Source organism: Streptomyces sp. NPDC002054 (assembly GCF_040296685.1).
Classification (GTDB): Bacteria; Actinomycetota; Actinomycetes; order Streptomycetales; family Streptomycetaceae; genus Streptomyces.
Window position 1 is genome coordinate 57,672 of sequence record NZ_JBEOXT010000010.1, and the last position, 57,494, is coordinate 115,165.

Annotated in this window: 51 protein-coding genes (1 of these 51 only partly in view); 31 read left to right on the forward strand and 20 right to left on the reverse strand. The window is 73.2% G+C overall.

Features of this window, described 5'->3' with window-relative positions; genetic code table 11:
- The 20 genes from ABT123_RS11625 to ABT123_RS11720 form a co-directional block, all read left to right on the forward strand.
- On the forward strand, positions 1–494 hold the 3' portion of the coding sequence (locus ABT123_RS11625; RefSeq protein ID WP_351312216.1) for a helix-turn-helix transcriptional regulator. Its footprint begins 181 nt before the window's first position; the window shows 494 of its 675 coding nt (coding positions 182–675); the start codon falls outside the window, past its left edge; the stop codon is at positions 492–494.
- Between the two features lie 153 nt (positions 495–647).
- Complete coding sequence (locus tag ABT123_RS11630; RefSeq protein WP_351312218.1) at positions 648–2,081, forward strand: condensation domain-containing protein; 1,434 nt, start codon at positions 648–650, stop codon at positions 2,079–2,081.
- 149 nt (positions 2,082–2,230) lie between these two features.
- Entirely contained in the window at positions 2,231–3,616 is a 1,386-nt protein-coding gene (locus ABT123_RS11635; protein ID WP_351312220.1) for an aldehyde dehydrogenase family protein, read from the forward strand.
- Positions 3,613–4,158, forward strand: coding sequence for a nucleoside 2-deoxyribosyltransferase (locus ABT123_RS11640; RefSeq protein WP_351312222.1), 546 nt, complete (start codon positions 3,613–3,615; stop codon positions 4,156–4,158). Before ABT123_RS11635 ends, ABT123_RS11640 begins: the two co-directional genes overlap by 4 nt.
- Positions 4,155–5,072 carry a beta/alpha barrel domain-containing protein gene (locus ABT123_RS11645; protein ID WP_351312223.1) on the forward strand — a complete coding sequence of 306 codons (918 nt, stop codon included), beginning with the start codon at positions 4,155–4,157 and terminating at the stop codon, positions 5,070–5,072. The genes ABT123_RS11640 and ABT123_RS11645 overlap by 4 nt, the downstream gene beginning before the upstream one ends.
- Positions 5,069–5,842 (forward strand): creatininase family protein, encoded by a 774-nt coding sequence (locus tag ABT123_RS11650; RefSeq protein ID WP_351312225.1) that lies wholly within the window; start codon positions 5,069–5,071, stop codon positions 5,840–5,842. The genes ABT123_RS11645 and ABT123_RS11650 overlap by 4 nt, the downstream gene beginning before the upstream one ends.
- 5 nt (positions 5,843–5,847) lie before the next feature.
- Positions 5,848–6,990 carry a hypothetical protein gene (locus tag ABT123_RS11655; protein WP_351312227.1) on the forward strand — a complete coding sequence of 381 codons (1,143 nt, stop codon included), beginning with the start codon at positions 5,848–5,850 and terminating at the stop codon, positions 6,988–6,990.
- 11 nt (positions 6,991–7,001) lie between these two features.
- A complete protein-coding gene (locus ABT123_RS11660) occupies positions 7,002–8,363 on the forward strand; it encodes a nucleotide sugar dehydrogenase (protein ID WP_351312229.1) in 1,362 nt (453 codons plus the stop codon).
- Positions 8,356–9,339 carry an NAD-dependent epimerase/dehydratase family protein gene (locus tag ABT123_RS11665; RefSeq protein ID WP_351312231.1) on the forward strand — a complete coding sequence of 328 codons (984 nt, stop codon included), beginning with the start codon at positions 8,356–8,358 and terminating at the stop codon, positions 9,337–9,339. Before ABT123_RS11660 ends, ABT123_RS11665 begins: the two co-directional genes overlap by 8 nt.
- A 5-nt stretch (positions 9,340–9,344) precedes the next feature.
- Positions 9,345–10,484, forward strand: coding sequence for a glycosyltransferase family 4 protein (locus ABT123_RS11670; RefSeq protein ID WP_351312491.1), 1,140 nt, complete (start codon positions 9,345–9,347; stop codon positions 10,482–10,484).
- The gene (locus ABT123_RS11675) at positions 10,481–11,266 is read left to right on the forward strand and encodes a nucleotidyltransferase family protein (RefSeq protein ID WP_351312233.1); all 786 of its coding nucleotides are present in this window, start codon (positions 10,481–10,483) and stop codon (positions 11,264–11,266) included. Before ABT123_RS11670 ends, ABT123_RS11675 begins: the two co-directional genes overlap by 4 nt.
- A complete protein-coding gene (locus ABT123_RS11680) occupies positions 11,263–12,414 on the forward strand; it encodes a DegT/DnrJ/EryC1/StrS family aminotransferase (protein ID WP_351312235.1) in 1,152 nt (383 codons plus the stop codon). Before ABT123_RS11675 ends, ABT123_RS11680 begins: the two co-directional genes overlap by 4 nt.
- Positions 12,396–14,327, forward strand: a complete 1,932-nt coding sequence (locus tag ABT123_RS11685) for a beta-galactosidase trimerization domain-containing protein (protein WP_351312236.1) — start codon at positions 12,396–12,398, stop codon at positions 14,325–14,327. The genes ABT123_RS11680 and ABT123_RS11685 overlap by 19 nt, the downstream gene beginning before the upstream one ends.
- Entirely contained in the window at positions 14,324–15,214 is an 891-nt protein-coding gene (locus ABT123_RS11690) for an amidohydrolase family protein (RefSeq protein WP_351312238.1), read from the forward strand. The genes ABT123_RS11685 and ABT123_RS11690 overlap by 4 nt, the downstream gene beginning before the upstream one ends.
- Before the next feature lie 46 nt (positions 15,215–15,260).
- Positions 15,261–16,043 carry a class I SAM-dependent methyltransferase gene (locus ABT123_RS11695; RefSeq protein WP_351312493.1) on the forward strand — a complete coding sequence of 261 codons (783 nt, stop codon included), beginning with the start codon at positions 15,261–15,263 and terminating at the stop codon, positions 16,041–16,043.
- A gap of 2 nt (positions 16,044–16,045) precedes the next feature.
- Positions 16,046–17,389 (forward strand): condensation domain-containing protein, encoded by a 1,344-nt coding sequence (locus ABT123_RS11700; RefSeq protein ID WP_351312240.1) that lies wholly within the window; start codon positions 16,046–16,048, stop codon positions 17,387–17,389.
- Entirely contained in the window at positions 17,386–18,432 is a 1,047-nt protein-coding gene (locus ABT123_RS11705; RefSeq protein WP_351312242.1) for an alcohol dehydrogenase family protein, read from the forward strand. Before ABT123_RS11700 ends, ABT123_RS11705 begins: the two co-directional genes overlap by 4 nt.
- Positions 18,429–21,653 (forward strand): non-ribosomal peptide synthetase, encoded by a 3,225-nt coding sequence (locus ABT123_RS11710; protein WP_351312244.1) that lies wholly within the window; start codon positions 18,429–18,431, stop codon positions 21,651–21,653. The genes ABT123_RS11705 and ABT123_RS11710 overlap by 4 nt, the downstream gene beginning before the upstream one ends.
- 32 nt (positions 21,654–21,685) lie before the next feature.
- Positions 21,686–22,039, forward strand: coding sequence for a phosphopantetheine-binding protein (locus tag ABT123_RS11715; protein ID WP_351312246.1), 354 nt, complete (start codon positions 21,686–21,688; stop codon positions 22,037–22,039).
- A gap of 61 nt (positions 22,040–22,100) precedes the next feature.
- Positions 22,101–26,705, forward strand: a complete 4,605-nt coding sequence (locus ABT123_RS11720) for a hypothetical protein (RefSeq protein WP_351312248.1) — start codon at positions 22,101–22,103, stop codon at positions 26,703–26,705.
- Here the strand turns inward: ABT123_RS11720 and ABT123_RS11725 are convergent.
- From ABT123_RS11725 to ABT123_RS11740, 4 genes are all read right to left on the reverse strand, one after another.
- Positions 26,702–27,268, reverse strand: a complete 567-nt coding sequence (locus ABT123_RS11725; RefSeq protein WP_351312249.1) for a GNAT family N-acetyltransferase — start codon at positions 27,266–27,268, stop codon at positions 26,702–26,704. The two genes, ABT123_RS11720 and ABT123_RS11725, sit on opposite strands and share 4 nt — an antisense overlap.
- Before the next feature lie 321 nt (positions 27,269–27,589).
- Complete coding sequence (locus ABT123_RS11730; RefSeq protein ID WP_351312251.1) at positions 27,590–28,867, reverse strand: NAD(P)/FAD-dependent oxidoreductase; 1,278 nt, start codon at positions 28,865–28,867, stop codon at positions 27,590–27,592.
- On the reverse strand, positions 28,864–29,193 hold the full coding sequence (locus ABT123_RS11735; protein WP_351312253.1) for a 2Fe-2S iron-sulfur cluster-binding protein: 330 nt from the start codon (positions 29,191–29,193) through the stop codon (positions 28,864–28,866). The genes ABT123_RS11730 and ABT123_RS11735 overlap by 4 nt, the downstream gene beginning before the upstream one ends.
- Positions 29,194–29,310: 117 nt before the next feature.
- A complete protein-coding gene (locus ABT123_RS11740) occupies positions 29,311–29,742 on the reverse strand; it encodes a VOC family protein (RefSeq protein ID WP_351312255.1) in 432 nt (143 codons plus the stop codon).
- A 194-nt stretch (positions 29,743–29,936) separates the two neighbouring features.
- Between ABT123_RS11740 and ABT123_RS11745 the strand changes: the two genes are divergently transcribed.
- From ABT123_RS11745 to ABT123_RS11755, 3 genes are all read left to right on the forward strand, one after another.
- A complete protein-coding gene (locus tag ABT123_RS11745) occupies positions 29,937–31,157 on the forward strand; it encodes a serine hydrolase domain-containing protein (protein ID WP_351312257.1) in 1,221 nt (406 codons plus the stop codon).
- 156 nt (positions 31,158–31,313) lie between these two features.
- Positions 31,314–33,788 (forward strand): SpoIIE family protein phosphatase, encoded by a 2,475-nt coding sequence (locus tag ABT123_RS11750; RefSeq protein WP_351312258.1) that lies wholly within the window; start codon positions 31,314–31,316, stop codon positions 33,786–33,788.
- Positions 33,785–36,181, forward strand: a complete 2,397-nt coding sequence (locus tag ABT123_RS11755) for an ATP-binding SpoIIE family protein phosphatase (RefSeq protein ID WP_351312260.1) — start codon at positions 33,785–33,787, stop codon at positions 36,179–36,181. The genes ABT123_RS11750 and ABT123_RS11755 overlap by 4 nt, the downstream gene beginning before the upstream one ends.
- A 142-nt stretch (positions 36,182–36,323) precedes the next feature.
- On the opposite strand, the gene ABT123_RS11760 is transcribed toward ABT123_RS11755, so the two are convergent.
- Positions 36,324–36,926, reverse strand: coding sequence for a DUF2867 domain-containing protein (locus tag ABT123_RS11760; protein ID WP_351312262.1), 603 nt, complete (start codon positions 36,924–36,926; stop codon positions 36,324–36,326).
- A 96-nt stretch (positions 36,927–37,022) separates the two neighbouring features.
- Here ABT123_RS11760 and ABT123_RS11765 point away from each other — a divergent pair, with 96 nt between their 5' ends.
- Together ABT123_RS11765 and ABT123_RS11770 are read left to right on the forward strand one after the other, a co-directional pair.
- Entirely contained in the window at positions 37,023–37,583 is a 561-nt protein-coding gene (locus tag ABT123_RS11765; protein WP_351312264.1) for a TetR/AcrR family transcriptional regulator, read from the forward strand.
- Positions 37,584–37,639: 56 nt separating this feature from the next.
- On the forward strand, positions 37,640–38,866 hold the full coding sequence (locus tag ABT123_RS11770) for an FUSC family protein (RefSeq protein ID WP_351312266.1): 1,227 nt from the start codon (positions 37,640–37,642) through the stop codon (positions 38,864–38,866).
- Here ABT123_RS11770 and ABT123_RS11775 read toward each other — a convergent pair.
- Complete coding sequence (locus ABT123_RS11775; RefSeq protein ID WP_351312267.1) at positions 38,844–39,404, reverse strand: hypothetical protein; 561 nt, start codon at positions 39,402–39,404, stop codon at positions 38,844–38,846. The genes ABT123_RS11770 and ABT123_RS11775 overlap by 23 nt on opposite strands.
- A gap of 9 nt (positions 39,405–39,413) precedes the next feature.
- Positions 39,414–40,637 (reverse strand): beta-ketoacyl-[acyl-carrier-protein] synthase family protein, encoded by a 1,224-nt coding sequence (locus ABT123_RS11780; RefSeq protein ID WP_351312269.1) that lies wholly within the window; start codon positions 40,635–40,637, stop codon positions 39,414–39,416.
- Between the two features lie 444 nt (positions 40,638–41,081).
- Between ABT123_RS11780 and ABT123_RS11785 the strand changes: the two genes are divergently transcribed.
- Positions 41,082–42,068, forward strand: a complete 987-nt coding sequence (locus ABT123_RS11785) for a hypothetical protein (protein ID WP_502970941.1) — start codon at positions 41,082–41,084, stop codon at positions 42,066–42,068.
- On the opposite strand, the gene ABT123_RS11790 is transcribed toward ABT123_RS11785, so the two are convergent.
- On the reverse strand, positions 42,059–42,733 hold the full coding sequence (locus ABT123_RS11790) for an MSMEG_1061 family FMN-dependent PPOX-type flavoprotein (protein WP_351312273.1): 675 nt from the start codon (positions 42,731–42,733) through the stop codon (positions 42,059–42,061). The genes ABT123_RS11785 and ABT123_RS11790 overlap by 10 nt on opposite strands.
- A gap of 53 nt (positions 42,734–42,786) precedes the next feature.
- On the opposite strand from ABT123_RS11790, the gene ABT123_RS11795 reads away from it, so the two are divergent.
- Complete coding sequence (locus ABT123_RS11795; protein ID WP_351312275.1) at positions 42,787–43,185, forward strand: DnaJ family domain-containing protein; 399 nt, start codon at positions 42,787–42,789, stop codon at positions 43,183–43,185.
- On the opposite strand, the gene ABT123_RS11800 is transcribed toward ABT123_RS11795, so the two are convergent.
- The 6 genes from ABT123_RS11800 to ABT123_RS11825 all read right to left on the reverse strand — a co-directional run bounded on the left by ABT123_RS11800 (position 43,174) and on the right by ABT123_RS11825 (position 49,215).
- Complete coding sequence (locus ABT123_RS11800) at positions 43,174–44,550, reverse strand: chloride channel protein (protein WP_351312277.1); 1,377 nt, start codon at positions 44,548–44,550, stop codon at positions 43,174–43,176. The genes ABT123_RS11795 and ABT123_RS11800 overlap by 12 nt on opposite strands.
- 39 nt (positions 44,551–44,589) lie before the next feature.
- Entirely contained in the window at positions 44,590–45,312 is a 723-nt protein-coding gene (locus ABT123_RS11805) for a GAP family protein (protein WP_351312279.1), read from the reverse strand.
- Complete coding sequence (locus tag ABT123_RS11810) at positions 45,312–45,734, reverse strand: SHOCT domain-containing protein (protein ID WP_351312280.1); 423 nt, start codon at positions 45,732–45,734, stop codon at positions 45,312–45,314. Before ABT123_RS11810 ends, ABT123_RS11805 begins: the two co-directional genes overlap by 1 nt.
- Before the next feature lie 58 nt (positions 45,735–45,792).
- Positions 45,793–46,626 carry a class II glutamine amidotransferase gene (locus ABT123_RS11815; RefSeq protein WP_351312282.1) on the reverse strand — a complete coding sequence of 278 codons (834 nt, stop codon included), beginning with the start codon at positions 46,624–46,626 and terminating at the stop codon, positions 45,793–45,795.
- 117 nt (positions 46,627–46,743) lie between these two features.
- A complete protein-coding gene (locus tag ABT123_RS11820; RefSeq protein WP_351312284.1) occupies positions 46,744–48,039 on the reverse strand; it encodes an RICIN domain-containing protein in 1,296 nt (431 codons plus the stop codon).
- Positions 48,040–48,168: 129 nt separating this feature from the next.
- Positions 48,169–49,215, reverse strand: a complete 1,047-nt coding sequence (locus tag ABT123_RS11825; RefSeq protein WP_351312286.1) for an ArsR/SmtB family transcription factor — start codon at positions 49,213–49,215, stop codon at positions 48,169–48,171.
- A 42-nt stretch (positions 49,216–49,257) separates the two neighbouring features.
- On the opposite strand from ABT123_RS11825, the gene ABT123_RS11830 reads away from it, so the two are divergent.
- Both ABT123_RS11830 and ABT123_RS11835 read left to right on the forward strand, forming a co-directional pair.
- Entirely contained in the window at positions 49,258–50,520 is a 1,263-nt protein-coding gene (locus ABT123_RS11830; protein ID WP_502970937.1) for an MFS transporter, read from the forward strand.
- A gap of 76 nt (positions 50,521–50,596) precedes the next feature.
- Positions 50,597–51,106: a hypothetical protein gene (locus ABT123_RS11835; protein WP_351312288.1), complete on the forward strand. Its 510-nt coding sequence runs from the start codon at positions 50,597–50,599 to the stop codon at positions 51,104–51,106.
- Here ABT123_RS11835 and ABT123_RS11840 read toward each other — a convergent pair.
- Positions 51,085–52,059 carry a hypothetical protein gene (locus ABT123_RS11840; RefSeq protein WP_351312290.1) on the reverse strand — a complete coding sequence of 325 codons (975 nt, stop codon included), beginning with the start codon at positions 52,057–52,059 and terminating at the stop codon, positions 51,085–51,087. The genes ABT123_RS11835 and ABT123_RS11840 overlap by 22 nt on opposite strands.
- Before the next feature lie 210 nt (positions 52,060–52,269).
- Here ABT123_RS11840 and ABT123_RS11845 point away from each other — a divergent pair, with 210 nt between their 5' ends.
- A complete protein-coding gene (locus tag ABT123_RS11845) occupies positions 52,270–52,569 on the forward strand; it encodes a hypothetical protein (RefSeq protein WP_351312292.1) in 300 nt (99 codons plus the stop codon).
- A 70-nt stretch (positions 52,570–52,639) separates the two neighbouring features.
- Here ABT123_RS11845 and ABT123_RS11850 read toward each other — a convergent pair whose 3' ends face one another.
- A complete protein-coding gene (locus tag ABT123_RS11850) occupies positions 52,640–52,876 on the reverse strand; it encodes a hypothetical protein (RefSeq protein WP_351312294.1) in 237 nt (78 codons plus the stop codon).
- Positions 52,877–53,250: 374 nt separating this feature from the next.
- On the opposite strand from ABT123_RS11850, the gene ABT123_RS11855 reads away from it, so the two are divergent.
- Positions 53,251–54,432: a winged helix DNA-binding domain-containing protein gene (locus ABT123_RS11855; RefSeq protein ID WP_351312296.1), complete on the forward strand. Its 1,182-nt coding sequence runs from the start codon at positions 53,251–53,253 to the stop codon at positions 54,430–54,432.
- A 43-nt stretch (positions 54,433–54,475) separates the two neighbouring features.
- Here the strand turns inward: ABT123_RS11855 and ABT123_RS11860 are convergent, their stop codons facing one another.
- The 4 genes from ABT123_RS11860 to ABT123_RS11875 all read right to left on the reverse strand — a co-directional run bounded on the left by ABT123_RS11860 (position 54,476) and on the right by ABT123_RS11875 (position 57,346).
- Positions 54,476–55,927: a DUF2252 domain-containing protein gene (locus ABT123_RS11860; protein ID WP_351312298.1), complete on the reverse strand. Its 1,452-nt coding sequence runs from the start codon at positions 55,925–55,927 to the stop codon at positions 54,476–54,478.
- Between the two features lie 7 nt (positions 55,928–55,934).
- Positions 55,935–56,273, reverse strand: a complete 339-nt coding sequence (locus ABT123_RS11865; RefSeq protein WP_351312300.1) for a carboxymuconolactone decarboxylase family protein — start codon at positions 56,271–56,273, stop codon at positions 55,935–55,937.
- Positions 56,274–56,374: 101 nt separating this feature from the next.
- Positions 56,375–56,749 (reverse strand): hypothetical protein, encoded by a 375-nt coding sequence (locus ABT123_RS11870; RefSeq protein ID WP_351312302.1) that lies wholly within the window; start codon positions 56,747–56,749, stop codon positions 56,375–56,377.
- Positions 56,750–56,776: 27 nt separating this feature from the next.
- Positions 56,777–57,346 (reverse strand): HPP family protein, encoded by a 570-nt coding sequence (locus tag ABT123_RS11875; RefSeq protein WP_351312303.1) that lies wholly within the window; start codon positions 57,344–57,346, stop codon positions 56,777–56,779.
- Positions 57,347–57,494: the final 148 nt, after the last annotated feature.

Sequence of the window (57,494 nt, forward strand, 5' to 3'; positions counted from 1 at the left end):
TCGACGTTTTATTTGTCCACGAGTCCGATTTCATTCTCGACTGCGAGGTGCCCGCCGACGTCGGGGGCCGACGGCCGAGGATTCTGCTCCTGCTGAGCGGGCCGGACGTCGACGAGAAAATACTCTCCGGCCGCTGTGCCCCGGACGGTTTTCTGGTCCAGGGCGAGCTGACCGCGGACGTCGTCGAGGACGCCCTCCAGCGCATGGACCGCGGAGAGGTGCCCATGCCCGCCTCGCTCGCCCGCCTCCTGCTGGAGCGCGCCGGCGGGGCGGGCCAGCTCCGGCACCGGCGCGACATCGCCCTGACCGCGCGGGAGAACGAGGTGCTGCTGCTCCTCGCCGAGGGCCTGAGCAACAAGCAGATCGCCCGGCGTCTGCAGATTTCCAGCCATGGTGCCAAACGGCTTGTCGCCAGCCTGCTGCTGAAGCTGGGGGCGCCCAACCGGACGTCCGCCGTGGTCACCGCCATCCAGGCGGGCCTCCTCAAGTATTAGAGCCCGCCCGGCGCCGCGGACCGAGCCCCCGATGGGCGCCCCCTTGACCTAGCCGAAGAGGCATGACCACAGAGAGCGGGTGACCGACCGGCACATCCATGGCTAACTGAATCCGTTCCGGTCCCGAGCCGATGAACGGAAAGGATGCCTGTCGTGGCAGAAATTGTCCGGCGCCGAATTCCCTTCGGCGGACGGCGGTCCATCACCGCACCGGCCACCTGCGCGCAGCGCCAGATGTGGAATCTGATCCGGCAGGAGCTGCCGGACGCCGCCTTCTACGATTTCTGCCTCCCGGTGGCCCTTCCGGCCCGCTGCACCGTACGGGACGTGCTCGCCGCCACCGGTGAACTCCTGCGCCGGCACGAGTCGTTGCGCACCGCCTTCCATACGGCGGCGGACGGCACCCTGGTGCAGCGGGTCGTGCGCTCCGGCACCTTCGAGGCCGAGATCTGCACCGCCGGGCCGGCGGAGGACCCGCAGTCCGTCCTCGCCGCCTGGCGTGCGCGGATGCGCGAGCGTCCCTTCGACCTCGACGCCGGCCCGCCGCTGCGGGTCATGGTGGCCGTGGCCGACGGGACGCCCGTGCTCGCCGCGTACTGCGTCTCGCACCTGGCCGCGGACCTGATGTCCATGCGCCGGCTGACCGCGGACCTGACGCGGCTGGTGACCGCCCGCGTCACCGGCCGCCCGGCACCGCCGGCCGACCCGGCCCGCCAGCCGGCCGAACAGGCCCGGTACGAGCGCTCGCCGCGCGGCGAGGCCCTGCTGGCCCGGGCACACGCCTACTGGCAGCGCCAACTCGCCACGGTGCCGGCCACCATGTTCCCTGCGGCGACCACCGCGCCGACCACCGCGCCGACCACCGCGCCGACCACCGCGCCGACCACCGCGCCGACCGCCGCGCCGGTCCGTTACAGCGCCGCGATGGACTCCCGGGCGGCCTCCCTCGCCCTGCCCGTGCTGGCCGAGCGGTGGCGGGTCAGCACCTCCGCCGTCCTCCTGACCGCCGTGGCGCTGCTGCTCGGCCGCCGGGCCGGGCTGCCGGCCTGCGCCTTCCGGCTGCTGGCCGCCAACCGCTCCGTACCCGAACTGCGCGCCGCGGTCGCCAACCTCCACCAGGAGGTCGTGGCCACCATCGACCTGCGCGGCGAGAGCGCGCGGGAGATCGCCCGCGGCGCCTTCGCCGCCTGCACCACCGCCTACGCCAACGGCCTGTTCGACCCGGACCGGGCGGCGGAACTGCTCCGCGCGGCCGAGCGCGACCGGGGCACCGGTATCAGCCTGTCCTGCTGCTTCAACGACATCCGCCAGACCCACGGGGTGCGGGCCGCAGGGGCTCTCGCGCCGGCGCCCGTGGTGCGCGCGGCCATGGCCGACACCGTCGTTGAGCCCCACGGGTTCGAGGAGGCCGAGACCTTTTTCCTCGTCGTCGACGACGAAGTGCCCGGGTGGCTCCGGCTGGTGCTCAATGCCGATACCGCCGTGCTCACACCGGCCGAGGTCCACGCCTTCCTCTACGACGTCGAGCGGCTGCTGGTGGAATTCGTGGAGTGCGACGAGGGGCGGACGGCCGGGCATCCGGTGTAGCCGAATGGCCATACCCCAAAGGAGGGGTGCCCGAAATTCCCGGACGCAGCCAAACTGTTCTCGGGTCATTTCCGACGCGTACCCGCAACTGGACCGGAAAACGGATCGGGTGATACGGAACCGTGTTATCGGACTTCGCGCAGATACCTGTGGAGAATCCCGCCCTCGGCGAGGTGTTCGCCCACGCCCCCGCCACCACGGAACAGCGCCTCGACGAGGTACTGGACGAGGCGTCCCGCGCCCACCCGCTGTGGGCGGCCCTGCCACCCGCGGACCGCCGCCGGTACCTGCTCGCCTGCCGCGAGGCCATGCTGTCCGCCGCGGACCGGATCGCCGAACTGCTCACCCGGGAGCAGGGCAAGCCGCTACGGCACGCCCAGGCCGAAGTACGGCTCTCCGCCGACTGGTTCGCGCACACCGCCGCCCTCGAACTGGAGCCGGAGCCCCTGGCCCGGGAGTCAGGCGCCCGGATCACCCTGGAGCGCGTACCGCACGGAGTGGTCGCCGCGATCGCCCCCTCCAACTACCCCGTCCTGCTGGCCGTCTGCAAGATCGCCCCGGCGCTGCTCGCGGGCAACACCGTCGTACTCAAACCCTCGCCCGTCACCCCGCTGGCCAGCCTGCTGATGGGCGAGGTGCTCGGCAAGGTCCTGCCCGACGGCACCTTCCGGGTGGTCAACGGCGAGGCCTCGCTCGGCTCCCGGCTCACCGGCCATCCGGCCGTCCGGCTGGTCTCTTTCACCGGCTCGATCGCCACCGGCCGGGCCATCGCCCAGCAGGCCGCGGCCGACCTCAAACGGGTCGTTCTCGAACTCGGCGGCAATGACCCCGCGATCGTGCTGCCCGACGCGGACGTCGAGACCACGGCACGGCGGCTGTTCGACCGCGCCATGGTCAACAGCGGCCAGTTCTGCGCCGCGGTCAAACGCGTCTACGTACCACGGGAGCGCTCTCAGGCGTACGCCGAAGCCCTCGGCGCCCTGGCCCGCTCCGCCGTCCTCGGCGACGGCCTGGACCCCGCCACCGAACTCGGCCCGCTCGTCAGCCGCGAGCAGCTCACCCGGGTGTCCGCTCTGGTCGATAACGCGGTACGGGCCGGGGCGCGTCTTGTCGCCGGCGGCCGGGCGGCACCCCGGCCGGGCCACTTCTACCTGCCCACCGTCGTCACCGGCCTGCCGGAGGGAACCGCGCTGGAGGCCGAGGAGCAGTTCGGCCCGGTCATCCCGGTCATCGGCTACGACGATCCCGCCACGGTCGTCGCCCGCGTCAACGCCTCGCCCTACGGACTGGGCTGCTCCCTGTGGGGCGACCCGGAACGGGCCGACACCCTGGCCCGGTCGCTGGACTGCGGAACCGTGTGGACCAACACGCACGGCGAGCTGCGCCACGACGTGCCGTTCGGCGGCCACCGCCACTCCGGGATCGGCGTCGAGTACGGCCACTGGGGGCTCCTCGAATACACCCAGATCAAAATCCACCACCCCGCGCCCCGCGAAGGACTCGCGCCCCGCGCGGGAGATCAGGAGAGCTCATGAAGGACACCACCTCCCAAGGCGTCGGCGGCGCCGGGCTGGTCGACCTGTCCGGGGTCAACGTTTTCGTCGGCGGGCCCATCCAGCACGCCCTCCACGAAGGCGGCTTCCACACCCCCTTGCGCCACGCCATCCACGACGTCATCGAGTCGGTGTCGGCCGCCAAGGGCACCGTCTTCTCCGCGCACGTCGCCGAGAAGTTCGGCGTGGACACCCCGCTGTTCACACCCGAGCAGGTCAGCGTCCGGGACCTGGGCTGGATGCGCCGCTGCGACGTCTTCGTCCCGGTCCTGCCCGTCGACACCGACGGCGACCTGATGCGCACCGACGGCACCCACGTCGAACTCGGCTGGGCCTCCGGGCTCGGCAAACCCATCGTCGTCGTCACCCCCGTGCCCCTGGCCGCCAATGCCAGCCACCTGCTGCGCGGACTGCCCGCGGTGGCCGACGTCGCCGTTCTCGACCTGGCCGCGACCCGCCGGGACCCGGCCGAACTCCTCCTGCTGTTGCACAAGGTCACCCGGGAGGTCGTGATGTCGGAGTGACCCGCCTCCTGCACAACCCGGCGGCTGCCGAGATCCTCGGCCTGGCGCTGACCTCCCCCGTCGTCGTCGGCTCCGGCCTGCTCACCGACCAGGAACGCAACATCCGCCGGCTGCTCGCCGCCGGGGCGGGTGCCGTGGTCACCAAGACCATCCACCCCAACCCCGCCCCCTCGGGCGACGAACGCCTGCTCCGCCTGCCCACCGGCATGATCAACAGCACCACCTACTCCCGCCGCGGCATCGACCAGTGGTGCGCCATGCTGCGCGGCTTCGCCGCCGACGACCTGCCCGTCATCGCCTCTCTCCATGCCGACTCGCCGGCCGAACTCGCCGAGCTGGCCGCCACGGTGGCCACCACCGGCTGCCGCGCCCTCGAACTCGGCATCTCCTGCATGAACGAGGGCGGCGGCCTCACCGACACCGCCGAGCGCGTCGCCGCGTACACCGGCGCCGTGCGCAGCGTCACCACCCTGCCCTTCAGCGTCAAACTTGCCGCGGGGGAGGGGGTGCGCGAGCGCGTCGACGCCGCGGTGGCCGCCGGGGCCGACGCGATCACCCTCAGCGACACCATCGCCGGGCTCGCCGTCGACCCGAGCACCGGCCGGGTACTGCTCGGCGGGACCTTCGGCTATTCCGGGCCCGGTATCAAACCGCTGGTGCTCGCCGAGATCTACGAGTTGCGCCGGGCCGGGATCCGGGTCCCGCTCATGGGCAGCGGCGGGGTGCAGAGCGCGCCCGACGTGGCCGAGTACCTGAGCGTCGGCGCCGACGCCGTGCAGGTCTACACCGCACTGCACCGCAACATGCACGACTCCCTGGCGGGCATCCGCGAGGGCTTCGACGACTGGCTGCGCGGCCACGGCGGCACGGTGGCCGCCCTGGTGGGGCGCAGCCTCCCGAAGGGGGAAGCATGACGGGCGTACGACACCGCGCCACCCGGGTGAGCTCGTACGGCGATCTGGCCAGCCCCGAGGTGCCGGCCGCGCTGGACGGCGCCACCCTGGTCTGGCCCATCGGCGGATTGGAGCAGCACGGCCCCCACCTGCCGCTGTCGGTGGACTTCGACATCCCCGACGCGCTGGCCCGGCAACTGGCCGCGGACGTCGGCGGGGTGCTCCTGCCGGGGCAGCCGCTCTCCGCCCGCTCACTGCCGCAGAGCGGCGGCGGGTCGCACTTCCCCGGCACCGTGCACATCGACGGCGCCACCTTCATCGACTACCTCACCCAGACCCTGCGGTCCCTCGGCCGGCTGGCACCGGCCCGGCTGGTCGTCGTCAACGGCCACTACGAGAACGAGGCGCTGCTGTTCGAGGCGATCGACGGATGCGACCCGGCCCGAACCTTCCCCGGCACCGAGGTCCTCGCCTTCAGCTGGTGGAGCCTGGTGGAGGAGGACTGGCTGCGCGCGCACGCGCCGGAGTTCCCCGGCTGGCACGCCGAACACGCCGCCCTGACCGAGACCAGCCTGATGATGTACCTGCGCCCCGAACTGGTCCGGGCGGTGCGGGTCGACCACCCCACGCCGCCGGCCGCCGGCGTCTACCGCCACCCCGTCGATGTGGACCGCATGTCCAGCCAGGGGGTGCTCTCCGCCACCACCGGATCCAGCGCCGAGCTGGGGGAGCAGCTCTTCTGGCATGTGATGGACGGCATCCACCGGACCCTTTCTTCCAAGCAGAGGTGAGTGAGGTGAGTCCATTGCACCCGCCGGCAACCGACCGCGACGAGTTCGAGGCCCGACTGCAATCCCTCTTCGGGGACAAGCTCCGGCCCGTGGAGGAGTCCTTCGAGACCATCTCCCAGTTCAAGGACGGATCGTTCGCGATGGGGCATCTCGGGCTGATGCTCTACACGAACGGCTACAACGTCCGCGGCACCAGCACCCACCACCCCAACGGGCTGGTGTTCCACGACGGGGAGAACCTCTTCGGCGTCGGCTACTTCAGCAAGGAGGACCACCCCGCCAAGCACTTGCACATCGTGGCGCCCAAGGGACCCGACCGGGTCGCGGCGGTGGCGTCCTTCGTCGCCGCGGTACGCGAGGCGGGCCTGGCCCGGACCACGGTCTATGTGCGGCACCTCTCGCCGAGCGACCACGCTCTGTTCCTCGCCGCCGGATTCGAGCCCGTGTCCAAGGATCCCTGGCACCCGGTCGCCCCCGAGGAGGACGAGACCCACCCCAACCGGGTCTATCACCTGGAGGAGATCCTGGAGCCGGAGGCCGGCGGGGGGCTACGGGTCAGGAATCTCCCGGGCGAGACCAACCGCAAGTACAAGAGCAAGAACCGCCTCGCCCACCGCCGTTTCGAGAACTTCCTCGCCCGCAACGACCACCTCGACTTCCGTGTCCTGCCCTACGGGCACAGCGCCGCCGAGACCGCCAAGGCCCGCGGCATCGTCGAGGGCTACTTCGCGGCCCGCCGCGAGCAGGGCGAGGTGGTCGGATCCACCCCCGAGGACTATCGGGCGCTGATCACCCAGCGGCCCGGCGGACGCAATGAGCGCGACTACTTCGCGTACCTCGGCAGCCTCGCCGTCACGGGCGGGGAGGAGGTGCCGGTGATGTTCTTCGCCGGCGAGCGCACCGCCGAGCACCGCGCCTCCCTCTACTGCACGATGTCGATGCGCTTCCCGGAGCGGTTGACGGGGATCTTCAAGGACCCCACCGGCTTCACCGCGATACCCCAGTACGTCTGGCTGACCGTGTTCAAGAAGATGTGGAACCAGGGGATCCGCGAGGTCGACGCGGGCGGATCCGAGGTCAAGGGCCTCGACGACCAGAAGCGGCAGCTGGGCGGCAGGCCCGAGAAGACCCACTGGGTCGTGTGCTGAAAGGACATCCCATGTCATCACTCACGTCGCACGAAGAAGAAGCGGCGGACCCCACCGACCGCGCCGACCGCGCGGACTCCTCCGACTTCGACGTGTGCGTCGTCGGACTCGGGTACGTCGGCGTCACGCTCGCCGCCGCGCTGCTGTCCACCGGCAAGCGGGTCCTGGGCCACGAGATCGACCCCGAGGTGGCCGCCGACCTCGCCCAGGGCCGCCTGCGACTGGCCGAGCCCGGAGTCGAGGACCTCCTCAAGGAGAGCGCCGAGAACGGCACGTTCGCGGTCACCACCGACCTCGCCGGCGGCAAGCTCCCGCCCGTCGCCATCATCTGCGTCGGCACCCCCATCGAAGCCGGCGGCACCACCCCCGACCTGCGCCACCTCCGGACGGCCGCCGAGTCGGTCGCCGCCGCCGCGGACGAAGACACCCTGGTCATCGTGCGCAGTACGGTCCCGGTCGGCACCACGCGCAGCCTGGTGCTGCCCCTCCTCCAGCGCCGCACCGCCCGGCCGCTGCTGGCCTTCTGCCCCGAACGCACCATCCAGGGCCGGGCACTGGCCGAACTCCTCTCCCTCCCGCAGATCGTCGGCGGGCTGACCGACGAAGCCACCAAACTGGCCGCCGGACTCTTCGCCACGGTCACCGGACAGGTCGTCCCGGTCTCCTCGCTGGAGGCCGCCGAACTGGTCAAGCTGGTCTGCAACACCCACACCGACCTCATCTACGGGTTCGGCAACGAGGTCGCGCTGATCACCGAGACCCTCGGCCTCGACGCAATGGAGATCATCCGGTCCGCCAACCTCGACTATCCCCGGCCCGACATCAACAAGCCCGGCTTCGTCGGCGGCAGTTGCCTCACCAAAGACCCCTACCTGCTCGCCCACTCGCTCGCTCCGCACGGCCACACCCCCAACCTGATCACGGCCGCCCGCACCCTCAACGAGTCCATGCCGAGCCGGGTCGGCGCCCGTGTCCTGGCCGCACTGCGGGAGCAGGGCCAGGACCCCGGCCAGGCCACGATCCTGGTCTCCGGGTTCGCGTACAAGGGCCGCCCGGAGACCGACGACCTGCGCGGCGCCCCGTACGAGCCGCTGCTGGAGTTCCTGCGCGGCCGGGTGGCGGAGATCGTCGGACACGACTTCGTGGTCCCGCCCGCCCGCATCGAGGCCCTCGGGGTGCGTCCCGCCTCCCTGGCCGACGGCTTCACCGGCGCCCACGCCGCGCTCCTCCTCAACGACCACCCGGGATACGGCGAACTGACCCCCGAAGACCTGGACGACCTGATCGCGCGGATGCGCCCGCCGGCCCTGGTGTACGACACCTGGCGGGTCCTGCCGCCCACGACGAACGTAATGAGGCTCGGCAGTGCGTAAGAAGATCCTGATAACCGGCGGTGCGGGATTCATCGGCCTGCACCTGGCAGCCCGGCTCGCCCCCACCTGCGAGGTCACCCTCCTCGACGACTTCAGCCGGGGCCGGTCCGACCAGCGACTGGCCGACCTGCTCGGCCAGGTCACCCTGGTGGAACACGACCTGACCACCCCCCTGCCCCCCGGGCTGCTGCCCGGCGACTTCGCCGAGGTCTACCACCTGGCCGCCGTCGTGGGCGTCGTCCACTCCAACGAGCAGCCGCAGCGCGTCCTGCGCACCAACCTGCTCTCCACCATCCACCTCCTCGACTGGTTCACCACCCTCCCCGACGCCACGTTCTGCTTCGCCTCCTCCAGCGAGGCGTACGCCGGCAGCGTCGAGGCCGGCGTGGCCCCCGTCCCCACCGGCGAGGACGTCCCGCTCCTGGTCCCCGACCCGGGCGTGGCCCGCTCCTCGTACGGCTTCAGCAAGATCACCGGCGAGCAGCTGTGCCGCCACTACGCCCAGGCTCACGGCTTCGCGCTGCGCATGGTCCGCTTCCACAACATCTACGGCCCCCGCATGGGATACGAGCACGTCATCCCGCAGTTCATCGAGCGCCTGCTCGGCGGGGCCGACCCCTTCGCGGTCTACGGCGCCGACCAGACCCGCGCCTTCTGCCACGTCGACGACGCCGTGGACGCCATCGTCGCGCTGACCGCCCTGCCCACCAAGGAGCCACTCCTGGTCAACGTCGGCAACGACCGGGAGGAGATCCTCATCGCGGACCTCGCCCGGAAGGTCTTCGACACGGCCGGCCTCCGGCCCGCCCTCGACCTCCGGCCCGCACCCCCGCTGTCCCCGGCCCGGCGCCTGCCGGACCTCACCCGGCTGCGCGAACTCACCGGCCACCGGCCGGGAGTGGACCTGGACGAGGGGCTGCGACGCACCTTCGCGTGGTACGCGCAGGACATCGCGGCCCGCGAAACGGGGCGGTGAGCAGCATGCGGGTGCGGTACGTGCACCGCGGCTACTTCCCGGCGCGCGCCGGGGCCGAACTGATGACGCAGTACCTCGCCGCGGCCATGCGCCGGCGCGGACTCGACACGGGCGTCTGGAGCGGGGAGGTGGACGAGGACTCCGCCCGGTTCCTGGCAGCTGCCGGGGTCGGCCTGGAGCCCCTGCCCGCCGCCGGGGCCGAGGGCGCCGCACGGCAGGCGGACCTGGTGCATGCGGTGGACGCTTTCCATCCCGAGGACATCAGGGCCGGGCTGCGCCTCGCCCGGGCCTGGGACGTCCCGTTCGCCGTCACCCCTGCCTCCGCGCCCGAGGTGTGGCCGGACCCGCAGGCCGTACTCGACGGCTGCCGGCAGGCGGACGCCGTCTTCATCCTCACCGGTGCCGAGCGTGCGATGCTGCGCGCCGAAGGCGTCGCCGACAGCGCGCTGCACCTCATCGGACAGGGGCCCCATCTGCCGGGCACCGCCGACCCCGAGGGCTTCCGCCGTGCCCACGGCATCACCGGACCGCTGGTCCTCTTCCTCGGCCGCAAGATGCGCTCCAAGGGCTACACCGTCCTGCTGGAGGCGGCCCGCCAGGTCTGGCAGCGGCATCCCACGACGCACTTCGCCTTCCTCGGCCCCCGCTGGGACGCCGACTGCGCCGAGGTGTTCGCCGCACACGCCGATCCGCGGATCACCGAACTCGACCTCGTGGACGAGGACGTCAAACACAGCGCGCTGGCAGCCTGCGACCTGTTCTGCCTGCCCTCCACCGCCGATGTCTTCCCGCTGGTCTACGTGGAGGCCTGGTGCTGCGGCAAACCGGTCATCGGCTCCTCCTTCGCCGGCAGCGCCGAGGTCATCACCCACGGCGTCGACGGCCTGATCGCGGACCCGGCCGCCCGGCCCGTGGCCGAGGCCGTCGGCCGTCTGCTGGCCGACCCGGGGGAGCGGGCGGCGATGGGAGGCCGCGGACACGACCGGGCGAGGCGCGAACTGACCTGGGAGGCGGTCGCCGACCGGGTGCACGCGGTCTACACGGACCTGGTAGCCGCCCGGCCCCGGCCCGCCGAGCCGCTGCCCGCCGAGCTCCGGCTCGGCGCGCCGCGATCCGCCCGCCCGCAGCGCGAGGAGGCGCGATGAGGGCCGTCGTGCTGGCCGGGGGAGAGGGCCGCCGGCTGCGGCCCGCCACCCTCACCATCCCCAAACCGCTGATGGCGGTCGACGGGACACCGATCCTGCACCTCATCCTGCGACAGCTGAGCGGCGCGGGCTTCACCCACGTCACGCTCTCGCTCGGCTACCGCGCCCACATGATCGAGGCCAGCTTCGGCGGCAACCGCTGGTCGGGCCTCGAACTCGACTTCTCGCTGGAGCGCGAACCGCTGGGCACCGCCGGCCCACTGGCGCTGCTGCCACCGCCGGAGGACTCCACCCTGGTGATGAACGCGGACGTCCTCACCGACCTCGATTTCGCCGGGCTGTGGTCCCGGCACAAGAAGTCGCAGGCGACCGCCACCATCGCGCTCGCGCCACAGCACCTCGACATCGCCCACGGCGTGGTGCACATCGACGAGGAGGAGCGGGTGACCGACTTCCGGGAGAAGCCCCGCATGGAATTCCTGGTCAGCAGCGGCATCTACGTCCTGGAACCCGCCCTGCTGGACTACCTGCCGCCCCGCGGCCGGTACGACATGCCCACCCTCCTGGAGACCGCGCGCCGCCAGGGCGAGCGCATCGAGGGCCATGTCTTCGACGGCGCCTGGCACGACATCGGCACCCCCGAGCAACTGGCCGAGGCCACCGCGGCGTTCCGCGCCGACCGCGCCCGCTACCTCGGCCGCACCCACGGCCCGGGCCGCGAAGGGCTGCCCGGCGCGCGGTACGCCCGTACCGGCAGCGCGGAGGAGGTGGTGGGCGGATGACCGACTGGAAGATCGCCCTGTACCGGCCGGAGCTCACCGAGGCCGAGACCACCGCCGTGACCGAGGTCATGCGCTCGGGATGGCTGTCCGCCGGGCCCGTCACCCGGGACTTCGAGGCGCGCTTCGCCGCCGCCCTCGGCGTGGACGACGCCGTCGCCGTCAGCAACGGGACCGCCGCCCTGCACCTGGCCGTCCTCGCTCTGGGGCTCGGCCCGGGCGACGAGGTGATCCTGCCCTCGCTCAACTTCGTCTCCACGGCCGCCGTGGTCTCCCTGTGCGGTGCCACCCCCGTCTTCGCCGAGGTCCGCGGGGAGCACGACCTGTGTGTGGACCCGGCCGACGTGGCCGCCCGGATCACCCCGCGCACCCGGGCGCTGGTCGTCGTGCACTACGGCGGGTACGCGGCCGAGCTGCCCGCTCTGGCCGCCCTGGCCCGGCGCCACGGGCTCGCCCTCGTCGAGGACAGTGCCCACGCCCCCGTGACCCCCACTCCGCACGGCGTGCTGGGCACGGTCGGCGACATCGGCTGCTACAGCTTCTTCGCCACCAAGAACCTCGCCATGGGCGAGGGCGGCGCCGTCGTGGCCCGTGACCCCGCCGTGCGCGAGCGGATCCGACGACTGCGCTCGCACGCGCTGACCGTCGGCGCCCAGGACCGCCACCGCGGGGGCTCCTCCCTGTACGACGTCGACGCCCTCGGGCTGAACTACCGCCCCACCGAGATCGCCTGCGCCATCGGCCGGGTCCAGCTGGACGCGCTGCCGGCCGCGGCACAGCGGCGCCAGGAGGCGGTACGGGCCTACAGGCGTGCGCTGGCCGGCCTGCCCGGCCTCACCCTGCCGTTCGCCGGCCACCGGGTCGAGGACAGCGCCCACCACCTGCTCCCGGTGGTGCTGCCCGAAGGGATGGACCGCGAGCGGCTCCAGGAACGGCTGCGCGCCGCCGGGATCCAAAGCGGCGTGCACTACCCGCCCACCCACCTGTTCACGGCCTACCGGACCCGCCTGGGACTGGGCCCCGGCAGTCTGCCGATCACGGAGAGCGTCACCCGCCGGCAGCTGTCGCTGCCGCTGCACACCGGGATCGGCCCGGCGGAGGTCGAACAGGTCGCCGAGGCGGTGACCGCCGCATGGCAGCCGACCCGGTGAACGGCGCCGCCCCGGGGCGGGTCCGGCTCGTGGACGGGGTCCCGCACCGCGACGGACGGCCCTTCTTCAGCGTGGGCTGCAACTACCATCCCTCCCACACCGGTTGCGACTACTGGCGGGAATGGGACCCGCGGGCGCTCGACGCCGACTTCCGCGCCATGGCCGCCCTCGGCTTCAACACCGTGCGGTTCTTTGTCTTCTGGGCCGACTTCGAGCCCGAGGAGGGCCGGTACGACCCGGTGATGACCGAGCGGCTGCGCGAACTGGCCCGCCTCGCGCACCGGCACGGCCTGCTCTGCCTGCCCTCGCTGCTGACCATCTGGATGAACGGGCAGCTCTTCGACCCGCCCTGGCGGCGAGGCCGCGACCTGTGGCACGACGCGGACATGGCCGAGCGGCAGCGCGCCTTCGTGCATCACATCGCCACCTCGCTGCGCACGGAGCCCAACATCTTCGCGTACGACCTCGGCGACGAGGTCATCCACGTCGACCCGGCCGCCTCCGCGACCGTGGACGCGGCGGGGGCCCGCGCCTGGTGGGCGCTGCTCGCCGGCGCCGTGCGCGCGGCGGATCCGGGCACGCTGGTGCTCCAGGCCAACGAGGGCTCCGCCGTGTTCGGGAGGCATGCCTTCCGGCCCGAGCACGCCGAGCCGCTCGACCTGGTCGGCCTGCACGGCTTCCCGGTGTGGACCCCCTTCGAGATCGAGTCCGTCTCCGCCCCCAAGGCCACCTCCTACCTGCCCTACCTCGTCCGCCGCGGACGGGCCCACGCCCCGGTGTACGTGGACGAAATGGGCAGCTACGGCTGTGACGAGGCCACCGCCGCCGGCTATCTCCGCGCCGCCGCGCACAGCGCCTTCGCCGCCGGGGCGGTCGGCACCGCCGTCTGGTGCTGGCAGGACTTCACCACCGAGCGCAAGCCGTACGCACTGCGGCCCGGCGAACGCTTCGTCGGACTGCTGGACGCGGCCGGCCGCCAGAAGCCCGCCATGGCCGAGTACCGGGCCTTCGCCCGCCGGGTGACCACCGGCGAACTCGCGGGCTTCCGGCCGCTGCCCGCCGAGGTCGGGATCTTCCTGCCCGAGCGGACGGGCGGCGCCGAGGCCGGCTATCTGGCCGGCCCCGAGGCCGCATCCGGGGCCGGGGAGACCGCCGCGTTCGTGGCCGATCTGCTGCTCCAGCAGGCACATCTGCCCCACGAGTTCCTGGGCCGCACCGGCCCCGAACCGGGACGGCACGCGCTGGTGGTCTGCCCCTCGGTACGGCAGCTGTCGCTCGCCGACCGGCAGCGCCTCGAACGGTACGTCGAGGCCGGCGGTGTCCTGCTGTACACCACCGGCGACCTGCTGGGCGGCGCCGGCGACGAGCACCTGTTCGGCATCCGGGTCAAGGACTTCACCCGGCGCAGCGCCGACCAGGACCGGCTCAGCTGGGCCGGCGTCGACCTCCCGGTCGAATGGCCACCCGGACCCGTCCCGGTGATCGACGCGGCCGGCGCCGAGATCCTGGCCGCGTACCCGGGCGGCGCGCCCGCGCTGACCCGGCACCGGCGGGGCCGGGGGACCGCGTACTACCTGAACGCGCCGCTGGAGGAGCGGCTCGGCGCCCCGTACCGCCTCCAGGAGGCGCCCTGGCACCGGCTGTACGCCGCGATCGCCGAGGCGCACGGCATCCGGCCCGCGCTGAGCGCCGACGACCCCTGGGTGGAGACCACCGTGCTGGGGCGCGGGCGGGAACGCTGCGGGGTGGTGGTCAACCACGCCCCCCTGCCGGTACGGACGGTGCTGCACCGGGCCGGCACGGCCGAGCCGCTGACCCTGGAGGCGAAGGGGGTGCACCTGGTGCGATGGCGGATCGCCGCGCAGGCGCGTACCCCCGCGGCTCCGCACGACCCGGAGGGCATCGCCGCATGATCATCGACTCCCATGTCCACGCCGGGGAGCTGTACCGGCACTACACGGCCGCCTTCGCCGAGCAGATGACGGCCACCACCGGCCGGCCCCCCGAGGCGCTGTCCGCGCCCGAGGCCGCGCTGCTCGCCGAGATGGACGCGGCCGGCGTGGACCACGCCTTCCTGCTCGCCTTCGACGTACGGCGCGTCGAGGGGTTCTCGGTGCCGAACGAGTTCGTGGCCGACCTGTGCGCCCGCCACCCGGGCCGCTTCACCGGCTTCGCCTCCGTGGACGCGGGCACCCCCGGCGCCGCCGCCGCGCTGCGCCGCGCCGTCACCGGACTGGGACTGCGCGGCCTGAAGACCGCCCCCTGCTACCTGCGGATGTCACCCGCCGACCGCCGTTGGTACGAGGTCTACGAGACGGCGGCCGAGCTCGGCATCCCCGTGCTGGTCCACACCGGCTACACCCCGGCGAAGAACGCCGACGGCCGCTACTTCTCCCCGCTGCTGCTGGAGCCGGTGGCCCGGGACTTCCCGGATCTGACGCTGATCCTGGCCCATCTGGGCACGCCGTGGACCGGACCCTGCGTGGAACTGCTGGCCCGCCACCCCCGCCTGTACGCCGACCTGTCGATCTTCGGCTCCTACCGGCCGCCCGAACGGGTCGCCGAGGCTCTGGCCCACGCCCGCGCGCGGGGCGTGCTCGACCGCGTGCTGTGGGGCACCGACCACCCCTTCGCCGCCATGACCGACTCCGTGGCCCGCATGGCCGCCCTGGCACGCGACAGCGCCCTGTGGCCGCCCGGCGCCGATCCGCTGAGCCCCGAGGAGTACCGCGCCGTGATGGGCGGTACCGCCGCACGCCTGATGCACATGAGCCACACAAGCCACACAAGCCAGGAATGAGGACGCAGACACCATGTCATTCGCCCAGGGATACGAGTTCGATGCCATGTCACGCCGCCCTCTCTACGGTGACGTGACACAGCGACTGGTCGACATCTGCGCCGCCCCCGCCGGAGGCGTCGTCGTCGACGTCGGCTGCGGCTCCGGACTCGCCACCCAGCTGCTCCTCGAACGCTTCGACCAGGTCGGCTCCGTCGTGGGCGTCGACCCGTCCCCGCACGAACTGGCCATCGCCCGTACCCGCCTGACCGACCCACGGGTCCGTTTCGTCCAGGGCCGCGCCCAGGACGTCGCCTCCCTCATCGGCCCCGTGGACGTCACCGTACTGAGCAATGTGATGCACCAGATCCCGGCGACCGAGCGGGCCGCGGTCATCACCGGTTGCCACCGGATGCTGGGCCCCGGGGGCCGGTGCGCCGTCAACACCCTCTTCTACGAAGGCGCCGTGCCCTCGGCGACCCGCCGCTTCTACGCCTCCTGGCTGCGCACCACCCGCGCCTGGCTCCAGCAGCGGGACAGCGACCTCGTACTGGAGCGCAGCCGGCCGGTGGCGCTGCAGACACTGACCCCGCAGGACCACGAGCGCCTGTTCACCGAGGCCGGGTTCGCCGAGGTCACCTCCGAGGAGGTGGAGTACGGATGGACCCTCGACGACTGGGAGGCGTTGTGCGGCTACTCGGTCTTCATCGAGGGCGCCACCGGCCTGACCGGCCCCACCGGACTCGCACTCGGCTCCGAGGCGCTGACGGCGGCCCTGCACACCACCTTCCGCGAACTGGAGCTCAGCGAGGTCCCGCGCCGCTGGCTCTTCGTCCACGGGGTCAGCTAGCCGTGGGCGGCGCGGTCACGGGCGGCGGCCCCCTGTCGTACGCCCAGCAGGGCATGTGGTTCCTTGAACGGCGCGCCGGCACCACCCTGTACGCCGACCCGATGACCTTCCGGCTCGTCGGCGACCTGGACCCCGCCGCCCTGCACCACGGCATCGAGGAACTCGTCCGCCGCCACGAAGCGTTGCGCACCCGCTTCCCCGTCGTCGCCGGCACTCCCGTCCGGCAGGTGACCGACGACATCCGCGTCCCGCTCGCGCGGGCCGACCTCACCGGCCTGCCGGCGCGGGAGCGGGACGCCGCCGCCGACCGCTGCCTGGCCGAGGACCTCCGGCGCCCGTTCGACCTGGCCACGGGCCCCGTGGTCCGGGCCGCGCTGATCCGCCTCGGCGCCCGCGAACACCTCCTGAGGATCACCGCGCACCACCTGGTCTCGGACGCCCGGTCCTGGTGGGCCGTACTCTTCCGGGAACTGGAGCAGCTCTACACCGCGTTCCTGCACGGCCGCCCCTCGCCCCTGCCACCCGCCCCCGCCCAGTACGGGGACTTCGTCCGATGGCAGCACGACTGGCTCGACGGCCCCGCCTACACCCGGCAACTGGCCCACTGGAAGCAGGCACTCGCCGACGTGACCCTGCTGCCCGACCTCTCCCTCGCCGCAGCCCCGTCGGCCGACCGGGCCACCGCCCCCCGCCCGGCCACCGCCTGGCTGACCTTCCCCCAGCCCCTGTACGAACGGCTGCGCGCCGTCGCACGCGAGGCCCGGGTCACCCTTTACATGGTGCTGCTCACCGCCTTCGGCCAGGTGCTGCGCCGCCACACCGACGCGGACGACCTCCTGGTGGGCACCCGAGGTGGATTCCGCGGTCGGCCGGAGTTCGAGCGGGCCGTCGGATTCTTCGTCAACGTCCTGCCCCTCCGCCTCCGGGTGGCCCGGGACGCCGACTTCGGCGCCCTGCTGGGCCAGGTCCGGCACACCCTGCTCGGCGTGTACGTGAACCGGGACATCCCGTACGAGCGGCTGATGGCCGAACTCGGCCTGAAGCGCCCCGGCTTCCGGCCGGTGATCAACGTCTGCGTCTCCTTCCAGTCCACCCCCGAGGTGCCGCCCGCGCTCCAGGGCCTCGAAGCAACCCTGGTCAACCACGACCCCTACTCCGGCTACGCGCTCGACCTCGGCTTCTACGAGGAGGACGGGGCGCTGCGGGCGCTGCTGACCCACGACCGCGGCCGGTACGACGACGAGGCCGCCCGCCGCCTGCTCGACGAACTCGTCGACACCCTGCGGGCCGCGGCCGACGCCGTCCTGTCCCCGGACCGCCCCACTCGCCCGAGGAGCGCCGCATGAGGGCACTGCAATGGCACGGACCCCATCACGTGAAGCTCGCCGAGGACATCCCCGACCCCCGCGTCGAGGCACCCGGCGACGCCGTCGTGCGGGTGGTCACCAGCGCCATCTGCGGCACCGACCTGCACCCCTACCGGGGCGAGATCCCCTCCTTCACCCCGGGGACCGTCACCGGGCACGAGTTCACCGGCGTCATCGAGGCGGTCGGCGCCGAGGTCCGCGGCCTGCGGCCCGGCGACCGCGTCCTCGCCTCGGACGTCATCGCCTGCGGACGCTGCTGGTACTGCCACCGGGGATGGCACTACCAGTGCGAACGGGTGGGCCTGTTCGGCTACGACACCGTCGTCGGTACCACGGCCTACCCCGGCGGCCATGCCGAGTACGTCCGCGTGCCCTTCGCCGACGTGGTCCTCTCCCCGATCCCCGACGGGGTCGGCGACGAGCAGGCCCTGCTCATCGGCGACGTCCTGGCCACCGGGTACGCCTGTGCGTCCGGCGGCCGGGTGCGGCCCGGGGACACCGTCGCGGTCGTGGGCTGCGGGCCCGTCGGCCTGCTGGCCCTGCGCTGCGCCTGGCTCCTGGGGGCCGCCCGGGTGCTGGCCGTGGACCCGCTGGAGCGCCGCCGCCGGCTGGCCGCCGGGCAGGGCGCCCACCCGGTGCCCGCCGGAGAGGGCCTGGCGGACCGGATCCGGGAACTGACCGGGGGACGGGGCGCGGACGTGGTCCTGGAGGCCGCCGGCACGGACGCCTCGCTGCTGAGCGCGCTGGAGATCGTACGACCGGCCGGAGTGGTGTGCGCCGTCGGCGCCCACGCCTCCACCGCCATGCCCATGCCCACCGGACTGGCCTTCGGCAAGGAGATCACCCTGCGCTTTGCCGTCGGCGATCCGATCCGGGACCGGGAGGCGCTGATGAACCTGGTGCGCGAGGACCGGATCGACCCCACCTTCGTCATCTCGCACCGGCTCGCGCTCGCCGAGGCCGCCGAGGCGTTCCGGCTGTTCGACGCCGGTGAGGCGAGCAAGGTGGTGCTGATCCCGTGACGACGTCCATGACCGGATCCCAGCCGGCCTCCGAGCCGGCCTCCGAGTCGGCCTCCCCGGCGGCCCCGGAGGCCGCCGCCTCCGCGACCGGCTGCGCCGGGGTGCACCGGCTGGTCGAGGGCCGGGCCCGCCGCACCCCGGACGCGCTCGCCGTGCTCTGCGGCGACCGGCGGATCAGTTACGCCGAGCTCGACCGCCGCGCCGGCCGGCTCGCCCGGCTGCTGCGCCGCCGCGGAGTGGGGCCCGAGGTGCCGGTCGGCCTGTTCCTGGACCGCTCGGCCGACCTGGCGGTGGGCGTCCTCGCCGTGCTCAAGGCGGGGGGCGTGTGCGTGCCGCTCGACCCCTCCTACCCGGCCGAGCGCCTGGCGTTCATCCGGGAGGACGTGGCCGCCGCCCTGGTCCTGACGCGGCGCGACACGGCCGCTGCTCCGGCCCTGCGGGGTGCCGAGGTGCTCTGCCTGGACGCGGATGCCGACGCGGAGGCGGGGACAGACGCGGACGAGCCGGAGGCAGCGAAGGTGCGGCTGCACCCGCAGAACCTCGCCTGGATCGCGTACACCTCCGGCTCCACCGGCCGCCCCAAGGGCGTCGGGCTCGCCCACGGCCCGCTCGCCGACCTCGCCCGCCACATCGGCGGTCGCCTCGACCTCGAGCCGGCCGACCGCGTGCTCCAGTTCGCCTCCCCGGGCTTCTCGGTGGCCGCCGAAGAGATCCTGTCCACCTGGGCCGCCGGCGCCTGCCTTGTCATCGACCCCGACGACTCCCTCGCCGACGCGGCCGGCCTGCTGGCGGTGACCCGCGAGCAGGCCGTCACCGTCCTGCAACTCACCCCCGCCTACTGGTACGAGTGGCTGCGCGAGCTCGACCGGGACGGCACCCCGCACCCGCCCGACTCCCTCCGCCTCCTCGTCGTGGGCAGCGAACAGGTCGCCCCCGACCGGGTCGCCGACTGGCTGCCCAGCGGCGTACGGCTGGTGCAGGAGTACGGCGCCACCGAGGGCACCGTCTCCCAACTCCTGTACGAGCCGCACCGCGAGGACGCGGCGGCACTCCGCCGGTGGCCGCGCGTCCCCATCGGCACGCCGCTGCCCGGAATCCGCGTCCACGTGCTCGACGAACGGCTCCGCCCGGTGCCCGACGGCGAACCCGGCGAGCTCTACCTGGCCGGGCCGTGCCTGGCCCGGGGCTACCTCGGCCGGCCCGCCCTGACCGCCGGGCGCTTCCTGCCCGATCCGTACGCCGAGCGCCCCGGCGACCGGATGTACCGGACCGGGGACCTCGCCCGCCGCCGTCCGGACGGCGCCCTCGAATTCCTCGGCCGCGCCGACCACCAGATCAAGATTCGCGGTGTCCGCATCGAACCGGGCGAGGTCGAGACGGCCATCGGCCGCCACCCCGGCGTGGCCGGCAGCGCGGTCATGGCCCGTACCACCGCTTCCGGGACCGATCAACTGTGCGCCCTGGTGGTCTGGGAGGAGGGACGGGCCGACGAGGCCGGGCTGCGCGACCGGCTGCGCCGCACCCTCGCGCCCGCGCTCGTACCGGCCCGCATCGTCGCCGTCCCCGATCTGCCGCTGAACCCCCATGGCAAGGTGGACCGACGGGCGCTGCGCGACCTGCCGCTCGGCCCCACGCAGGCGGAACCGGGCGCTGCCGCACCCCGCACCCCGCTGGAGGCGGCCCTGGCCGGAGTCTGGGCGTTCGCCCTGGGCCTGCCCCGGGTCGGGGCCGAGGACGACTTCTTTGCCCTCGGCGGGGACTCGCTGACCGCCACCCGCCTGGCCGCCCACCTGCGCGAGGTTCTCGCCGTCGATGCCCGCCAGCGCATGCTGTTCGAGGCCCCCACCGTGCGCGCGCTCGCCGCGCTGCTCCCGTCCCCGCGGCCCGGGACCGGGGCTGCGTCCGCGGGGACAACGGAGGGGGCGTCGCGCGCGCCCCTGACCCCCGCCCAGCGACGCATGTGGCTCCTGCACCGGATGGCGCCGTCGAGCACGGCCTACCACGAACCGGTGGTTCTGCGGCTGCGCGGCCCGCTCGACGAGCGCGCGCTGACCGAGGCGCTGCGCCGGGCCGCACGCCGGCACGCCGCCCTGCGCACCACCCTCGGCGACGAGGACGGGCGACCCGTCCAGATCATCGCCCCGCCCGAGACCGCCGACACGCTCACCCCCGCCCGGTACGACCTGACCGGCCGGCCCGAGGCGGAACTGCACCGCACGCTCGCCGAGTGGGCCGCCACCCCCTTCGACCTCCGGCGCGGCCCGCTGCTGCGCACCGCCCTGCTGCGGGTCGCGCCGGACGAGCAGGTGCTGGCCCTCGTCCTGCACCACATCGTCTTCGACGGATGGTCCTCGGACGTGCTGTTCCGCGATCTGGCGGCGCTGTACGAGGAGTCCCGCACCGGAGCGGGCGCAGCCCTGCCGCCGCTGCCCGTCCCGTACGCGCAGGTCTGCGCCGACGAGGACCGTCAGCAGACCGGATCCACCGGCCATGACCGCCAACTCGCCCACTGGAAGCGGAAACTGGCCGACGCGCCCCCGCTCACCACCCTGCCGGGAGGCCGCCCCGCCCCGGGTGCCACCCGCGTGGTGCGGCACGCCTTCCGGGTACGACCCGAGGCGGCGGCCCGGCTGCGGGAGTTGGCCGCGGCCGAACACGCCACCCCCTTCATGGTGCTGCTCGCCGGCTTCAAGGCCCTCGTCCACCGCGCCGGCGGTGCCCGGGACCTGGTCGTCGGCACACTGCTGGCCGGCCGCGACCGGCCGGAGACCGCGGACATGATCGGCCTGTTCACCCGCACCGTGGCGCTGCGCACCCGCCTCCCCGAGCAGGTCACCTTCCGCGGGCTCGTCCGCGCCGTCCGGGACACCCTCCAGGAGGCGCTCGCCCACCAGGACGTGCCCTTCGAGCGGATCGTCGAGGAGCTGCGCCCGCCCCGTGACCGCCGCCACAACCCCGTGTTCCAGCTGATGTTCTCCTACGGCGGCACGACCGTCCGCGCCCCCGCGTTCCCGGGCCTGACGGTGACACCCGTGCCGGTCGACACGGGCGGGGCGAAGTTCGGCGCCACGGTGATGCTGGAGGCGGACGAGGACGGCGGCTACCGGGGACTGTTCGAATGCGACCCCGCCCATTACGACGAGCTCACCGCGCGCCGGCACACCGAGGACTTCGCCTCGCTGCTCGCACGGCTGGCCCAGACCCCCGACGCGTCGATCTGACGCCGTCGCCCACCCCAGGAAAGGACCACACCATGCCGAACGAACGGACCACCCACCAGACCGCCCCCGCGACCACTCTCGCGACCACTCCCGCGTCCACTCCCGCGTCCGTGTCGGCCACGGCCGAGACGGTCCGCCGGATCTGGGCCGAACTGCTGGAGGTGGACGCCGAGTCGATCGACATCCACCAGAGCGACTTCTTCGAACTCGGCGGCTACTCGCTGCTCGCCCTCCAGGCCATCGGCCGCCTCCTCGCCGAGCAGGGCGTCGACGAGGTCGAGGCCGTGGAGCTCGAAGGCGCCCTCCTCAACCGCCTCTTCGAGGACGCCACCCCCCTGGCCCAGGCCGAGTGCCTCCTGACCACCACGACTCCGACCACGCCCTGACCCAACCGGCCCCGCCCCACCCCGGCCGGGCGTTGTCAGTGGGAGGTGCCAAGATCGAAGCATGACCAACCGGATTTCCCTGCCCTCCCATCCGCGCCTCTCGGCGGTGTACACCGACTGGGTCGACGCCCGCGACCCGGGCGCCGGTCCGGCGGCGGCCGGCCTGCTTGCCGACGCGGCGGAAGCCCTGCTGAGTGCGTACGGGAAGCCGGGCCGGTTCGTCGACACGATGGAGTGGAAGTCGCGGCAGCTGCCGCCGGCTCATCTGCCGTGGTTCTGGGACACGATGGGGCACCGGCTGATCTCTGTGCACCTGCGCTCCGCGGCCCGCGCCTTCGGCCTGGCCCGCAAGGCGGAGCGCACGCACCAGCTGCCGGTGGACACCGACTGGCACCGGGCGAACGTCCTGCTGTACGCCCGGCACGGCGCCCTGCCCGCCACCGAGCTCGGCGGCCACCAGGCCTGGCTGGCCACCGTCCTCGAACCGGGCCCGGCCCACGAGGAGTTCGTCCGGGTCCTCACCGCCTGGGGGGCGTCCCCCGGCGAGCTGCCGGCCGACCTGGCCCGCCGGGTCCGGGGCTCGGCCCGCGCCGCCGGGCTGGGCCCGGCCGAGGACGCCCGTATCCTGGCCCCACTGGTCGCCGGCGCCCGCGGCACGGCGGTGCCGGACCGCCTGCTGGACGCGGTTGCGGACCTGATGACCGGGAACCCGCCCGGGGACGAGGTGTGCGCCGCCCTGCTCGAGCTGTTCCCGGAGTCCCGGAACAACGCGGCCTCCTGGCTGCGGATCCTGCTGAACTCCGGCGCGGTTGAGGCCGCAGCCGCCGGCCGGATCGAACCCGAGGGCGGACTCGGTGACTGGCTGCGGAAGTACGCCCGCGCCTACTCACACCGTCCCTCCGGCGGGGGAGTGGTCCGCCAGCCCATGCCGGCCGAACTCTTCGAGGTGGTCGGCCGGTTCGCCCCGCGGCTGCGCGCCGTCGGCACCCCGGTGAAGCTGCACGAGGACCGGTACCGCTACCAGCACCTGGACGCCGACCTGCTGGACGTCTGCCTCGCCGAGGGCATCCCGGTCGAGGACCCGGGCGACGCGGTCCGGCTGGAGTTCTGGGACGAGCACTCGCAGCGTGACCTCAAGGCCCTCGCCGCCGACCCGGTCTTCGGGCGCAGGCTGGAGGGCACCGTGCACGCCGGGCTGCGCGGCCGGGGCACGGCGATCACCCGACTCCCGCACAACGCCGGCATCGCCGCCGAGGTACACGGCCGCATCGAGAGCCTGCTCGGCGCCCTGCGCGGCGGCGGTCTTGCGGCGGCCGACGAGGCCGTGGACGAACTGCGCGAGCTGCTCGACCGGCCGACCGCGACCGCCCTCGACGGCATCGAGGAGGCCCTCGCCGAGCTGGACCTGACCGGCCCGCTGGCCCGCGCCCTGCGCGCCGGGCTGCCCGAGGAGCTCGGCTGGCCGGCCCTGGAGGAGGCGCTGGCCGGCTTCGGCCCGGAGGAGACCGTGCGGGTCACCACCAGCTGGCCGGTCCTGACGGTGTACGGCGCCGGCCGCGCCGTCGCCGTCGACCACGCCGACCCGCGCGGCGACTGCACCTTCGAGATCCCCGCGCAGGCCACCGCCCATGCCGTGCACTGGGTGGGCGGACAGTTCCTGGTGAGCTGGACCGACCACGAACGCCACACCTGGGGGACGCACGCCTTCTGGGCCGACCGCCCGGAGGACGAGTTCGTCCCGGAGGAGCAGCTGGGCCTGCGCCCTTACGGCGGGTCCATCCAGGGCGGCCTCGGCTACCAGTTCGAAACCCCGGACGGTACCGGCCGGTTCGACGGGGACCGGATCCTGCGGCCCGGCGACCGGGAGGGCATCGGCAACCGCGCCTTCCAGCTGAGCGACGGCCGCGGCTTCTGGAGCGGCAGCGTGCACCACGCCCTCGAAACCTGGGCCCGGCTCGACCCCGCCACCGGCGCCCGGACCGGGGAGCGGACCCTGCCCGAGTTCCACCGCATTTCCGAACCGCCCGCCGGCACCGAGCACTACGAGGACGGCCAGATCCTGGCTTTTCTGCCGCCCGACGCCCCCGCCTCACCCCTGGGCCAGGACGGCCGGCTGGTCGGCTGCCGGATCTTCAACAAGACCCCGTGGAGCGGGTATTCGCCGCGGGAGTTCCGGCTGGAGTCCGTGGACGGCCGCACCGCCCGCTACCGCAGCCGCCGCTGGGGCCGCCGCCCCTTCGGGATCATCGCCCTGCCGCAGGGCGCCGAGGACGCCGTACTGACGGGCGACACCACCATCCGCTGCCATGCCGCCGAGGACAACTCCCTGCTCTGGCAGGTCCACGGCTTCCCCGGCTCCGACATGAAGTCCCGGCGCACCAGCACCCTCGGCGAGCAGGCCGGCCCGGTCCCGCCGCCCGCCTTCTGGCACTTCCTCACCCCGCGCGACGAGACCTCCTCCAAGACCCTGCGCACCGTGGGCGACCAGACCATCCGAAGCCTGCTCGACACGGCCCTGCGCGCGGAGCCGGGCCAGGACCCGGCCGTGCCCGGGGTGACCGAGCCGCGCGTCCGGGAGGGCGTGGCGCGCGCCGCCCGGCTGGCCGCCGACATCCTGCACCGCCGGCGCGAACTGTCCCGCCGGGTGGCCATCATGCGCTCCGGCCCGGTGGTCCACCTGGACAACCCGGTACCGGACACCGTCCTCACCCCCGCCCTCTGCGGCCTGCTCCCCGAACCCCGCTACCCGGACACCCACGTACCGCAGCCCCATCCCGCCCTGCTGACGGCCGTCGCCGCCGACGGCCGCCACCTGCGCGGGGAGATCGACGACGAGACCCGGCGCCTCGCCCTGCCCGCGGTCCCGGCCGAATGGGCCGCCCTGGCCGGCCGGATCGACGCGGTCGCCTGGCGGGTCGCCACCGACCCCACCCCCGCGGAGGAACGCGCCGCCCTCGCGGCCCTGCTGGAGACCTGGAGCACCCAGCCCTTCGCCGAACCGGGCCGTGCCTGGCGCACCGGCCGGGCCCCGGAGCGGCAGCTGGCCGCCTGCCGGACCGCCGGCGGCACCGTGGCTGCCGCCCCCGAACGCGGCGGCCTGGCCCGCTTCCTCCAGCCGGCCGGCGATCCGACACCCGCCGAGGCCGAGGAGTGCGAGACCGTCACCGTCGACCGGGACGACCGCATACGCCTGCCCCGCCTGCTGGAGCTCCTCGTCGAACACGGCCCGCTGCCCCTCCAGCCCGAGGCCCTAGACCTGTTCTGCTGGCGTACCGGCGTACGGCGGTACGTTGCCGCCCTCGTCCTCGGCGGGCTCCCCGACCGCGCGCGCCGCGACGACCTGGAGAAGCTGCTGCGCTCGGCGCCGTACAAGGCGAACAAGGACCTGGCCCGCCAGTACGCCTCCCTCCTCCACCGGCTCGGCCCGGCCGGCCGGCGCGCCGTGCTCGCGGCCGGCATGCCCGAGGACCCGGCCAAGCTGTGGGCCCCGGGAGGGGTCCTCGCCGCCGCGGAACGCATGGCCGCCGTCTGGGGCTCGCTGCTCGGCACCGTGCCGTACGTGGACGAGGGCCTCGCCGCCGCGCTGGACGCCGAGCTGGGCCTCCCCGACACCTGGGCGCGAGCCCTGCCGGACGGCCGGGCACCCGAGGGCGATCCCGGATTCGGCGAGGGCGGCTTCGTCCTCAAGGTCAGCACGGGCGGCACCCTGGCCCTCCACCACGCCGGCCCCGACGGCACCGCGGGCGCCTGGGTATTCGCCTCCTGCCCCGCCCACACCCGGGCCGCCTCGGTAGTGGCCTGGGCCCTGACCGAGCGCCCGGTCGCCGACCCTGCCGCCCGCGGCGCCCTCGCCCTGTACGCCCGGCTGCGGGCGGTGCTGGACGACCCCGGCACGCTGATCCCCCTGGACCGGTTGCGGCAGCTCGCCCGGCATGTGCCCGGTGACCCGGGCTTCGCTCCGTACCAGGGCACGGTCCTGCCGGGCCAGCAACAGGAGGGGGAGGAGACCGCGGAGCCGTCCACGGCCCACGACGACGGCCTGTTCGTGGTCTCCGTACCCGCCGGGGACGTCTTCCTGCGCCCGGCCGCCCTCACCGATCCGGCGTGCCTGGACCGCGCGGCCCGGCTCTGCGACGACCTGGACCTGCCCGCCCTGCTGGAGCACGTACACCGGCACCGGGACCTTTTCGCCGGCCTCGCCCGACTGGCCGAGCGGGCCGCCGCCACCCCCGTCCCGCCCGGCGGGTACGAGGTGAACCCGGCTCTTTCCGTGCCCGGCCTGGTCACCGAGGCCGCCCGGACCCTCGGGGTGAGCGCGGAAGCCGCCGCCCTCCACCTCCAGCTCCTGACCCTGGCCCGCCCCACCGACGCCAACGTCCGCCGCTGGAACGCCTGGACCCCGGCCCGTCACAAGGCGGCCCAGGCGGAACTGGTGGCGGCCGGCGCGGTCCGGACCGGCCGCCGGGCCCGGGCGGGCCGCACGGCCTTCCTGCCCGGCCCCTGGACCGAGCTGAAGCCCCCGCACCTCCCGCTGGAGGCGGGCAAGCCGGCCACCCACCTGGCCACCGTCAGGGACTCCACCCTGACCGCCCCGCTCCTCCGGCTCCTCGCCCCGGCCCCGGTCCACGAACTGTTCGCGCAGGCGTGGAGTGCGGACGTCGGCTAGAGAGGGGTCTGCAGGTCACCCTGGACGAGGGAGTGCAGGTGCTCGTCGTGCCAGCCGTCCGCGTGCAGCAGGGCACTGCGCAGGGTGCCCTCCAGCGTGTACCCGGCCTTGTCCGCCACCCGGCAGGACGCCGGGTTGGCCACCGAGTGGCAGAGCCGCAGCCGGTGCAGCCCGAGTTCCTCCAGGGCCCATCGGCCGGCCCGCTGCACCGCCTCGGCCATCAGGCCGGCACCGCGGGCGGCGGGCAGCACCCAGTAGACGATCTCCGCGCTGCCTCCGGCCAGATCGATGTCCCCCCACCCGATCAGGCCCACCGGCGGCTCGCCGCCCGGCCGGGCGAGAGCCCAGATGGCACTCCGCTCGGCCCGCCAGCGCTCGTGCATGCCCTCGATCCGCCGCCGCGCCTCTTCGGGTGAGTCCACCAGCAGCCGGTTCCACTGCCGAATGGCCGGGTCCCGGCTCGCGGCGACAAGGGCCCCGCAATCCGCTGTGTTCTCGGCCCGCCACGGCCGCAGCTCCGGGCCGCTCGCCAGCGCCAGCACCGGCTGTTCATTCGCAGCCATGCGGCCGGCGGGGACGACCGGGGGTATCGGGGAGCTCGGGGGTATCGGGGTATGGGAGATCATCCAGGCATCCTGCCACGGCCGTCCTGGGCCAACGCCCGCGCGGGCGACCCGGTTTCGGGTCGCCCGTCGGCGATATGGGGGAGGGAGGGCTGTCCGCCCCCCCCGGCGAGGATGCGTCGGTGCCGATCGGGCACCGTCGCGCATCCTCGTGCCGCCCCGGGGCCGGCCGGTCGGGCCGGGCGCCGTGGCATGGAGACTGCGGGGTCCGTGCCGGGATGGCGCACGGACGCTCCTTGCGTACGGGACGTGTTGCGCCCCTCACGCAGCCACCGGCACCGCCACCGGGCCGCCCGACCGCGCCTTGAAGTGCGCCCGGAGGGTGAACCCCTCGGCGGCGGCCTCCCAGCGGCTCAGCGGGATGCCGTCGGCAAGGAGCCGGCGTGCGGACATGTGGTCTGCGGGCTTGTTGACGGACTCGACCGCCACCAGCTCGTCCTCGCGGAACAGCAGGACGGAGAAGGCACCGGACGGATCGCCCAGGATCAGCTCGGAGTCGTGGTCCTGGCCGAGGCCGGCGATCTGCAGGGTGGTCGAGAACTGGGTGCTCCAGAACCAGGGCAGGTCCCCGTACGTCCGGTCGGATCCGGTGAGCCGGTCGGCCACCAGCCGGGCGTGGTCGACGGCGTTCTGCACCGACTCGATGCGCAGCGGCGCGGCGGCCCGCGGGTGGGGGAACACGGCACAGTCGCCGACCGCGGAGATCCGCGGGTCACTGGTCAGCAGCCGGGAGTCGGTGACGATCCCGCCGGCCACCGACAGGCCTGCGGCCTCCGCCAGTTCGGTGCACGGCACCGCCCCGGCGCCGACCAGCACCAGGTCCGCGGGCAGCCGACGGCCGTCGGTCAGTTCCACCGAGGCCACCCGTCCGTCGCCGTCGCCGCCCTCGTGGAAGGCGAGGACACCCTGGTCGAAGACCAGTTCGTTGCCGTGTTCCCGGTGCAGGCGGCTGAAGTGCTCGGCCGTCCGGGCCGAGAGGACCCGGGCCAGGGGCCGCCCGAGCGCCTCGACGACCGTCACCCGGTGCCCCAGCTCCCGGGCCGAGGCGGCGAATTCGAGGCCGATGAACCCGGCGCCCACGATGACCACGTCCGCGGCCGGCGCGAGGTCCTTCCGGAGCGCATCCGCGTCCGCCAGCGTACGCAGGGTCCGTACGCCCCGCAGGTCCGAGCCGGGAATCGGCAGGGTCCTGGCCCTGGCCCCGGTCGCCAGCACGAGGTGGTCATAGCTGAGCTCGGCGCCGTCGCCGAGCCGGACGGTCCGCGCGGCCCGGTCGAGGGCGACGACCGTGCCGGTGACCCGCTGGACCTCGTTCCGCTCGTAGAACGACTCTGGTCGCAGCCACAGTTGAATTTCGTCCACATCTCCCTTGAGGTAGGCCTTGGACAGCGGCGGGCGCTCGTACGGCAGCACGCCCTCATCGCCGATCAGGGTGATCCGCCCCTGATGGCCGCTCTCGCGCAGCGACGCGACGGTCTGGCAGCCGGCCTGTCCGGCGCCGATGACGACGACGTGGCCGGCCCCGGCGTACGGGCTCACCGGTACTGCCGCTCGGGCAGGCGGACGATCAGTCCGTCGAGGGCGTCGGTGACGGTGAGCTGGCAGCTCAGGCGGCTGTTCGGCTCCCGCGTGCAGGCCGTGAAGTCGAGCATCTCGTCCTCCTCCGACTCCGGGGCCTCCAGCTTGTCGAGGGCGGTGGGCTCCACGTAGACGTGGCAGCTGCCGCACTGGGCGTAACCGCCGCACTGGCCGACGATGCCGGCGACGTCGTTGGAGACGGCGCCGCGCATGATGCTGGTGCCCTGAGGGAGGTCGAGAGTCGTCTCCGTGGAACGGTCGGCGGCGACATACGTGATCTTGGGCATGGAATGCTCCTGGGACGGTCGGTGGGCGGTGCTGTTCGCTCCTTCTGACCACGACGTTAGGAACGCGCCATATCGGCCGGTTACCTCCCGGCTATCGCCCCGCCACCGACCCGGAGCTCAGCGTTCCGACAGCTCCGATGGCGCCTCCTGGACCACCCAGCCGTTGCCGTCCGGGTCCTCGAAGGTGAGGAAGGAGTTCCAGGTGCCGCCCTTGCCGTCCGCCCAGCCCGTCTCCCCGACATGGCGGATCGGTGAGACCTCCACCCCGCGGCCCAGCAGCTCCCCGCGCGCCGCCTCGATGTCCGTGACACAGAGCTGGAGCCCCTGCAGCGTCCCCGGGGCCATCACCTTCGTACCGGGCGCCGCCGGCATCCCCTGGAGCATCGCGATGGAACACCGCGAGCCGGGCGGGGTCAGCTGGATGATCCGCAGACCGGGGGCGACCTCGTCGTCGAGATCGACCTTGAAGCCGACCCTGTCGGCGTAGAACTCCTTCGACCGGTCCATGTCCGTGACCGGGACCGGGACGACTTCGAGCGTCCAGTTCATGGCAAACCTCCTCGGACAGAGACGTCCACCCTCGCCCATCGGGCAGCCCCCGCGCACGCCGCAACGCCACGGCGGGATGGCTGAAAAAAAACCGGCCCAACCACCCCAAGTGCGCTCAACCTTGAGGGCCGTTCCAAGGTCATCACCGGTGACCGGGCGCACCAGGCGCCCGGCGATACGGGTGGGAGAAGCACATGGCAGGTCGTCGTACGACGCGCCGGATCACGCACGCGGCGCTGGCGGTGGTCGCCGCCGCCGCGGTGGCGGTCACCGGACTCACCGGCAGCGCGTACGCCGCCGGGCCCGCGGACGGCGGACAGAGCGGTCAGAGCGGACTGGCCGGGCAGGACGGAGCCCACCGGGCCACCCGGCAGGCGCTCGAAGCCGCCGTCGCGGCGGGCGCGCCCGGCGCCCTCGCGGTGGCGGAGCGCGGCCGGCACACCTGGGCGGGCGCGGCCGGCAAGGGCGACCTGCGCACCGGCGAGAAGCGGCAGGCACAGGACCGGTTCCGGGCGGGATCCATCACCAAGACCTTCGTCGCAACGGTGCTGCTCCAGCTGGAGGCCGAGGGCAAGCTCAGCCTCGACGACAGCGTGGAGAAATGGCTCCCGGGGCTCGTCCAGGGCAACGGCCACTCCGGCCGGAAGATCACCCTGCGCCAACTCCTCAACCACACCAGCGGAGTGTTCTCCTACACCGAGGACGAGGCATTCGGTCAGAAGGTCTTCGGTACCGGCTTCTTCCGTCACCGTTACGACACCTGGAAGCCGGAGCAGCTCGTCCGGCTGGCCATGACCCACAAGCCGTACTCCGCCCCCGGCACCGGATGGCGCTACTCGAACACCAACTACGTCCTGGTCGGCCTGGTCATCGAGAAGGCCACCGGCAACCCGTATGCGAAGGAGGTCGAGCGGCGGATCCTGCGCCCCCTGCGCCTGGACGCGACCGTACTGCCCGGGACCCGTGCGGGCATGCCGGAGCCCGCCGGGCGCGCCTACTCCAAGCTGTCCCCCGACACGACCGGCCCCACCCACGACGTCACCGCGCTCAACCCCTCCATCGCGGGCGCGGCCGGCGAGATCGTCACCGATGCCCGTGACCTGAACGACTTCTACCGCGCCCTGCTCTCGGGCCGCCTGCTCGGCCCCCGCCAGATGCGGGCCATGACCACCACCGTGCCGGTCCCCGACGCGCCCGGGGTGGGCTACGGGCTGGGGCTCATGAGCGCCAAGCTGTCCTGTGGTACGGAGGTGTGGGGCCACGGCGGCGGAATCCACGGGTCCAGCTCCAATGCGGTGGTCACCCGCGACGCACGGCACGCCCTGGCCGTGAACCTCAACGGGGACTGGGCCGGCGACTCACAGAGCGTGATCGAGGCCGAGTTCTGCGGCAGCAAGCAGCCCGCCGGCAAGTAGCCCGCCGTCCGGCCGGGCCCGGGCACCCCGCCCGGACCCGGCCGGGACCCGGCCCGGCCGCCCTGCCGGGCCGGGCCCGGTGGCCCGTCCGGAGCCCGTGCGGATGCGGCAGCCGCAGCGAGGGGCGCATCCTGGCTGTGTGATCGGGAGAGAGGTGTGATCGGGAGGCCGGACGACGGCGGACGGGTTCCGGACGAGTTGGCCCTGGCGCTCGCCCAGGCCACGGTGGGCGCGATCGAAACCGTCGGCGGGTACGCCGGTGGGGTATACCTGCGCTCCCGGGCCGCGGGCCTGCTCCGGCTGGCCGTCGTCGCAGGGCTGCCCGGATCGCTGTTCCGGCCCTGGTGGCGTATGCACGTCAACCGCCCGTACCCGGTGGCCGAGGCGCACCGCTCCGGGCAGGCCGTCCACCTCGCCAACGCCGAGGAGGCCATGCGGCGCTACCCGCAGCTGATGGCCGGGCTGCCCTTCCCCTTCGGCTCCATGTACGTGCCCCTGGTCGCGGGGCTCGAACGGTTCGGCGTCCTGATGGTGCTGCGCGCCGCGACCCCGGGGGCGGTCGTCAGCGACTCCGACCGCCAGCTGCTCCGCGAGGCGGCACAGCAGCTTGCCGCCCGCCTGGCCGCGCTCGCCGCCGACGGCACGGCCGTGGTCTGGGAGGACGAACCGGTGAGCCTCACCCTGCCGGCGCCCCTGGAGACCCCCCTGCGCGCCGGCCGCTTCGACTGGGACCTCGAGACCGGGCTGGTCACCGTCGACGCGGAGCTGTGCGCGCTCGCCGGACTGGACCCCGCGGACTTCCCGGGCGACGTGGCCGTCCTCACCGCCGACTGGTGGCCGGAGGACCGCCAGGGGCTGTGGGCGATCGCGCGCGAGCTCGCGGACCAGCACGAGCCGGAGACCCGGCGGCTGGTGCTGAGCCGCCCCGACGGGCGGCGGCTCGTCCTCGACCTCACCGCCCGGCCGGGCCCGGCCGGGCCGCCGCGCCTGCTGTCCGGGCTCGTGCTGGACCTCGGCACCGCCCCCCTCACCGAACAGGCCGCCGACCGCCTCCCGCAGGCGGTGCTCTCCCTCGACCGGACCGGCCGGGTCACCTACGCCAACGACGGCGTCCCGGACCTGCTCGGGCACAGCCGGGCCGAGCTGGCCGGCCGGGTGCTGTGGGAGGCCCTGCCCTGGCTCGGCCACACCGCCTACGAGGACTACTTCCGCGCCGTCATGATGGGCAGCGACCCCGTCCAGTTCATGGCCCGCCGCTCCCCGAACGAGTGGATTTCGGTCTTCCTGCACCCCGGCCCCGGCGGCGTGACCGTCACCCTCAACACCGAGGAACACCCCGCCTACACCCCGAACTCCCTGGTCCGACCGGGCGGCGGGCTGGGCTCCCCGGCCGACCGGGCCGCGGCGCTGTACCGCCCGGTCGCCCTCGCCATCGCCCTCACCGAGGCCGTCACCGCCCGCCAGGTGTCGGCCGTGGTGACCGAGGAGCTGCTGCCCGCCTTCGGCGGCCGTCAGCTCGCCATCTACCTGCTGAACGACCGGCACCTCTACCTCGCCTGGGAGACCGGCTTCCCGAAGGGGTTCCTCGACCGCTTCGACGGGGTCTCCCTGGAGGTCAGGCTCCCGGGCGTGGAGACGCTCACCTCCGGCCGCCCCATCTTCTTCGAGTCCATGCAGCACCTCGCCGCCGCCTACCCCGGCATCGCACTCGACGCCGACATCGGCGCCCGCGCCTTCCTGCCGCTCATCGCCTCCGGCCGGCCGGTGGGCTCCTGCATCCTCGGCTTCGACCGGCCCCGCGGCTTCAGCCCGGAGGAGCGTACGGTGCTCACGGCCCTCGCCGGCCTCATCGCCCAGGCCCTCCAACGCGCCCAGCGCTACGAATCCGAAGCCACCCTCGCCCGCGGACTGCAGGACGCCCTGCTCCCGCACCGGCTCCCGGTGGTCGACCACGTCGACACCCTCGGCCGCTACCTCCCCGGCACCGAGGGCATGGACATCGGCGGCGACTGGTACGACGTCATCGAAACCGGTTCCCTGCCGGGCCGCAGCATCGCCCTGGTCATCGGAGACGTTCAGGGGCACGGCGTGGCAGCCGCCTCCACCATGGGCCAACTCCGCAGTGCCGTCAGGGCGTTCGCCCTCAGCGGCCAATCCCCGCAGGACGTGGTGAGCGGCACCAACCGGCTGCTGATCGACCTCGACCCCGGCCAGTTCGCCAGCTGCTGCTACGTCCTGCTCCATCCGGAGACGGGCGCCGCGCGGGCCGTACGGGCCGGGCACCCGCAGCCGCTGCTGCGCCACCCCGACGGCCGGACCGACGTACTGGACCTCCCGGGCGGGGTGGTGCTCGGCGTCGACAGCGAAGCCCAGTACCCGGTCACCGAGTTCCGGCTCGAACCCGGCGCCATCCTCGCCCTCTACACCGACGGACTCGTGGAACAGCCGGGCGCTGATATCGACGTGGGCATCGAGCGGCTCCGCGCCACCCTCGCCGAGGCCGGGTCGGGCGGCCTGGCCGACACCGCCGACCGGCTCGTCCGCGAGGCAGGCGAAGCCGCCGACCGGCCCGACGACGTCGCCCTGCTGCTGGCCGCACGCTGGACGACGCAGTGGAGGCAGGCGTCATGAGCGCGATCCCTCCCGGCTTCGGCGAACTGCACGGCCCGCTGGACGTGTCCCGGGCGGCCATGGCCGTCCTCGACGGCGAGGGCCGGGTGCTGGGCTGGAGCCCGGCGGCCGTGGAACTGCTCGGGTACGCACCGTCCGAGGTGCTCGGCCGGCCGTTCACCAGCCTGGTGACCGACTCCTCGGCGCCAGAACTCCTGCCGGGCCTGCGGCGCGTCCTGTGGGTGCGCCGCCGGGCCGGGCACACCGCACGGCTGGCGGTCGCCGTCCTCCCCCTGACACCCGGCGAGGTCGAAGCCCACGGCGAGGCCGACGGCCACGCCGGCCTGCGGGACGACCACGACCGGGGGACCCGCCCGGCCCGCCTGCTCGCCATGGCCGACGCCGCCGAAACCGAGCAGTGGGACGCCCTGCAGTCGATGCTCCGCGGCCTGGCCACCGAGTCCCCGGTGGGCCTCGCCATCTACGACACCCGGCTGCGCGTGGTCTGGACGAACGCCGCCCTCTACGCGGAGATGGGCCCCGCCGACTACGCCGGAGTCGGCCCGGACGACATGGTCACCCACGGCGTGGTCCTCTCTCCCGGCATGCCCGGCACGCTGGAGGAGGTCATGAGCGCGGTGCTCACGACCGGAGAGCCGGTGCTCGATCTGCACTACCGAGGCCGCCCGCCCTCCGCCCCCGACCGCGACTACGTCTGGTCCTGCTCGTACTACCGGCTGGAGGACACCGCCGGCGCCCCGCTCGGCGTCTGCGAGGAGACCATCGACATCACCGAGCGCTACATCGCCCAGCAGCGCCTGGACCTGCTGGTCCGGGCCGGCACCAGCGTGGGCACCACCCTCGACATCATCCGCACGGCCCGGGAGTTCGCCGCCGTCACCACCCCGCAGTTCGCCGACTCGGTCACCGTGGACCTGCTGGAGACCGTGCTCGACGGCGACCGCCCCGCACCCCCCGCCACCACCGACGCCCCCGACAGCCCACCCATGGTCCGCGTCTGGCCCCCCGGGGACGTCCGGCCCCCGGCCGCCCTGCGGCCCGTCCGCGAACCGAACCTGCTGGCCGTACCGCTCCGCGCCGAGGGCGCCGACCTGGGCATCGCGGCCTTCTGCTGGGAACACCGCCGCAACCCCTTCGACCCCGGCGAACTGGCCGTGGCCGACGAACTCGCCGCCCGGCTCGCGGTCTGCATCGCCAACGCCCGCCGCTACGCCCGCGAGCACGCCGCCGCCCTGATGCTCCAGCGCAGCCTGCTGCCCCGGCTGCTGCCGCAGCTGTCCGCGGTCGAGCTCGCGTACCGCTACCTGCCCGCCGACAGCCGGGCCGGGGTCGGCGGGGACTGGTTCGACGTCATCGCCCTGTCCGGAACCCGGGTGGGCCTGGTCGTCGGAGACGTGGTCGGGCACGGTCTGGGCGCAGCCGCCACCATGGGCCGGCTCCGCGCCAGCGTGCGCGCGCTGGCCCGGATGGACCTCGCGCCCGACGAACTCCTCGCCCGCCTGGACGACCTCGTCACCCAGGGCATCGACGAACGTGCCGCGGTCCGCATCGAGGGCGAGGACCTGCCCGAGGACGAGGCCCTCGGCGTCACCTGCCTCTACGCCGTCTACGACCCGGTCACCGGGACCTGCACCATGGCCCGCGCCGGACACCCGCTGCCCGCGGTCGTCGACCCGTCCGACGGTACGGTGACCTTCCCCGAACTGCCGCCGGGACCCCCGCTGGGCCTGGGCGGCCTCCCCTTCGAGTCCGCCGAACTGACCCTCCCGCAGGGCAGCCTGCTCGCCCTGTTCACCGACGGCCTGGTCCGGGGCCGCGACCTCGATCTCGACGAGCAACTTGACACCCTGCGCACGGTCCTGACCCGTTCCGAGCGGCCCCTAGACGACCTCTGTGACGCGGCGGTGGCGGCCCTGCTGCCCGCCCCGGCGGACGACGACGCGGCCCTGCTCCTGGTCCGCACCCGGGTTCTCGGCCGCAATCAGGTGGCCGTCTGGGAGCTGACCACCGACCCCCAGGCCGTCGGCCGGGCGCGCGCGGCGGCAGCCGCCCAGTGCCGCGACTGGGGACTCGGCGAGGACCTGCTCTTCACCACCGAACTCGTGGTCAGCGAACTGGTCACCAACGCCATCCGGCACGCCGCGGCCGGCCCCGTCCAACTGCGACTGATCCGCGACCAGACCCTCATCTGCGAGGTCTCCGACAGCGGCCACACCTCACCCCACCTGCGCCATGCCGCCAGCGACGACGAGGGCGGCCGGGGCCTGTTCCTCGTCGCCCAGACCACCCAGCAGTGGGGCACCCGCTACACCCCCACCGGCAAGACGATCTGGGCCGAACAGGCCCTCCCCGCGCCCCCGCAGGACGAGAACCCGACCGGTACCGGAGAATGACAGCTGACCGACCGTCTGCGACACCGAGGGGGCTGGCTTGCTGTTCCGAATCCTGGGGCTGCGCCGTGCGTTGAAGATCGTGGGCATCGTGGTGGTCGGGGTGATGCTCTACACGGCGTCCAAGAACTGACCGCGCCACCCCCTAGGGCCGTCCCGCGCGCCTCTGCGCCGCGTTGTCCTGCCATTCGTGCCCGATCGACCGGATCAGCGCCGGGTACACCCCCAGGTACCGGAAGGGCTTGATGGCGGCCAGGTAGAGGGTGCCCAGCCGTCCGTTCGGCTTCACCAGGACGGCCATCTGGCCGTGGTGGCCGCCGGCCCCGTCCGCCACCCAGCCGATGTGCATCACGGCCTGCACGGTCCGGTTCGCCGACTCGGCGACCCACTCGTCGTGGGTCTGGAAGACGGAGGTGAACGGCACCGTGCGCAGGTCGGGCCCGCGGAGGCCCTCGCGGAGGTCCAGCGGTAGCCGGTCCCGCAGGGTCGGCACCCGGGCGCCGATGCCGTCGTCGGGCTTGTCCCAGCCCATGAGCTTTCCGATCCTCCAGCGGATCGCAAACAGCAGACGCGGTACGGGGGAGGACAGGTGCCCCTCGTTGGAGTCCGCGAACTGCTCCACCAGGTACCCGAGGTCGTCCGGGCCCCCTGGGGTGGGGAGCGCCCACACCGAATCGAGGTGGAAGTCGGCGGCGATCTCGTGGATCCGCCAAGGGCGGGACGTGTACGCGCTCTTCGGGAGTCTCATCGGCAAGCCCCTTCTATACGATGCCGTATGGAGACAGGCTAGCCCTGTCCATACGGTGCCGTATGGACAGGGTGGATATGTGAGGGGAGACACATCATGGGCGTGACCCGAACGCCTCGCGGCACCTGGATCGAGGAAGGGCTGCGGGCCCTGGCGGCCGGCGGGCCCGAAGCCGTCCGCATCGAGTCACTGGCCCAGGCCATCGGCGTCAGCAAGGGCGGCTTCTACTGGTACTTCCGCAACCGGGACGCCCTGCTCACCGAGATGCTCGACACCTGGGAACGCGGGGTCACCGAGGCCGTGATCGACCAGGTCGAGAGCGGTGGCGGGGACGCGCGGGCCAAGCTGGAGAGGCTGTTCGCCATCGTCGACTCGGCCGGCGACGATCCGGTGACGGGCACCGCCACCGACCTCGCCGTCCGCGACTGGGCCCGCCGCGACGAGGCCGCCGCGCAACGGCTCCGCCACGCCGACACCCGGCGCATGCAGTACCTGCGCTCGCTGTTCCGCGCCTTCTGCCCCGACGAGGACGACGTCGAGGTCCGCTGCATGCTCACCTTCTCCGTGCGCATCGGCAACCACTTCATCGCCGCCGACCACCCCGCCCACACCCGCGAAGAGGTCATGCACCTGACCGGCACCTGGCTCCTGCGGTAGCCGGGTGCCGGCTGCGGTCCCGCATCACCGGGCGCAGGATGGGCAGGTGCGTCGGCATGTGGCAAGAGACCAGCCCGTTCGAACGTGCCGCCCGCCTCCGGCGCGACCCCGTCGCCGTCCAGGCGCTGCGCTCCACCGCAGCCGCCGTCATCAGCTACGTCATCGCCCTCCGCCTCAGCAGCGAACCGGCACCCCTGACCGCACCCCTCACCGCCCTGCTCGTCGTCCAGGTCACCCTCTACTCGACCCTCACGACGGGCATCCGGCGCGTGAACTCGGTTGTCGCCGGAGTCCTCATCGCCATCGGATTCAGCGCCCTCGTCGGCCTGACCTGGTGGAGCCTGGGGCTGATCATCCTGGCCTCGCTGATCGTGGGCCACCTGGTGCGCGTGGACGAGTTCGTCCCCGAGGTGGCCATCAGCGCCATGCTTGTCCTCGGCGTCACCCGGGTCGCGGACACCGCCTGGGACCGGGTGCTGGAGACACTGATCGGCGCCGCGGTCGGGCTGCTGATCAACCTGCTCTTCGCGCCTCCCGTCTGGGTCGGACCCGCCGGCGCGGCCATCACCGACCTGGCGGGCAGGATGCGCACCCTGCTGCGCCACATGAGCGAGCAGCTGGACGGCCACACCCGGGTGGAGGACGCGGTGGCGCGCCTCCACGAAGCCCGTCGGCTGGACAACGACATCGCCCACGTCGACACCGCCCTCCGCCAGGCCGAGGACAGCCTGCGGCTCAACCCGCGGGTCAAGGAAGGCCTGCTGTTCCGCCTGGTCCTGCGCACCGGGCTGGACACGCTGGAGATCTGCGCCGTGGTCCTCCGGGTGGCCTGCCGCACCCTCACCGACCTGGCCGTGATCCGTACCGACGACGCTGCCGACGCCACCGACGCCCGCGACTCCCTGTTCCCGCCGCCCGTCACCCGCGCCCTGCGCGAGGTGCTCGACCACCTGGCCGTCGCCGTCGACAGCTTCGCCCGGCTGATCACCGCGCAGGTCAGCGCCAACGCGGAGGAGGCGGAGGCCCGGCTGGCCCGCGAGCTGGCCACCGCCCGGTCGAGCCGTGACCACCTCGCCGCGCTCCTGCTCGAGCAGGTACGCGACCACCCGGCGCAGTGGCAGCTGCTCGGCGCCCTGCTCGCCGATATCGACCGGGTGCTGGACGAGCTCGGCGTGGACAAGCGCTCCCAGCGCCTGATGGAGGAACTCGACCGGCACTCCCGCGCCCGGCAGGAACGCCACCCCCGGCTGGCCCGCCTCGTCAGTGGCCTGCGGCAGCCTTGACCAGGGCGACGGCCACACCGATGACCGCGTCGACGACACCGCCCAGCACCGCCACGACGGTGCTGCTGCCCATCCGGATGCCGCCGTACCAGCCCCAGCTGAACAGACCGGCGACATTCACCCCGGCGGACACCAGCAGAGCGGTGTCCAGGGCCATCACGCCCAGGGCCGCCGCCGCGATCAGCACCAGCGGGCCCGCGGCGGACAGCAGCAGCGGACTGCTGACGGCCAGCATGCCGCGCAGTTCACGGCCGGCCGCCGACCGGCCGTGGACGACCCGGTGCGCCTGCAGGTCCGCGACCAGGGCGGCCAGCCACAGACCGACCGCCGCGGTCAGCACCGTGGCGGCGGCTCCGGCGGGATCGACGTGCTCGGCGCTTGCGAGGCCCATCACCACGGAGATCATGGTGATCGAGGCGTACAGGCGTTCCTTGAGGCGCGCGGCCGAGTACCGCGGGTCGTCCTCGGCGACCCAATCGGTATAGGGGGAGCCGGCGGGGCCCGCGGGGCCGCCGCCGGGCGTCTCGTCGTGCGCCACGCGGCCCCCTCACCCCGTCGTGAAGACCAGCACGGTGTTCTGGCCGCCGAAGCCGAAGGAGTTCGACAGCGCGGCTGACATGGCCGCGGGCCGCGGCCGGCCGGTCACCACATCGAGTTCACGCCCTGGGTCCTGGCGCCCCAGGTTGGCCGTCGGCGGAATCTGCCGGCGCTCGAGACTGAGGACGGTCAACGCGGCCTCCACGGCACCCGCCGCGCCGAGGGAATGACCGAGTACGCCCTTGGGCGCGGTGACCGGCGGCGGGGTCCGGCCGAAGAGCCGGAGCAGGGCGAGGGCTTCGGCGGCGTCACCGGCCGGTGTCGACGTGCCGTGGGCATTGACCTGGTCGATGTCACCCGGGCCGAGACCGGCGTGGGCCAGGGCGGCCCGCATGGCAGCCTCGGCCCCCGCCCCCTCCGGGTGCGGGGCGACCGGGTGGTGCGCATCGCCGGTGGTGGCATGGCCGCGCAGCACGGCGCGCGTGTGTGCGCCCCGGGCCAGGGCGTGGGCGGGCCGTTCGAGGACGAGGACGGCGGCGCCCTCGGAGAGGACGAAGCCGTCGCGGTCCGCGTCGAACGGGCGGGAGGCGGCGGCCGGGGCCCCCGTACGGCGGGAGAGCGCGTGCATCTGCTGGAAGCAGGTGGCGGTGCCGGGGGTACAGCCTGACTCGGAGCCGCCCGCCAGCACGATGTCGCAGCGGCCCGCTGCGATCAGGTCGGCGGCGACCCCGAGGGCGGTGCCGCCGGAAGCGCAGGCACTGGAGACGGTGAAGCCCGGACCGCGGGCGCCGAGGTCCAGGGCGACCTCGGCGGCGGCCATGTTGGGCACGCTGCGCGGCAGCGCGAGGGGCGAGACCCTCCGGGCGCGCCCCTCGCCGATCAGGGTGAACTCGCGGACGTACCGGTCCAGGCTGTTGCTCCCCACCCCGAGGATCACGCCGACGCGGCCGGCGTCCCAGGTCGCGGGGTCGAGCTTGGCGTCGGTCACGGCCTGCCGTGCCGCGTGCAGGGCGTACTGGATAAAGGGGTCCACCCGGCGGGCCAGCCGACGGCCGAGTACGGCGTCCGGGTCGAATCCCGTGATGCGGCAGGAGATGTCCACGGGCAGCCCAGCCAGGGCCGGGTCGGTCCCGGCCAGACCGCGGCCGTCACACACACCCGCCCAGGTCTCCTCCGGATCGTGGCCGGCCGGAGTGATCATCCCGATGCCGGTGACGGCGACTTCGCAGGACATGGCGTACTCCTCGGGGAAGGCGGATCGGAGACATCCGGGAGCGAGCTCTAGCCGATCCCCGGCGTGCACCGACACCAACGCGGCGGTGGTGTCACCCGCGCGGCCCTCGCGGTTCACCCGCGGACCCCAACCACCGGGCCGGGGCGGCAACGGCGGCCGGGGCGTGTTTGCCGGCACCGCCGCCACCGCCGCCCGGAGCACGGGCGGGTCGGCCGTAGCGCCGGTGTCGGCCGGGTGGGGTGTTTCGGCGGGGTGTCCGCGGTGGCACGCCGGGGTCCGGCCGCCGCCGTGCTCTGCTGGACCGTCGTCACGCCCCGGGTACCGCAGCGCCCGGCCGGAAAGGAGAGCCCGTTGCCCCGCACCGCCCGTACCGCTGGCACCGCTCGCACCGCCGCGTCCACTGCCCGCCGTCGCCTCGGCGGCGCCTGCGCCCTGGCAGCCGCCCTGACGGCCCTGGTCTGCGCCCCCGCGCCGGCCGCCCCCGCGCCCGCCGTCGGCGCGCCCGTCGCCGGCGCGACGGCCACCGCGGAACCGCCGGGCCGCCCGAAGGCCCGTATCGTCGCCCACTTCGACTTCGCCGCAGGCCAGACCCCCGAGAACATCGCCCTGGAACCCGACGGCTCCGCCAACCTCACCTTCGCCTTCGCCCGGCAGGTCGTACGCGTCACCGAGCGCGGCGACATCCGGGTCCTCGCCACCCTCCCCGCGGTCGCGAACCCGGACACCCCGCTCGTCCGCGCCGCCGTGGTCTCCGGCATCGCCCGCGCCCACGACGGCACCCTCTACGTCAACTACCTGACCGGGACCGCCGACCGGACCGGTGTCTGGCGGATCACCCCGGACGGTGCCGCCACCCGGATCGCCGCGCTGCCGCCCACCTCCTTCGCCAACGGCCTCGCCCTCGACGAGCACCGCGGCGTGCTCTACGCCGCCGACTCGGTCCTGGCCACCGTCTGGCGGATCTCCCTCGACGACGGCAGCGTCACGGCCTGGGCCGAAGGAGACGCCCTGCGCCCCACCACCTTCATCGGCGCCAACGGAATCAAGGTCCACCGCGGTGCCGTCTGGGTCTCCAACGCCGACCGCGGCACCCTCCTGCGGATTCCGGTCCGCGCCGACGGCACCGCCGGCCCCATCGGACTCCGCGCCGAAGGCCTCCCCGGGATCGAGGACTTCGCCTTCCCCGGCCGCGGCGACACCCTGCTCGCCGCGCTCAGCAACCGCAACGAACTCGTCCTGCTCCGCCCGGACGGCACCCGCCGGACGGTCCTCACCGCCAAGGACGGCCTCTCCGGCCCCACCTCCGTCGCCGTACGCCGATCCCACGGCACCGTGTATGTCCCGAGCGCCGCCTTCGACACGGGCATCGACCCCAACCTCCTGATCGCCGGGCTGCCGGCCCGCCGCCCGCCGCGCCCGGCTCACTCGTAGCGGTGCAGCAGGGATTCGCGCTCGCTCTCCCGGATCTGGTCGAGGGTCAGGCCGGGCAGGTTCAGGTGGGAGAGGGTGACCTCGGCGGAACTCGGGACGGCGTCCGCGGCGAGCCAGTGCTCGGGCTTCCAGGCGTTGCTGCGCAGGAAGGCCTTCGGGCAGTGCTGGTACAACTCCTCGACCTCCACCACGATCGCGCTGCGCGGCGGCTTGCCGACGGCCGTGAGCTGCTCCAACAGCCGCGGGTCGGCGGAGATGCAGGCCCGGCCGTTCACCCGGAGGGTGGTGGCCCGGCCGGGAATGATGAAGATCAGTCCGGCCCGGCCCGTCTCCACGATGTTGTGCGCACTGTCCAGCCGCTTGTTGCCGGTGGCATCGGGGACGGCGAGGGTGAACTCGTCCAGCACGGCGACGAACCCGGCCGGGCCGCCGCGCGGAGTGACGTCACAGCTGCCGTCGGCGCCGACGCTGGCCACGAACACCAGCGAGGACTGCCCGATGACCGTGCGGGCGACGTCGTGGATCCGGTCCACGGCCTTGCGGCGGGCCAGTTCGCTGGGCGCTTCGTAGAGCGCGCGCAGCCCGTCGGTGTCCTGGACGGCGGTGGACTGCAAGGCCTCGAAGATGCGGCCGTTCGACGGCGAATCAGGCGAATCAACTGTCATGCGCATTCAATTTATACGACCGTGAAGCCGGCCGGGTTTTGTACGCTGGAGACATGACCGAGCGCAAACCCCCCGGCGTCAGCTTCGAGTCATTCGTGGACAAGCAGATCCGCGAGGCGACCGAGCGAGGCGACTTCGCGAACCTGCCCGGCTTCGGCAAGCCGCTGGCCGACGACACCGCGCCCTACGACGAGCTGTGGTGGGTCAAGGGCAAGCTGCACCGGGAGGGGGTCTCCGTCCTCCCGCCCGCCCTCGTGCTGCGCAAGGAGGCCGAGGACGCGGCCGAGGCGGTGGCGCAGGCGCGTACGGAAGCCAGGGTCCGGGACATCCTCGCCGAGATCAACGAGAAGATCGCCGCAGCCCTCCGCCGGCCGCCCCCGGGTCCGCCGCTGAACCTGAAGCCGTTCGACGTGGACGCGATGGTCGCGGAGTGGCGCGCTTCACGGGCGTGATCTTGCCTGGGCCTCGGGCCCGGCCTCGGGCTCGGTCGGCGGCACGGGTCCGAGGGGCAGCAACTCGGTGGTGACGAAGGCGGTCACGGCCGCCAGGATCACCACCGGCATCATGGCGGTGCTGCCCAGCAACAGCACGACCAGAAGGGCGCTGCTGACCGGCAGCCGCATGGTGCTGGCCGTGGCCGCCGCCATGCCCGCCGCCATGGCGGGTACGACGCCCAGGCCCGGCAGCGGAGCGAGCAGCACGCCGGCTGCGGCACCGAGGAAGAGGGCGGGGAAGACCTGGCCGCCGCGCAGGCTGCCCAGGCAGAGGGCGTACGCGGCCCCCTTGGCCAGCAGGACGGCGATCAGCGCGCCCACCCCCCAGGCATGGGGGTCGGCGGCGAGCTCGCCGAGGGCGGCCCGGCCCGACAGGGCGGCCTCCGTCGGCGAGCGGCCGGTGACCAGGGCATAGAGGGCGATGCAGGCCGCGGCACCGAGTGCGCACAGCACGGTACGGGGCAGCACCCGGCCGGAGATGTACCCGGCGGCCCGCCCGCCCGTGGCCATCAGCGGGTGCAGGAAGAGGGCGAGGACGAGGGCGATGGGCACCGTCCACAGCACATCCCCCACGTCCAGATGCGGGAGGGGCCCGGGCAGCTTCAGGGCGAGGCTGCCCGTCTCCAGCCCCGTCCAGCGCCCGAAGCCGGTGAAGACCAGGGCCCCGATGCCGCTCGAGAGCAGCGCGGGCAGCATGACCGAGAACAGCCGGGGCCCGCCCACCCCCGCCACCTCGATCAGGAGCACCGCGGCGATCAGCGGGTTCCCGAAGATCGCCGCGATGGCCGCTGCCGCCCCGGCCGCGGTCAGCAGCACGGTGGTCTGCGCGGTGGCGGGCATCTGGGTCAGGTCCCTGAACAGCAGGGCGAGGCCTGCGCCCAGGGCGATCAGCGGAGCTTCCGGTCCCAGGACCGCGCCGAACGGCAGACTGGCCGTCGCGGCGATCACCACCCCCGGCAGCACGGCCGACGAGGACCCTCCGGAGTGCAGGCCGTACGCGGGGATGTGGCCGCCCGCCCCGGGCAGGTGTGCGGCGACCAGGCCGACGGCGATTCCGGCGATCAGCAGCAGGGGCAGCGGCCACCACCATGGGGGAGCCTCCCAGCCCAGACCCTGCGGCAGGCTGTCCCACAGCAGGTGCTCCAGCTTGTGGAGCGCGACGAGGAACCAGAAGGCGATCAGTGACACCGGGATGCCGATGAGGCTTGCGAGGGCGAGGACCTTGAGGTAGCCGGGAGCGCGCAGGATGTCCCGCAGCCGGTCCGCTTCCTCGGGCTGCCCGCCGGTGGTGGCGTGCACGGGTCGAGGGCTCGGCTCCGTCATGGTTCTCCTCCTTGCCTTGCTCAGCCGGTGCTCAGCCGGTCAGCCGGTCAGCTCGGCCAGGCTCCGGGCGGTCATCCACAGGCCGAGAACGAGGCAGGTGACGATGATCGCCGGGTCCTTGTGGGCTTTCAGCCACGCGCGCAGGTCGGCCAGGGCACGCTGCGCCCTGTCCGGTGCGAAGACCGTGTACAGCTCCATGGCCAGCAGGCTGGCCGTGGCCAGCAGACAGAAGCCCAGGAGGGCCAGGAACGTGCCGCCGTGCGAGAGGTCGGCCTGCACCACGGTGGCGGCGGCGAGGCCGACCATGCCCCAGGGCTGGAGGAGCACGGCGACCGTGGCCGCGGACCACGCCGAGGCCTGGTCCAGCCGCGAGGTCGGCGAACTCCCCGAAGCCGCCTCGGAATCCGCGGGCGCAGCGCCATCGGCATTGGCAGCGCCGGTGGTGGCGGCGGTGGCAGCAGCGGTGGCTCTGGCCGAACGGAACCGGCGCCGCCGGTGCTCGCTGTACACGATCAGGCCCACGCCGAGGGCCAGTTTGACCGCGATGGCCGCAGTGGACGGCGGAGAGCGGGGCGGTGGCGGCTGTCCGCCCGTGAGGAGGAGCACGATGGCGATCACGGCCACCAGGTTGGCGAGCCAGGCCAGGATGAACGCCAGCCCCTTCCACACCCCGCGGGGAGCGGACAGCACCAGCACGAAGGCCAGGATCGGCAACGGGTAGACCGTGATGGCCAGACCGATGACGAGCAGGTCAAGTACCACTAGCTCGCGAGGATCTTCGCCTTGGCCTGCTCGAACTCGGCTGCCGTGATGTCGCCGCGGTTCTTGAGCTCGGCGAGCCGGGACAATTCCTCCGCCTGACTCGTGGGTCCGGCGCTCTCACGTACGTAGGAGCGGAAGGCCTCCTCGTTCGCGCGGACCCGCTGCATCTCGCGTTCGCCCATCCCGCGACCGCGGGCGATCAGATAGATGAACACACCCAGGAAGGGCAGGATGATGACGAAGATGGTCCATCCCGCCTTGCCCCAGCCGCCCAGCTCGTCGTCGCGGAAGATGTCGCCGATGATGCGGAACAGCAGCATGAACCAGAGCACCCAGATGAAGATCAGCAGCATGGTCCAGAACATGTTCAGCAGCGGGTAGTCCACCGCCAGGTTCTGCATCGTCTGCATCGAGTCCTTCATGGCCGTTCTCCTGTCGGTCGTGCGGGCCACGAGGCCGGGGGCCTCGGCCGTCGAGACGTCAAACCGGTTCCGGGACGAAGGGGAACAACTCGTCCGCCCCGGGCTGGACGACGCCGTAGCTGCTCTCCGGCACCTCGTTCCAGGCTTCGGGCAGATCGCCGAGGGGTTCGGACACGATGAGGCGGGTGTCGTCGGACACCTCCTGCAGGAACGGCATGTCGGGGTGCAGTTTGCGCAGGGTGTCCACCCGGCTGCTGTAGAACAGCGACCGGGACTGGTTCTGGGTGGAGTAGCGGAAGGCCCAGACGCGTTCGCCGTCGGTCACGGCCACGGTCATCTGCATCGGGAACTCCACACCGTGCTCACGGCCGCAGCGCTCGATCGCGCCCACCATCCGGGCCACCGCGCCGGGCGGGTCCTGGTCCAGGCCGAAGGTGATCGCGAGGTAGAACATCACCTCGGAGTCGGTCGTTCCTTCGATGTCCGTGAACAGGGCGGGGTCCACGAGCATGCAGAGGTCCCGCCGCATCAGGTGGAAGCCGCCGACGGAGCCGTTGTGCATCCACATCCAGCGGCCGTGCCGGAAGGGGTGGCAGTTCGACTGCTGCACCGCGGTACCGGTCGACGCCCGGATGTGGGCGAAGAACAAGGGGGAGCGGACATGGTCCGCGATCTCCCGCAGGTTGCGGTTGTTCCAGGCGGGGCCGATGTCCCTCAGGACCGCCGGAGTACTGCTGTCCTGTGTGTACCAGCCGACGCCGAACCCGTCGCCGTTCGTCGTCTCCACACCCAATGTGGAGTGCAGACTCTGGTCGATCAGCGAGTGGGCCGGTTTGTACAGGACGGTGTCCAGCAGAAGGGGCGTTCCCGAATATGCGAGCCATCGACACATGAGCGATCACCTAGTTCCCCGTCTGTCCAGCGAGGTGCGACCTGGCGCTCTGGCAGTCTCATTTTCGGCCCTCCCCGCGGTGATCGCCACGCGGGGAGGACCGAAGCCGACCGGGCCCTACTTCGGGGTGACCCAGACCTGCCGCTTGTTGCTGTTCGCCGTGTACAGCTGGACCACGGTGCCGTTGGCGGTCGCACCGCCGGCCACGTCGAGGACCTTGCCCGAGGCCACGTGCACGATCTGGCCCTTGGCATTGACGGACCAGCGCTGCGCCGCCGAGCCGTTGCAGTCGTAGAGGCTGATCCGGTTGCCGTTCGTGCTTGCGTTGCGCGCGTTGTCCAGGCACTTGCCGAACGCGCGGAACGTACCGTCCTTGCCCAGGATCCACGACTGCGCCACGGACCCGTTGCAGGTGTACAGCTGGATCTGCGTGCCGTTGGCCGCCTTGCCGCCCTTGACGTCCAGGCACTTGCCGCCGAGCCCGCCGACCCTGCCCTGCGGGGAGAGCACGGCCCCGGCGCCCGCGGCGAGGTGGCGCAGGCCCTGGACGTCGAACTGCTGGACGTAACTGCCCGCCCGCTTGTCCTGGTACGCGTACGTGGGCGAGCACATCACCGGGAACTGGCCGGAGTCGGTTCCCTTGACGCAGTCGCCCTTGGTCAGGCTGCGGTTGGCGTGCGTCAGCCCGAGGGTGTGCCCGAGCTCATGGCTGATGTGGTTGCGCATGTACGTCGCGCCCATGGCGGCCGTGGGCTTGCCGGCCGAGGTGAAGAACGAGCTGTCGATGTAGGCGTGGCCGCTGGTCACGGTGGCGGGCTCGGAGGAACTGGTGAACCCGCAGCTGAGGTTCGCGGTCCCCGACCCGTCGTGCACCACCTTCCAGCCGGTGTTGCCCATGGTGCCGCCTTCCGCGGGCGGTACGCACGGCCGCGGCAGCACCCCGACGAGCACCTCGCCCTTGGGCCTGACGTAGTTCCAGCCGACCGGCTTCGGGTCCACGGTCACGCGCAGGTTCGTGATGCGCTGCAGGTCCGCGGCCGAGGCCCGCACGTACGGGCCCAGCCAGTCCGCGGACTTCTGGTCGTAGAACTTGATCGTGTAGCCGGTCTTCAGCCACTTGGTCGCACCGCTCAGCTTCCACCCCACGCCCTGGGGCGGCGCGGGGGTGCCGGCCGCAGCCGCTCGCGCCATCGGCCGGGCCGCCGCCGCCTCCGTCCCGAGCGACATGACGCCGTTCTTGAAGACCGTGCCGTCGCTGCCGAATGTGGCGGAGTGCTCCGCATGGGAGTCGGGCGCCTCTCCGGTGGGCGGCGCCGGCTCCGCACTCACGATCTCGCTCACGGCTTTCGGTTCGGTGTCCTCGGTGCCGAACGCGCTGGGGGAGAGCTGCAGACCCCCCACGATCACCGCCACGGCTGCCGCCGCGCCGATGGATATCCGATGCTTCCGATGTTTGCCTGTTACACGCACGTGCCGTTGCCTCTCATCAAGAATCGAACAGATGATAGGGCAAGGCTCCAAAGCCCCCGGAACCCAACCGAGTTAGGGGGTGTCCAGGCCGTCGTTTCCCGTGGCGAGCCGGTCGCCGAGCGGGCTGCGCCGGTACAAGACCTGCCGGCCGTGGCGGGCCCGGGCGACCAGCCCGGCCTCGTACAGCACCCGCAGATGCTGGGACACCGCGCTGGGAGTGACCCGCAGGCGCCGGGCGAGCTCCACCGTGGCCAGCGGCTCCGCCAGCAGGCCGAGCAACCGGGCCCGGGGCGCGCCGAGAAGCCGTACGAGAGCCGGCCCGGCAGCGGAACCGGTCGCCGATCCGTCCGTCGCTCCGGCCGCCCAGAGCGTCGCCACGCCCCGGCTGGGATAGAGCAGCGACGGCGGCTCCTGCGGGCCGACCGGGGGCGCCGGCTTGTGGGCGAACACGGACGGCACCAGCAGCAGCCCCCGGCCGCAGGCCTGCGTGTGATAGCCGCTGCCGATGGTGCGGTGGACGCGCAGGATGCCCCGCGACCCGTCGTCCTCCCAGCTCAGCCGGGGATGCATATCGGCGAACAGCAGCCGGGCACCACCCCGGGCCAACTGCCGGGCCCGATACGTCATATCCGCCTCCACGACCAGCCGGACCTGCGGCCAGACCGGCCGGACGGCGATCTCCCAGTACCGGTGCAGGAGCTCGCAGATCTCGTCGCGGAGTCCGGTGACGGGTGCGTCCCCGGCGGCGGTCGCCGCCCGCAGCGGCGCAGGGAGCCGGTCCGGTGCGTGCGCGGCCGACAGATCGCGGCGCACCACCTCGGGCGGGGTCCGCCGTACGACGGCCAGCTCGTCCTCGAAGGCCGGCTCGAACCCCGCCGGCCTGGGGGTCAGGAAGTCCGGGAGGGTGAGCCGGTCCGCCACCAGCGACATCAGCAGGCCGATGTCCAGGCCGGTGTCCAGGCCGCCGAGCCGGCCGAGGACCGACCTGCGCCACGGCAGGTGCAGCGCCGATACACCCGGATCGCGCAGCACCCGCAGGCTCAGCACGGTCTCACCCAGTGGCGAGACGGCGAACCGCGTGTTGGCGAGGTCCTCGACACCGAGCTCGAAGCTGATCATTAAGCCGCAGGCTACATCCATTGGCAGGAACGCCGCGGCACCGTGGACTCACCCCATGACACCCCCGACCCACGCCACCCGCACGACCCCGTGCCGGGCGGCCCGATGAGCCGCCGACTGGTCCTGATCCTGGCCGTGACCTGTGGCGTGGCCGTGGGCAACCTCTACTTCCCGCAGGCCCTCGTCCCGCTCCTCGCCGACGGGCTGCACGTCCCGCCCGACAGCGCCGCCCTCGTGGTGACCGCCACCCAGATCGGCTACACCGCCGGGATGGTCCTGCTGGTTCCGCTCGGCGACCGGATCCGGCACCGCTCGCTCCTGGTGGTCCTGCTCGCCCTCACCGGCCTGGCCCTGCTGGGCGCCGGCTGCGCCCCGGCCATGCCGCCGCTGGTCGCGGCGAGCGCCCTGGTCGGCCTGACCACCGTGGCCGCACAGATCATCGGCCCGCTGGCGGCCGGCCTGGCAGCGCCCGAGCGCCGCGGGGCGGTCCTGGGCACCCTGCTGAGCGGATCGACCGCGGGGATGCTGCTGGCCCGTACGTTCGGCGGGCTGCTCGGCGAACGGCTGGGCTGGCGCGCCCCGTACCTGGTGGCCGCGGCCGTGGCCCTGGCCCTCGCGGCCGTCACGGCGTACACCGTGCCCGTCACCACCCCGCCGCCGGCCGCCGCCCGCCGCCCGTACGGCGCGTTCCTGGCCGAACCCCTGCGCCTGCTGCGCGCCGAGCCGGAGCTGCGCCGCTCCTGCCTGTACCAGGCCGCCGTCTTCGGCGGGTTCTCGGCCGCCTGGGCGGGCCTGGCCCTGCTGCTGACCGGGCCGGCTTACGGGCTGGGGGCCGAGGCCGTCGGTCTGCTCGCCCTGGTCGGCGGTGCCACCCTGCTGTGCACCCCGTACGCCGGGCGCCTGGTGGACCGTCACGGGCCCGGCCCGGTCAACCTGGTCTCCCTGCTCGGAGTCCTCGCAGCCGCCGCGGTCCTGGCAGCGGGCGGCCGGGGCGGCCCGGCGGGCCTGGTCGCGCTGGCCGCGGGCACCCTGCTCCTGGACGTGGCCATGCAGTCCGGCATGGTCGCCAACCAGTCGCGGATCTACGCCCTGCGCCCGGACGCCCGCAGCCGGCTCAACACCGCCTACATGACCTGCGCCTACCTCGGCGGTACGGCGGGCTCCTGGCTCGGTGTCCGCATCCACACCGCCTTCGGCTGGGCGGCGGTCTGCGCCCTGATCGGCCTCCTCGCGGCCTCCGCCCTGGCCCACCACCTTCGACCCTTCACCCGGAAGACACCGACGCCGTCTGGCGAACGCGCGTAGAGCTGCGGCACCATCTCCTTCGCACCGCCTGCACCGTCGTCCCGCCCGTCACGGTCATCAGCAGGAGGCAATCCCCATGAAGCTCCGCTCGGTCCTCACCGCTCTCGCCCTCGTCCTGGGGGCGCTCTTCGCACCGGGCGTCGGCGTCCTCTCCGGCGCCACCGACGCCCACGCCGCCACCAAGATCAGCCACGCCACCGCGACCTCGAAGTTCCGCGCTTCCGGCATCACCTGGTCCTCGTCCGGCGGCTGCTCGGACCGCAACAACCCGACCTGTACGTCCTTCGAGCAGCTCAACCTCGCCACCGCGCAGGGCGCCCAGACCCTCAGGAGCGCCAGCGGCTGCGCGCTGAACATCACCGGGGGCACCGAGACCGGCCACGCCGGCGGCACCTACTCGCACTGGAACGGCTACAAGCTCGACTTCGGCAAGTACACCTGCCTCGGCAACTACATCAAGAACACCTTCACCTACATCGGAGTGCGCGGCGACGGCGCCCCGCAGTGGAGGTCCGGGGCCGGCAACATCTACGCCGACGAGGGCAACCACTGGGACGTGACCTTCTACAACTGCGGCGGCTGCTGACCCCGGCACTGTGCAGCCGGGTCGTCATGGACGATGGCGCAGATCATCTGCTCGCCGCGCCGGTGGTCCGGATAGGCCTCGAGGAGCTCGGCCTTGAAGTCGTTCCACTGGCGGGTGATCTCCGCCGTGGCCCCGTCCACGGCCCGCCGGAAGTTGTCGCCGGTCTTCGAGCGTGGCGATGCGGTCGTGTCCTTGTTCAGGTCCTGGTTGTGAGTGATGCGGCCGGAGCAGTCCTCGGTCTTGACTCCCGTGGAGTCGAAGTCGGAGTAGCAGCCGGTGGTGAGGTCGGCGGGGATGCGGGCACGTGCATCCCCGGTCCACTCGGCGTCCGTCATGCCGCTGTAGCGGCGGATGTCGAGGAACGGGGCGACATCGGTACGCGCCAGCCCGGGCGGGTTGGCGACGCCGACCGGACCGGGTGCGGCTCGGTCGGACCAGTTGGAGTGCGCGTAGAAGTCCTCGATCTGGTGCCAGCCCCGGCCCAGCTGTTCGAGGACGTTGCACTTGGCGCGGCCGGGAGTCTCCTTCCACGTGCAGGGGGAGGACAGGTCGCTCTGGTCGGCGACGACCTTGCCCTGGGCGTCGACCAGACCGTCGGCGGCCCGGACCGCGTTCCGGAAGCGGGTGACCGAGGTGCGGATGCAGGCGAGGAGCTCGGTGGTGGCCTCGTCCCGGGAACGGGGGTAGTGCGGGGCGTAACGCGGAGCGAGGTAGTCGGCGTTGTCGCAGTGCAGGGGGCCCTGCTGGAAGTACCCGCCGTGGTCATTGGCGTTGACCGCCCCGTCGCGGGCATCGGACATCGCGGCCAGCGTGGTGGGCTGCCAGGGCAGCGCGGCCCGCGTGATCTCCTCGTGGTTGCCGCCGGTGAACGCCTGCGCGGGGCCGGGCGGCATCAGGGCGGCCAAGGCGACGGCGGTGGCGAAGCCGACCGCGACGGTCAGGCGGTGTGGCACGCGATGCTCCCGTCGTACGGGTGACACGTGGAACCGGGGATTTCCGGCCCCGCAGCCACAGCTGTACTGGCCAGCGTAACGGTTCGGCCCTGGCCGAAACGACTGGAGGGGCGAGCGGGGCAGCCCGCAGCATCTGTGGGGAAGACAGCGGCGGCAAGGCAGCCCATGGCTCCACTGCCGCCCGCACACCCACCACCTAGAGGAGAAGCCATGCGTACACGTACCCGGCTCATCGGCACGTTACTGGGCGCCGCCCTGCTCGCAGGCGGCACCGTCACCAGCGCTGCGGCTGCCGCGCCGCAGCCTGCGGCCCCCTCGGCCACCGAATCCGTCTCCGACGCCACGTCCACGCTCCCCGGCTGGCGCCCCACCGGGAGGAAATTCCCCAGCGAGATTTCCTGCGACTGGGCCGGCCAGGCCGCCTGGGAGAACGACCCCCGGGTCACCGAATGGGACTGCCGCCCGATCGAGTCGGGAAGGCGCTACGAACTCTGGCTCAACGTGGTCTGACGGGACGGCGGCCGGCCCAGGACGCCCTGCGCGCACCCGTCCACGGGGGGTGGGTGCGCGCAGCCCGGTCCTAGTGCAGCTTCCAGGTGAACTTCCCGCCGCCCACCCAGCGGACGGCGTCCGGGTCGTCCAGGTCGTGGATCGTGATGCCGGCAGCGGCGGCGAGTAGGATCACGTCCGTCATGGACTTCGCCGTGCCGAACAACTCGCCGTCGATCTCCACGAGGCGGAACGGCGGGTCACCGGGCTGTACTTTGAGCACGGTGACCCGCGCCGAGGAGATGTGGGGACTTGCGCTTTCGGTCATGGTGAGATCGGTTCCACGGCACGGTCGGCGGCTAACGTGCCGGCAGTACGGACCCCAGGGGCCCGGGGTCCGTGCGTCGGCACGACGGATGCGCATCGTCGGCCCCGCCTGCTGCAGCCGCAGCAAGCCCGGCGTTGCGACGGTCCGGCATTCGGGGCACCGCGCCGACGGCCGAGGCGCTCGACGCGCTCATCGGCCGCACGCGCGCCCGCATCCTCGTCGCCCTCGCCGACATGCACCTAACCGATCTAGGTCACGGCCCGACCTATATGCCTGTCACCCTCTGGCTACGGCCTCTCCCGGCATCAGCCAGTGCTCCGGGGCAAGAGCGCGTCACCCCACGACCACCCGCTGACCTCCTCCGGAGCCCCGCCATGCTGCCCCCCTCCCGCCGCCGCGTCACCGCGGCCGAGCGCCGTGCCCGGCTCGCGCGCCGGCATCTGCTGACCGTTCCGGCCCGGGCCGCCACCCCGGAGGCAGTGGCCGACGCACTCGTCGGCCTGCACGCCACCGACCCCGCCACCGTGTTCCTGGCCGCCGCCGCCCGCCTCGCCGCCCCGGACGTCGCTGCCGTGGAGCGGGCGCTGTACGAGGACCGGACCCTGGCCCGCATCCGGTGCATGCGCCGGACCATGTTCGCCGTCCCCGCCCGCCTCGCACCGGCCGTCCGGGCCGCGACCGGCAAGGACCCCCACAACGACCGCACCACCGCGATCGAGCGGCTCCGGCAGGCGGCCGGCTGGGACGAGCTCCGCTACACCACGGCCGAGAACGAAGCCCTCGCCCACCTCACCGCCCGCGGCGCGGCCACCGCGGCCGAACTCGCCGAAGCCGTCCCCGCACTGCGCGAGCAGATCACCACGTACCCCGGCAAGCCGTACGAGTCCCGCGAGCGCGTGTCCGCCACCGTCCTCGGCGTCCTGGCCGCCGAGGGCCGCATACGCCGGGCCCGGCCCGCCGGAACCTGGACCTCCGCCCAGTTCCGCTGGGCACCCGCCGACCCCCTTCCCGACGTCCCCGCCGCGACGGCCAAGGCCACCCTGGCCCGGCACTACCTCGCCGCCTTCGGACCCGTCACCGAAGCGGACCTCAAGTGGTGGACGGGCTGGACCCTCACCGACACCCGCCGGGCCATCGCCGCGACCACCGCCGAACCGGTCGAGCTCGACGAAGGCACCGGCTACGTCCTGCCCGAGGACCTCGAACCCGTCCCCGACCCCGAACCGTGGGTCGCCCTGCTGCCGGGACTCGACCCCACCCCCATGGGCTGGCGCCACCGCGACTGGTACCTCGACCCCGACCACACCGGCGCCCTGTTCGACCGCAACGGCAACATCGGCCCCACCGTCTGGGCGAACGGCCGTATCGTCGGCGCCTGGGCGCAGCGGCCCGACGGCCGTATCACCCACCACCTGCTCACCGACCCCGGCCGGGAAGCCCGGACCGCCATCGAGACCGAAACCGCCCGCCTGGCCGGCTTCCTGGGCGCCACCCGCGTCACCCCCTCCTGCCGCACGCCCCTCGAACGCCAACTCGTCGGCACGGTCCATCCCTGAGCACCGCGAGGCGAGGCGCTCGCGGCTGGCCCCTCCGGCGGTGTCAGGCCGGCCGCGGTGCCTGCAGTGCCTGCGGTGACTGCGCCGCCGGCAGCCGGCCGGCGCGGACCGCGTCGACCAGGGCCTGGTGATCGCGCTCGTTCTGGTCGGCGTACGCCTCCGCGAACGAGGTGACCGCCCGGTCGAAGCTCTCGCTGCGGCCCAGGTACGCGGCGATCGCGATCCGGTCGCCCGAGCGCGCGTGCGCACGGGCGAGGGTGATGCCGGACACGTCGCCGAATGCCTTCAACTGCCTGGGCGGCATCGTCTCCGGCATGGCGATGCCCTTCCAGTCGCGCAGCTGGCGGATGTAGAAGTCGCGGCGCCTGCCGTCGATCCCCTCCACTCGCTCCCAGCCGAGGAAGATGTCGCTCGCCGCCTGCATCATCCGCTGTCCGGCCACCACACGCTCGCCCTGGTTCCGGTACATGCTCGCGCCGAGGTGCGCGGCGAGTACGGAGCTGTCGGCCTCCTTGGCCTGGAGGAAGAGCGGGTCCCGGCCGTCGCGGCCGAGGAGCAGGAAGATCCAGCAGCGGGTGCCGACGCTGCCGACGCCGACCACCTTGCGGGCCACGTCCGCCAGCCGGTAGTCGGCCAGCAGCGTCCGCCGGTCGCTCGGCATCGTACGGCCGTACCGCTCGAGCAGGCCGCGGAACTGGCGCTCGAGCGCGCTGCGCTCGACGTCCGGCAGCAGGTCGGCGATCGGCGTCAGCAGCGGCGGATCCGCCGCGAACCTGGGCTTGCCGTCCACCAGCTCCGTGAGTTTGCCGAAGACCTGCAGACTGTCGCGGGTGCGGGCCCTCGCCATGGCATCGGCCAGTTTCTTCTGACCGGCCTTCTGGAGCTGGGCCGCGGCGAGGGCTTCGAGGACGTCCGAGTCGATCTTCGAGTACCAGACCTCGAGGTTGCCCATGCCGGCGAAGCCGATCATCGCCTCGCGGTACGAGCGCACGGCGGAGTTCACGATGACGGCGCGCTCGGCTTCGTCGAAGCCGTTCGCCCGGCCGGCGATGACAAGACTCGCGGACAGCCGCTTGACGTCCCATTCCCAGGGACCGGGAAGGGTCTCGTCGAAGTCGTTGATGTCGAACATCAGCCGGCGTTCCGGGGAGGCCAGCAGGCGGAAGTTCAGCAGGTGCGCATCCCCGCACAGCTGCACCGTGATCCCCGAGTCCGGGCTGTCGGCCAGGTCGGAGGCCATGATGGCGGCGGCGCCCCGGTAGAAGCGGAACGGGGACTCGGTCATCCGGCTGTAGCGGATCGGCACCAACTCGGGCACCCGGGAGGCGGACTGAGCCGCCAGGATGGCCAGCGGGTCCGGCCGGTCCGTGGACGGCCGGAACACGGCGTGCCCCGAACGGGGCGAGCGGCGCCGGGCCTCCTTGCCGAGCGCCGCGCGCTCCTTGGGCGTGGCGTGGGACACCGCGCGCATCGCGGTGGTCGCGCTCTGGGCCATCGGCGTGTCAGCCCTTGGCGTCGATCTCGGCCTGCGCTTCGGCCTCGGCGACCGCGATGGCGACGCCGAGTGCCGTGGTGATGTTGCCCGCTGCGGTCATGACGCGGGCGGTCCCCACGATGGGGGCGATGGCCACCAGCACGTCCTGCAGCTGGTCGGCCGTCATCCCGGCCTTGAGGGCGGGGTCGATATGGGCGATGTACGAGATCGGCGGCGCGTCCGAGGCGGCGAGGGCCGCGATCCGGGTGAGCATGAGCATGTCCGGGGACAGTCCGCAGCGTTCGAGAGAGTCGACCGTCATGGCGGCGAGGGTGTCCAGGACCGGGGTGTCGGATGCAGTGGACATGGCGCATGTCCTCCTGAGGTGGTGTCCTGCCGTAGGGGCGTCTTACCTACGACTCTAGAACCCCTCGGGGTGCTGCGCGCGGGGGCGTCGGGAGGAGCCCCTCAGGCGCCCTCGGCGCCCTCGTCGTAGGTACCCGCCTCGACTTCGAGGGCCAGTTCCTGGAGGACCTCGATCGAGGAGACATCCGTCCGGCCGGCATCGTGCGCCATGGCGAGGCTGGTGAACGCCAGACTGAACCCGGAGACCATCGTGTGCAGGGCCGGGCCGAGCGCCTCGGCAACCAGGCTCGCCACCTGCTGCGGAGTCGCGTCGGCGGGCACGCTGATCGACGGGAGCATCTCGTTCAGGAGCTGCGTGGCGACCTTGGCCTCGGCCGCGGACGGCATGTCGTCCGTTCCGGCTTCGGCCGCTCGGCGGATGTCCTGAGCCTCGGTGAGGATGCCGATCACCCGCTTGAGAACCTCAGCGCGCTCCATCCCCGGAGCGTAGCCCCGGGGATGCGGTCACCACCAGTACACGGGGTAGCGGGTGGCGCCTGCGCGGGCGCGCGAGAGGGCGCAGCCCGCGAGGACGAGCAGGACGGCCGATCCGGCGAGCAGGGGCACGAACGTCGCGGGGTCGGGCGTCCGCAGGACGATGACGACGGCGGTCGCGCAGGCCGGTGAGTGCGGAGTGCGGGCCATGGTCATCGCCGCCAGGGCGACCCCGGCCGCCACCGCCGCGACCCAGGGAGCGCTGCCGAAGGCGGCGAGGGCCCCGTACCCGACGGCGGCACAGATCAGATGGCCGGCGATCACACTGCGGGGCTGGGCGAGCGGCAGCCCGGGCATGCTGTGGACGATCGCGGCGGACGCGGCCAGCGGCGGTATGAGGACGGGCTCGTGGATGACGGCACCGATGGCCACCAGCACCAGCATGACGGCGGTGGCACCGCTGACGCTGTGCAGCGCGGCGGCGGTGGACGGCGGGGCGGGCGCGCGCCCCGCGGCGAGGCGGGCGAGCGTCCGGGCCTGCGGCCGGTCGGGCGCGGGGTGCGGCGGCTCCTGGACTGCGGTGGACGTATCGGTGCTCAAAAGGGCGGCATTCCAGGGGCGGGCCGCCGGACATACGTCCGGCGGTCGGGGGGCAGGAGACGCCCCTAAGCATACGAAGCCCGACAAAGCACCTCGCAGCCAGGTCCCCCTGGTCACACGCGGGGGGACGGCGGTGCGTGCAAGGTTG

Coding starts and splice junctions, on each gene's coding strand:
- ABT123_RS11860 (WP_351312298.1), bottom strand. CDS start 55,927: ATGGCCCAGAGCGCGACCACCGCGATGCGCGCGGTGTCCCACGCCACG.
- ABT123_RS11845 (WP_351312292.1), top strand. CDS start 52,270: ATGCGTACACGTACCCGGCTCATCGGCACGTTACTGGGCGCCGCCCTG.
- ABT123_RS11695 (WP_351312493.1), top strand. CDS start 15,261: ATGTCACGCCGCCCTCTCTACGGTGACGTGACACAGCGACTGGTCGAC.
- ABT123_RS11870 (WP_351312302.1), bottom strand. CDS start 56,749: ATGGAGCGCGCTGAGGTTCTCAAGCGGGTGATCGGCATCCTCACCGAG.
- ABT123_RS11685 (WP_351312236.1), top strand. CDS start 12,396: ATGGCAGCCGACCCGGTGAACGGCGCCGCCCCGGGGCGGGTCCGGCTC.
- ABT123_RS11835 (WP_351312288.1), top strand. CDS start 50,597: ATGAAGCTCCGCTCGGTCCTCACCGCTCTCGCCCTCGTCCTGGGGGCG.
- ABT123_RS11690 (WP_351312238.1), top strand. CDS start 14,324: ATGATCATCGACTCCCATGTCCACGCCGGGGAGCTGTACCGGCACTAC.
- ABT123_RS11745 (WP_351312257.1), top strand. CDS start 29,937: ATGGCAGGTCGTCGTACGACGCGCCGGATCACGCACGCGGCGCTGGCG.
- ABT123_RS11725 (WP_351312249.1), bottom strand. CDS start 27,268: ATGGCTGCGAATGAACAGCCGGTGCTGGCGCTGGCGAGCGGCCCGGAG.
- ABT123_RS11650 (WP_351312225.1), top strand. CDS start 5,069: ATGACGGGCGTACGACACCGCGCCACCCGGGTGAGCTCGTACGGCGAT.
- ABT123_RS11720 (WP_351312248.1), top strand. CDS start 22,101: ATGACCAACCGGATTTCCCTGCCCTCCCATCCGCGCCTCTCGGCGGTG.
- ABT123_RS11815 (WP_351312282.1), bottom strand. CDS start 46,626: ATGTGTCGATGGCTCGCATATTCGGGAACGCCCCTTCTGCTGGACACC.
- ABT123_RS11770 (WP_351312266.1), top strand. CDS start 37,640: ATGTGGCAAGAGACCAGCCCGTTCGAACGTGCCGCCCGCCTCCGGCGC.
- ABT123_RS11810 (WP_351312280.1), bottom strand. CDS start 45,734: ATGAAGGACTCGATGCAGACGATGCAGAACCTGGCGGTGGACTACCCG.
- ABT123_RS11865 (WP_351312300.1), bottom strand. CDS start 56,273: ATGTCCACTGCATCCGACACCCCGGTCCTGGACACCCTCGCCGCCATG.
- ABT123_RS11740 (WP_351312255.1), bottom strand. CDS start 29,742: ATGAACTGGACGCTCGAAGTCGTCCCGGTCCCGGTCACGGACATGGAC.
- ABT123_RS11795 (WP_351312275.1), top strand. CDS start 42,787: ATGACCGAGCGCAAACCCCCCGGCGTCAGCTTCGAGTCATTCGTGGAC.
- ABT123_RS11850 (WP_351312294.1), bottom strand. CDS start 52,876: ATGACCGAAAGCGCAAGTCCCCACATCTCCTCGGCGCGGGTCACCGTG.
- ABT123_RS11675 (WP_351312233.1), top strand. CDS start 10,481: ATGAGGGCCGTCGTGCTGGCCGGGGGAGAGGGCCGCCGGCTGCGGCCC.
- ABT123_RS11660 (WP_351312229.1), top strand. CDS start 7,002: ATGTCATCACTCACGTCGCACGAAGAAGAAGCGGCGGACCCCACCGAC.
- ABT123_RS11780 (WP_351312269.1), bottom strand. CDS start 40,637: ATGTCCTGCGAAGTCGCCGTCACCGGCATCGGGATGATCACTCCGGCC.
- ABT123_RS11670 (WP_351312491.1), top strand. CDS start 9,345: ATGCGGGTGCGGTACGTGCACCGCGGCTACTTCCCGGCGCGCGCCGGG.
- ABT123_RS11825 (WP_351312286.1), bottom strand. CDS start 49,215: ATGATCAGCTTCGAGCTCGGTGTCGAGGACCTCGCCAACACGCGGTTC.
- ABT123_RS11760 (WP_351312262.1), bottom strand. CDS start 36,926: ATGAGACTCCCGAAGAGCGCGTACACGTCCCGCCCTTGGCGGATCCAC.
- ABT123_RS11800 (WP_351312277.1), bottom strand. CDS start 44,550: ATGACGGAGCCGAGCCCTCGACCCGTGCACGCCACCACCGGCGGGCAG.
- ABT123_RS11705 (WP_351312242.1), top strand. CDS start 17,386: ATGAGGGCACTGCAATGGCACGGACCCCATCACGTGAAGCTCGCCGAG.
- ABT123_RS11640 (WP_351312222.1), top strand. CDS start 3,613: ATGAAGGACACCACCTCCCAAGGCGTCGGCGGCGCCGGGCTGGTCGAC.
- ABT123_RS11680 (WP_351312235.1), top strand. CDS start 11,263: ATGACCGACTGGAAGATCGCCCTGTACCGGCCGGAGCTCACCGAGGCC.
- ABT123_RS11715 (WP_351312246.1), top strand. CDS start 21,686: ATGCCGAACGAACGGACCACCCACCAGACCGCCCCCGCGACCACTCTC.
- ABT123_RS11765 (WP_351312264.1), top strand. CDS start 37,023: ATGGGCGTGACCCGAACGCCTCGCGGCACCTGGATCGAGGAAGGGCTG.
- ABT123_RS11790 (WP_351312273.1), bottom strand. CDS start 42,733: ATGACAGTTGATTCGCCTGATTCGCCGTCGAACGGCCGCATCTTCGAG.
- ABT123_RS11855 (WP_351312296.1), top strand. CDS start 53,251: ATGCTGCCCCCCTCCCGCCGCCGCGTCACCGCGGCCGAGCGCCGTGCC.
- ABT123_RS11755 (WP_351312260.1), top strand. CDS start 33,785: ATGAGCGCGATCCCTCCCGGCTTCGGCGAACTGCACGGCCCGCTGGAC.
- ABT123_RS11735 (WP_351312253.1), bottom strand. CDS start 29,193: ATGCCCAAGATCACGTATGTCGCCGCCGACCGTTCCACGGAGACGACT.